Source organism: Burkholderia sp. GW821-FHT14F03 (assembly GCF_058803765.1).
The window spans coordinates 90,447-147,579 of record NZ_JBXAPG010000006.1; the positions used below are offsets into that span (position 1 = coordinate 90,447).

The window sequence follows — 57,133 nt, forward strand, 5'->3', positions numbered from 1 at the left end:
GGTCCATCACACGTTGACCGATCTCGACAGCCTGCGCGAATCGACGCAGCGCGCGAAGTCGATGGGCTTCGTCGGCCGCTTCGCGATCCATCCGTCGCAGCTGCCGATCATCAATGAAGTCTGGACGCCGTCCGGGGACGAGATCCGCGCGGCCGAGCGCGTGCTCGAAGCGGTCGATGCGGCGGCCGGCGCGGAGAGCGCGTCGTCGGTGTTCGTGCTGCCCGACGGCCGGGTGGTCGCGCCGCCGCTGATCGCGAATGCGCGCGTGACGCTGGCGCTCGCGAACAATCTGCGCGCGAGCGGGGCCCTCGCATGAGCGCGCCGGCAACGTTCGCGCCGGGTTCGGGCGCCGTGGTGGCGGGCCCGGCGCTGCCGCCCGACGGCATCGTCGGCGCGCTCGGGCGCTTCGCCGCGTCGGTCCGCGCGGAGGGGCTCGACCGCAAGTTGCGCGAGGAGGCCGCCGCGCGCGTGCTCGACGTGGTCGGCAACAGCCTGATCGCGCATCGCGAGCCGGTCGCGCGCTCGGTGCTGGAGGTCGCGCGCCGCTGGGCGGGCCAGGGGCGCGCGAGCGTGATCGGCGCGTTCGACCGGCTGCCGGCCGCGAGCGCCGCGCTCGTCAACGGCACGCTCGCGCATGCGATGGACTTCGACGATTCGCACATGCGCTCGGTGCTGCATCCGAGCGCATCGGTGATCCCGGCCGCGCTGGCCGCCGCGCAGGCGAGCGGCGCGTCGGGCGCGGCGTTTCTCGATGCGCTCACGGTCGGCACCGAGATCTGCATCCGGCTCGGCGTGGCCGCGTACAACGAGCGGCTGGGCAACTCGGTGTTCTTCGAGCGCGGCCAGCACGCGACCTCGATCTGCGGCACGATCGGCGCGGCCGCCGCGGCCGCGATGCTGTTCGACCTCGACGCCGGGCAGATCGCGGCGGCAATCGGCATCGCCGCGAGCATGGGGGCGGGGCTGCTCGAAGCGAACCGTACCGGCGGCTCGGTGAAGCGGATCCATTGCGGCTGGGCGGCGCACGCGGGCGTCAGCGCGGCCGAACTGGCGGCCGCGGGCGTCACCGCGCCGCCGACCGCGCTCGAAGGGCGCTTCGGTTTTTTCCATGCCTGGTGCGGTGACCTCGCGGACGTCAGCGCGGTGTTGCGCGATATCGGCACGACGTGGGAAACCCGCCGGATCATCTTCAAGCCTTACCCGTGCAACCATTTCACGCATCCGGCCATCGACGCGGCCTTGCAGCTGAAGGCCGAGGGCGTGCAGGCGGACGACGTGGTGGAAGCCGAGCTGCGGGTGGCCGCCTCGACGCTGCGCACGATCGGCGAGCCGGCCGAGTTGAAGGCGAACCCGCCGAACGGCTATGCCGCGGCGTTCTCGGGACCGTATACGGTCGCGGCGGCGCTGCTGGGCGGCGGCGGGCTCGGGGTGTGGTTCGACGATTTCGACGATGCGCTGGCGCGCGATCCGGCGCGCCGCGCGCTCGCCGCGAAGGTGCGCTGCGTCGCCGATCCGTGGTGCGACACGCGCTTTCCGGATTTCCTGCCGGCGGTGCTGCGCGTCACGCTGCGCGACGGGCAGGTGCGCGAGGCGCGCATCGAATCGAGCAAGGGCACGAATTCGCGCCCGCTCACCGAACAGGAGCTGACCGCGAAATTCGCGTTGGCCGCGAGTTCCGTACTCGGCATGACGCGCGCGCTTGCGTTGTGCGATGCGGTGCGGGCACTGGTGGACGATGCGCCGCTCGACGCGCTCGCCGAACTGGCGGCGAGCGGCGCGGACGACGGGCAGGACACGACACAGGGAGGAGACGCATCTTGACGGCACGACGTTGGGTAAATCGACCGCCGGGTTCGAACTGGGGGGAATTCGGTCCGGACGATCAGAAGGGGCGCTTGAACTGGCTGACGCCGGAGAAGGTGCGCGAGGGTGCGGCGGAAGTGCGGGAGGGTTTGACGTTTTCGTTGAGCCTGCCGCTGGACGTGCCGCGCGGGGGCGGGTTGAACGCGCGCAGGAAGCCGCCGGCGATCATGCCGGCGCTGCTGAACGAGCGGCCGTACTTCGGTTATAGGGCGGAAGAGCAGATCGCGAACGCGACGGACGTGGTGTGCGACGACGCGTTCTGCATGCACTCGCAATTCTCGACGCAGTGGGATGCGCTGTCGCACGTGGGCGGGCTGTTCGACGCGGATGGAGACGGAGAGGCGGAAGCGGTGTTCTACAACGGCTACCGGTTGGGCGAACACGTGCGGGTGCCGGAACAGGGCGCGGTGCGCGGCGGCGCGGAGGCGCTGGGGATCGAGGTGATGGCGGCGACGGGCGTGCAGGGTCGCGGGGTGTTGATCGACCTGCGGCATCACTTCGGGCTGGGCCGGACGAAGGTGGGCTACGAGCAGCTGATGCGGGTGATGGACGTGGATGGAGTGCGGGTGGAGCGCGGTGACATGGTGTGCATCCACACGGGCTTCGCGGAGTTGTTGTTGAAGGACGAGACGGGAGGAGGAGACACGCTGTCGCAGTGCTGCGTGCTGGACAGCGCGGACGAGAGGCTGTTGAGGTGGGTGGACGAGAGCGGGCTGTCGGTGCTGGCGGCGGACAATCACGCGGTGGAGGAGCGTCCGAAGGGGGCGGGAGCGAAGGCGGAGCGCGGGGCGGCGATGCCGTTGCACGAGCTGTGCCTGTTCAAGCTTGGGATCCACCTTGGGGAGCTGTGGCACCTGACGCCGCTGGCGACGTGGTTGCGGGGGAAGGGGCGCAACCGGTTCCTGCTGACCGCGCCGCCGCTGCATATCCGCGGGCTGGTGGGGTCGCCCGTCAACCCGGTCGCGACCGTCTGAGCGAGCAGGCGCGCGGGCGGCGTCGGCCGCCCGCAAGTTTTTAGTCGACCAATGGACAGGAATTTCGCCGGGCTTCACGTGCGGCGGACACAATATTCATATAAAAAGTCTTATTCGAAACAGCTATATCAATAATTTATTTTCGTCAAGATTGGACTATTCTTGTGCGTTGCACTAAATATCAGGTATTTCTTGTTCCGAAATTCGGAACATGGGATCGGTACCTAATCTGTTTGGTGGATGATCGCAATCATGAATCTACGTTCGATCGACTTGAATTTGCTGGTGATCCTCGACGCGCTGCTGACGGAGCGCCAGGTCACGCGGGCCGGCCAGAAGGTGGGGCTGACCCAGCCTGCCGTGAGCAATGCGCTGGCGCGGCTGCGCTATGTCTTCAAGGACGAAATCCTGGTGCGCACCGCGGTCGGCATGGAACTCACGCCGCGCGCCAAAGCCCTGGTCACGCCTATTCGGCAAGTCATGAAACAAATCGAGGAATTATTTGAATTGGATTATCAATTCAACCCTTTTACGTCGGAGCGGCATTTCACGGTCCGAATGTCGGATCTGATTGAATTGTTGATATTGCCGAATCTGCTGCGGCGCATTCGCGACACCGCGCCGCGCATCGGCATGGACATCATGCACCTGAGCGCCGCGAAGACCGCCGAGGCGCTCGAATCCGGCCGGCTCGACCTCGCGATCAGCGCGGGCCTCGAGCACTCGGGCGGGCTCGCCTCGCAGACGGTATTCCAGGACCGGCTCGTGTGCGTCGTGAGCCGCGCCCATCCCGAGGCGGACCGGCCGCTCACGCTGGAGCGCTTCGTCGCGCTCGACTTCCTCAACGTGTCGATCAATCCCGTCGATCACGGGCTGGTCGACACGATGCTCGCGAACCTGCGCTGCACGCGGCGGATCGCGCTCAACGTGCCGCACTGGCTCGTCGTGCCGAACATGCTCGACGCGCTGCCCTACGCGGTCATCATGTCCGAGCGGCACGCGCAGAGCCTCGGCGACGCGCGCCTCGTGATCCGCGAACTGCCGCTGCCGATGGAGCCCGTCACCTGGTCGCTGTACTGGCACCGCCGGCACGACGCGAGCAACGCCCACGCGTGGCTGCGCAACTGCATCGCCGAGGTCGCGGAAGCGCTCGAAGCGCGCGTCCCCGACGTCGCGTGTCTCGCCTGAGCGGCGTGGCTCAGGCGATCACCAGCCGCGGCGGCAGCGTCGAGACGTCGGGCTGCGCGTCGAGCCGCCACAGATAATCGAGCGCCGCGCGGATCTGCGCGGGGCGCCAGTGACGCCGGCAGTTCTTCGTGAACTTCGCCTCGTAGTCGGCGCGCTGCATCGGCCGGCTCGGCGAGCCGGGCAAATCCTCCACTTCCTTCGTGCAGCGCGCGCCGTCGTCGCAGATCGCGGTCACCCGGTTGCCCGCGTGCGCGGGATAGCGCGCGCTCAGCGCCGGATCGGCGTGCACCGTGATCGTGCGGATCAGCGCGAGCAGCGTCGGATCGCGGCGCGCGGCCGACGAATAGCTTTCGGTCGTGATGTCGCCGTCGAGCATCGCGCGCGCGACGATGTACGGCAGGCTGTGGTCGGCCGTCTCGTGCGTGGTGGGCGCCCATTTCTCGGGATCGCGTCCGGCCGTCACGTAGCCGACCTCGGTCGTGTGCACCTCGATCGCGCGGATCCGCCGCAGGTCGCCGACCTGCGCGGCGACGTCGAGCGCGGCCGGGATCGCGGTCTGGGTGAGGCCCTGCGCCGGGTAGTACTTGACGAAACAGCGCGCGATCCGGAAGTCGCCGCCGCGCCCGCCGAATGCGCGCGTATCGACGGCGAACGGCCCGGACACCTGCGGAAAGAAGCCCGCGAGCCCCTCGAAGATCGGGGCGGGGCCGGTGAGGCCCGCGCGCGCGAGCTGGGTCGAGAACACCGCGTTGCGCGCCGCGTCGGCATCGGCGAGCGCCTTCCAGTTCGACAACTGCTGCACGCGGGTCTGGTTCAGCGCGAGATGGCTGTTGATCGACAGGTTGACCGCCTGCACCAGCTGCGGCGTCGGCAGGCGCATCAGCTTGCCGGCCGCGAGCGCGACCGCGGGCAGGCTGTAGCAGGTGTGGTCCCAGCCGCGCGGGCTGATCGCGGCCGCGTCCATCAGCCGGCAGGCGATCTCGTAGGCGATCGCGATCGACAGGATCAGGTCGCGGCCGCTCGCGCGCTGCGCTTCCGCGACCGCGAGGCAGGCGGCCACGTTGTCGCTCGGGTGGCCGGTTTCCTTGCCGGCGTAGGCGTCGTTGAAGTCGAAGTAGCGCAGCGCCGTGCCGGTCGCGAAGGCGGCGAGGTCGGGGCTCGTGCGGCGGTTCGTGCCGAGCACGGTCGCGGTGCCGCCCGCCGAGGCGAGCGCGGCGTCGCGCGCGATCCGCACCGGGCCTTCGTCGTAGGCGGCGATCGCGCAGCCGAGCGCGTCGATCAGGTGCGCCTTGATGGTTTCGACGGTCGCGGCGTCGAGATCCGCGTACTGCAGGCCGGCCGCGTAGTCGGCGAGCTGCTGCGCGAGATCCGGGCCGGCCGCGGCGTCGGGCGGGGCGTCGGCGGCGAGGGCGTGCGCGAGCGGCAGCAGGGCGGCGCTGCCGGAGAGCGCGGCGAGGAAGTGTCGGCGGTTCATGGGGAGGGCTCCAGGTTGTCCGGGGATGGTCAGAACAGCTTGCGCAGGCCGAGCGCGACGCCCGCGCTGCCGGTGCGGTCGGCGGCGAGCGTGTAATGCAGGAAGTTGTAGTTGTAGTTGTCGAAGTCGAGCGCCGCACGATGCGCATAGCCGCCCGCGAGATACAGCGTGACGGTCTTCGACAGGAAGTAGTTGAGCTGCAGCGTGACCTGCTGCGGGTTGCTCGGCTGCGCGCTCGCGCCGGTGCTGCCTGGATTCTGCTTGTCGATGTGTTCGTAGTAGGCCGCGCCGATCACCTGCAGCACGTCGGACACGCTGTAGCGCACGCCGGCCCACCAGAGCGTGAAGTTCGTCACGACCGACGCGGTGTTGATGTTGCTCTGCCCGTGCGCCACGCCGCCGATCAGCTGCGCGCGATCGAGATAGACGATCGCCGACGCCGCGTAGCGCCGGAAGTGCGCGAAGCCGCCCGGCTGCGGGGTGTGGACGTCGTCGAACGCGGCGGCGGCCGAGAACGGGCCACCCGAGTAATCGAAGCCCGCGCCGTAGGCCGCGCCGGACTGGAACGCGCCCGCCGTGTTGCTGAACGCATAGTGCGCCTCGACCGTCAGCGCGCCGAGCTTGGCCAGGTACTTGGCGACATTGTTCTCGCGGTAGTTCAAGCCCACGATCGCGCCGTCCGGTTCGTAGATCGTCGAATACGCGCCCGTCGGCGAGTAGCGCTCCATGATGTCGAACAGCGTCGTGTACTGGCGGCCGAGCCGCAGCGCGCCCCACTGCGGGTGTTGCAGCGCGACCCACGCGCCGCGGTCGAAGCCGCCCGCGCCGACGCCCGTGCCGTTGTTCATGTTGATGCTGCTTTCGAGTCGGAACGCAGCCTGCCAGCCGCCGCCGAGATCCTCGACGCCCTTCAGCCCCCAGCGCGAGCCGCTCTTGCCGCCCGACGCCATGCGCACCAGCGTGGCGGCGCTGCCGCCCGGGCCGGCCTGGCCGGTCAGGAATTCGGTGTAGACGTCGGCGACGCCGTACAGCGTCAGGTTGGCCTGCGCGCACGCGCCGGCCGAGACGAAGCCCAGCCCGCAGAGCGCGGACATCCGCTTGCCCATTGTTTGTCTCCGGTTTGGTTTTGTTGTGTGTCGCGCGGGGCGGGCGGCGCTTGGGGAGGCGCGCCGCCCGCCGCGTCATCCGGGGCGCAGGGCAAACAGGCGGCGACGCGCGCGCGGCGCGGGGCGGCAAGGATTCATCGGGCGTCGCGCGTGTCGAGGCGCGCGCGCACCGCCGCGTCGCGCGCGAGGATGCGGCGCGCGCGGGCGACGCCGGGCGCATCGACCATCTTGCCGTCGATGCGCAAGGCGCCGCGGCCGTCGGCGCGCGCGTCCTCGTAGGCGGCGAGCAGCGCGCGCGCGTCGCGCACGGCGGCCTCGTCCGGCCGGAACGCGCGGTTGAGCGCGTCGACCTGGAGCGGGTGGATGCAGGTCGCGCCCGCGTAGCCGAGTTCGGCGGAGGCGCGCGCGATGCGCTCGAACGCATCGAGGTCGCGCAGCTCGTCGAGCCCGCCGAGCAGGCCGAGCGGCTGGACCCCGGCCGCGCGCGCGGCGATCACCAGCAGCTGCTTCGGCACGCGCAGCACGTCGGCGCTGGCGGCGCTCTCGCAGTTCAGCGCGAAGTCGCCGCCGCCCAGCATCATCGCGGCGACGCGCGGCGACGCGCGCGCGATGCGCTCCATCGCCTGAAAGGCGCGCGGGGTCTCGATGATCGCGATGACCCGGGTCGCGCCCGGCGACGCGCCGGCCGCGTCTTCGAGCGAATCGAGCAACGCGTCGATCGCTTCGAGATGCGACGCGCCGCGCACCTTGGGCAGCACCACCCCGTGCGCGCCGGCCGCGACCGCCGCGCGCAGGTCCGGCACCAGCAGGTCGAGCGGATCGTTCACGCGCACCAGCACGTCGTGGCCGGCGGCGGCGAACAGCGGCACGCTCGCCGCGAGGGTCGCGCGCGCCGCTTCCTTCTGCGCGGGCGGGACGCTGTCCTCGAGGTCGAGGATCAGCGCATCGGCCGCGCTGCCCGCGGCCTTGTCGACGAAACGGGGTACGTGGGCGGGCACGTAGAGCATCGAACGCCAAACGGGTTGGGTCGGTACAGTCATCATGTTTCCAAAAAATGAAAGTCACTTTTATTTTTGTGGGTGATGGGGCAATTCGTCAAGGCTATGGTTAACGCCTAGAATTAGCGGGGAGATGCGCGAAGTTGGCCGGGCTTGTCCGGGTGCGGTCAAGGTTGCCGATTCAAAGCTTCTGCGTATAATGAAAGTGACTTTTATTTTTAAGAGGCTCTGGGCGAGGTCTCGGCGGCGTCGTCCGGCCCCGGAAGAGGTGGACATGAGTAAAGAGCCAGAAGGCGGCGTGGCCGCCGTCAACCGTGCGCTGACCGCGCTGCTCGCGTTCGGCGACGCGCCCAACGGGCTGATGCTCGCGCAGGTCAGCGAGGCGACCGGCCTGAACATGAGCACGCTGCTGCGGATGTTCGAGTCGCTCGAACAGTTCCGTTTCATCAAGCGCCTGCCGGACGGGCGCTACGTGCTCGGGCCCGCCGTGTTCCAGCTGGGCATGATGTACCGCGAGTCGTTCCAGCTGCGCGAGCATGTCGCGCCGATCCTCTCGCGCCTGTCGGCGCAGACGGGCGAGACGGCCGCGTACTACGTGCGCGAGGGCGACCAGCGGGTCTGCCTGTTCCGCTTCCAGGCGCAGCGCGCGGTGCGCACGCATCTGCGCGAGGGCGACCGCTTTCCGCTGGAGGCCGGCGCGGCGGGGCGCGTGCTGCTCGCGTTCTCCGGCGCGCGCGGCGGCGATCACGACAAGACGGTCGAGCTGGGTTACGCCGTGTCGCAGGGCGAGCGCGACCCGGAGAGCGCGGCGGTCGCGTGCCCGGCGTTCGGCGTCGGCCGGCTGTTGAGCGGTGCGATCTCGCTGGGCGTGCCGCTGTTTCGCTTCAACAAGAAGGTGCTGGCGGAATACCTGCCGCTCGTGCAGGCGGCCGCGCAGGAACTGACGCACGTGCTCGGCGGCGACCTGCCCGCGGGCGCGGGCAGCGCCGCCGCCGACGCGCTCGGCGCGCTGCACGAGTAGCGGCGCCGGGCGGCGGACCTTACCCACACTCACAACCAGGAGACATCGATGTTCGTTCCAGAGACGCAAGCCGCGCAGGCGGCAGGCGGGCGCCGTCGCGCGCCTGCCGGTCCGATTCACCCGAAGCGCTTCGACCCGGACGCGCAGGGGCCGCTCGCCGGCGTGCGCGTGGTGGACTTGTCGCGGTTGATGGCGGGCAACATGCTGAGTGTGCAGCTCGCGGACTTCGGCGCGGACGTGGTGAAGGTCGAGAGCGAGCGCGGCGATACGCTGCGCGCGGTCGGCGCGGGCGGCATCAGCACCAACTGGAAGGTTTACGGGCGCAACAAGCGCAGCGTGTGCGTCGACCTGCGCACGCCCGAGGGGCGCGAGATCGTGCGTCGCCTGGCGCGCGACGCCGACGTGTTCATCGAGAGCTTCAAGCCCGGCGTCGCGGAGCAGATGGGCCTCGGTCCGGACGATCTGTTCGCGGTGCAGCCGTCGCTCGTGATCGCGCGGATCTCCGGCTGGGGGCAGACAGGGCCCTACCGTCACAAGCCGGGGTTCGGCACGCTGGCGGAAGGCTATGCGGGGTTTGCGGCGATCAACGGCTTCGCGGATCGCGAGCCGGTGCTGCCGCCGATGTTCCTCGGCGACATGACGGCGGGGCTGTCCGGCGCGATCGCGGTGCTGGTCGCGCTGCACGCGCGCGACGCGCAGCACGCGGCCGGGCAGGTGATCGACGTGTCGCTGTTCGAGCCGCTGCTGTCGATCCTCGGGCCGGCGGCGGCGAACTACGTGATGACGGGCAAGATCAAGGCGCGCACCGGCAGCCGTTCGTCGAACACCGCGCCGCGCAATGCCTACCGCACCCGCGACGACAAGTGGCTGTGCCTGTCGAGTTCGACGCAGGCGATGGCGGAACGCCTGTTCCGCGCGATCGGCCGCGCCGATCTGATCGACGATCCGCGCTACGCGACCAACGTGCAGCGCGTGCAGCATGCGGACGCGCTCGATGCGATCGTCGGCGAATTCATCGCCGCGCGCGACCTTGCCGAGAACCTCGCGTTTTTCGAGGAGTCGGGCGTGACGGTCGGCCCGATCCAGGATATTGCCCAGATCGTTCAGGATCACTATGTGATCGAGCGCGAGGCGCTGGTCGAGTTGCCCGACGACGAGGTGGGCAGCCTGCCGATGCACAACATCGCGCCGCGCCTGTCGGAGACGCCCGGCACCTTCCGGCGTCCCGCGCCGGGCCTGGGCGAGCACAACCGCGAGATCCTGCTGCCGCTGCTCGGCGAGGACGAATATGCGCGGCTCGTCGAGCAGAAGGTGATTCGCGCGGCGTAGCGGGCGGCGCGTCGACGTACCCGCGCGACGCGGCCGCGATGGACGGCCGCGCGCGCGGTCATGCGAACGAAACCAATTGGAGGGGACACGATGGGAGCACGCTGGACACACCGGCCGCCGGGTTCGAACTGGGGGGAATTCGGTCCGGACGATCAGAAGGGGCGCTTGAACTGGCTGACGCCGGAGAAGGTGCGCGAGGGGGCGGCGGAAGTGCGGGAGGGTTTGACGTTCTCGTTGAGCCTGCCGCTGGACGTGCCGCGCGGGGGCGGGTTGAACGCGCGCAGGAAGCCGCCGGCGATCATGCCGGCGCTGCTGAACGAGCGGCCGTACTTCGGTTATAGGGCGGAAGAGCAGATCGCGAACGCGACGGACGTGGTGTGCGACGACGTGTTCTGCATGCACTCGCAATTCTCGACGCAGTGGGATGCGCTGTCGCACGTGGGCGGGCTGTTCGACGCGGATGGAGACGGGGAGGCGGAAGCGGTGTTCTACAACGGCTACCGGTTGGGCGAACACGTGCGGGTGCCGGAACAGGGCGCGGTGCGCGGCGGCGCGGAGGCGCTGGGGATCGAGGTGATGGCGGCGACGGGCGTGCAGGGTCGCGGGGTGTTGATCGACCTGCGGCATCACTTCGGGCTGGGCCGGACGAAGGTGGGCTACGAGCAGCTGATGCGTGTGATGGACGTGGATGGAGTGCGGGTGGAGCGCGGTGACATGGTGTGCATCCACACGGGCTTCGCGGAGTTGTTGTTGAAGGACGAGATGGGAGAAGGAGACACGCTGTCGCAGTGCTGCGTGCTGGACAGCGCGGACGAGAGGCTGTTGAGGTGGGTGGACGAGAGCGGGCTGTCGGTGCTGGCGGCGGACAATCACGCGGTGGAGGAGCGTCCGAAGGGGGCGGGAGCGAAGGCGGAGCGCGGGGCGGCGATGCCGTTGCACGAGCTGTGCCTGTTCAAGCTTGGGATTCACCTTGGGGAGCTGTGGCACCTGACGCCGCTGGCGACGTGGTTGCGGGGGAAGGGGCGCAACCGGTTCCTGCTGACCGCGCCGCCGCTGCATATCCGCGGGCTGGTGGGGTCGCCCGTCAACCCGGTCGCGACCGTCTGAGCGGCGCATCCCGCCGGGCCGCGCGGCCCGGCAGCCATCCGAGGAAAGCACATGTCATCGTTCCATCCGTCATCCATCGCCGCGCGGATCGACCGCCTGCCGGCGACCGCCAGCATCTGGAAGCTCGTCCTGTTCCTGAGCGTCGGCGGCTTCTTCGAGGTCTACGACCTGTTCCAGATGACCTATCTGCCGCCCGGCCTGATCCGCGACGGCATCTTCCACGCGGGCGCGCACGGCGTGCTCGGCATGTCGGACCAGGGCGCGCTCGGCGCGGCCACCTTTGCCGGATTGTTCGTCGGCGAGATGTTCGTGTCCCGCCTCGCCGATCGCTTCGGGCGGCGCGCGCTGTTCACGGGCGCGCTGCTGCTGTACACGGCCGCGAGCCTCGCGATGTGCGTGCAGTCGAGCGCGCTCGGCATCCTGCTGTGCCGCTTCGTCGCCGGCTGCGGAATTGGCGCGGAACTGATCACGATCGGCGCGTTCCTGACCGAGCTGGTGCCGAAGGCCGTGCGCGGCCGCGCGTTCGCGCTGTGTTTCGCGATCGGCTATCTGGCGATGCCGGTGCTCGCGTTCGTGTCGTGGCTGTGGGTGCCGCGCGCGCCGCTCGGGGTGTCCGGCTGGCGCTGGGTCGTGCTGCTCGGCGGCAGCGGCGCGGTGGTGGTGTGGTGGCTGCAGTCGCGCCTGCCCGAATCGCCGCGCTGGCTCGCACGGGTCGGCCGCGGAGCCGAGGCCGAGGATGTGCTGGGCGCGCTCGAACGCGCGGTCGAGCGGGAAACCGGCCGGCCGCTGCCCGCGCCCGTCGCGATGGAATCGAGCGCGGCGGCGGGCGTGCGACGCGTGTCGATGTGGGATCGCCATCATCGCGGCCGCACACTGATGCTGATCGCGTTCAACGCGTTCCTCAGCATCGGCTTCTTCGGCTTCAGCCAGTGGCTGCCGACGCTGCTCGCCGCGCAGGGCGCGACGATCACGAAGAGCCTCTGGTATGCGTTCGTGATCGCGTTCGCGTATCCGGTGTCGCCGTTCATCGCGGGTCTGCTGGCCGACCGGATCGAGCGCAAGTGGCTGATCGTGGCGTCGGCGGCGGGCGTCGCGCTGTTCGGCACCGCGTTCGCGTTGTCCGCGCAGGCGGCCTTCGTGATCGCGTTCGGCGTGCTGGTCACGCTGTGCAATACCGTGCTCGCGAGCAACGGCACCGCGTATCAGGCCGAGGTGTTCCCGACCGAGATCCGCTCGCGCGCGCTCGGCTTCGTTCATTCGATCGGGCGGCTCACGGGCATCGCGAGCAGTTTCCTCGTCGCGCTCTTGCTGGAGCGCGCGGGCGTGCCGGCGGTGTTCGTGCTGATCGGCGGCAGCATGCTGGTCGTGGTGCTGTCGATCGGGGTGTTCGGCCCGCGCACCAATCATCGGGCGCTGGATGAACTGCCGGGGGAGGCGGGAGCCGATGCGATGCGCGATGCGCATGATGCGGTACGGGGCGCTCGCGTGAACGCGGGGCGTTCCTAGCCGGAGAAGGGAGCCCGGGATGCGCAAGGCCCGCCCCGGGCTTGCGCGTGACACGGGCTCGCTGATCGAGGTGAGGCGCGTCTGCATGTTGCGGACGCGCGATGGCCGTCTACGCTGCGCTCAGGCGCGCCGAGGTTCTGGCGAGAACGAAGGCGGCAGGCAATCAGCACATCTGAGGGCGCGAACGGGTGCATCGCGTCGCATCGAGTCGGGCACGCCATACCCGACACGTCACCCGCGACACCTGCCTGCATCGCTCCACCGTTCGACCGCTTGCCAGAAAAACGAACCCCCACGCTCTGGAAAACATGGGGTTCGTCAGTGGTCAGGCCCCGCAATACGGGGCCCGCGGCTCAGGCACGCGATTTCAGCACCTGCCTCAACGTTTCCACTTCCCATATCGTCATCGAAGCGTGCCAATCCGTCGTCCCTTCTATCCCGTCCGCCAGTTCCAGCACCGGTGGCGGAAATGAGAACGGGGCCGATCGGAACTGGATCGGACGAAATTCGAAATTGACGCCGGCCTGAGTGCGATCCAGATCGAAATTGGTCACATCGGGGTGAAATGTCGGCGATATCGAACTGACGCACATGTATTTGATGTCGCTCTTGGCGATGTTTTCCAATGACTGGAAAACAAGATCGTTCGAGAAATGGATGAAACAATCGCGGATGAAGATCAGGTCCGCCGCGGGCAGGGCGTCGCTCACGAGGTCCAGCGACATGAAGCGCCGCGAAGGCGATCCGTACGCAGCCGTATTGGATGCGACCAACGCGGGGACGATGTCGCCGCCGATGTAGTCGACGCCTGTCAGGTCGACCTCCTTCATCCAGTTGAAGTCGCCGCACGGCACGTCGAGCAGGCGCGACACGCCCAACTGGCGCAGGGCGGACGGCAGCGCTTCGATCAAGCGCTTCGTGTACCACAAGGCCGAGCCTTGACCGGAGCGGCTCTCGTCGCTTCCCCAGAGGTTGTTCCTATAGACTGATTCGAAGAATTCCTGACGATTGGTCATTGCTGTTCCCATGCTGAAAGGGCAATCCGTCGTGTGCGGCGAGTCTGGATGGTTCTGCGCGATTCAGCCATTCTTCGAGACCCCAATATGGCCTCGCGCGATGGCAGATGGGCGGCTGCCCGGGTCGCGTCCCGATGCATCGGGACGACCATTCGCCGAGACGCGGATCGACGCAGGGGACAATTCAGGTGCTCCGCCGCTCAACGGGTTGGACGCTCGTCCCACGTATCCGCGCACTGATAGTACATCCCCGAAGGGGGGGGACTTGTCAAAGAGTTTGAACTCATCGAGGAATTCCAGGGCGAGGCCGCGTGAGACGCGCTGCGCGGCCGCCCCCGTGGCGCGCTCAGTCCGCGACGGGCAGGGCGACGGGCGCGCGGCGCGCCTCGTCGTCGTGCGACGCGAGTTCCTCCAGCGCGAGCCCCCTGGTCTCGATGCCGAGCAGCCACACCGCGCCCGCCGCCGCCGCGAACGACAGCGCCCCGAGCGTGAACACGCCGCCCTGGCCGAACACCGGCAGCACGACCCCGACGACGGACGGCCCGATCAGCGACCCGACCCGGCCGATCGCCGACGCGAAGCCCGAGCCGGTGGCGCGCGCGCCGGTGCCGTAGAGCTCCGGCGTGTAGGTGTACAGCACCGCCCACATGCCGAACAGGAAGAACTGCATGGCGAGGCCGGTGCCGATCAGCAGCGCGACGCTCGCGCCATGCAGCGCGGTCTGGCCATAGGCGAAGGCCATCACCGCGCCGCCCGCGAGCGAGGCGATGCAGGTCGGCTTGCGCCCCCAGCGCTCGACGAGCCACGCCGCGCACAGAAAGCCCGGCACGCCGCCGAGCGAGATCAGCATCGTGTAGTACACCGATTGCGTGACCGCGAAGCCGGCCTGCTGGAGCAGCGCGCCGAGCCATGAAGTGAGACCGTAGAAGCCGAGCAGCGCGAAGAACCACAGCAGCCAGACCATCGTCGTGCGACGCCGGTAGCCGGCGCTCCAGATCTCGCGGAACGCGCCGCGCGCATGGGGCGCCGCCGGCGCGACGGCATGCCGTGCGGGTTCCGGCAACTGCGCGGCGCCGGTCGAGCGCATCACCTTCGCCTCGATCTGCGCGAGTACGCGCGCGGCGTCCGCGAGCCGGCCGCGGTGTTCGAGCCAGCGCGGCGACTCGGGTACGAGCCGGCGCACCACGAGCACGAACACGGCGGGCACCGCGAGCAGCGCGAACACGGTGCGCCAGCCGAAGCTCGGCAGCACGAAGTAGGCGATGAGGCCGGCCGTGATGAAACCGAGCGGCCAGAAGCCGTCCATCAGCGCGATCAGCCGGCCGCGCCGCGCGGCGGGCACGAACTCGGACAGCAGCGTCTGCGCGATCGGGAATTCCATGCCCATGCCGACGCCGAGCAGCACGCGATAGAGGATCAGCGCGTCGACGCTTTGCGCGGTCGAGCACAGCCAGGACGCGAGGCCCCACAGCACCATGCTCCACTGGAACACCGGGCGGCGGCCGAAGCGGTCGGCGAGCAGGCCGGCCACCGCCGCGCCGAGCACCATGCCGAAGAAGCTCGCACTCGCGACGAGGCCCGCCATCGCGGTCGACAGCCCGAATTCATGGCGGATCGAGCCGAGCAGGAAGGTCATCATGCCGAGATCGACCGAGTCGAAGAAGAACGCGACGGCGATGATGATGAAGATCAGCCGGTGATAGCCGGAGAACGGCAGGCGTTCGAGCCGGGCGGCGGCGCTGGCGGGGGCGGAAACGGGAGCGGCGGGCATGTCGACCTCTGGCGCGGAAGCGGCCCGGGCGGCGGGACGCCGCGGGGCCGGTCCGGTCAGTAGATGCGACCATTAATCGCCGCCATAGAAGGAAACCGGCGTCGGGGTGGAACGGGCGCGCCATCGGCGGCGGGCCTGCCCGGCGTCGGTGCTGGGGCGATCACTCGCAAGGCATTCATCTGAACGCCGGAGCGGGCGTGACGCGTTGCGCATGCTGTGCGCCCGGTTCGCGGCGGGCAGGGCAAGCGGTGCGGCGCGCCCGGGTGTTGCGACGTCCGCGCCTAGAACGCGAGCCCCTTGGTCTCGATGCCGAGCAGCCACACCGCGCCCGCCGCCACCGCGAACGACAGCGCCCCGAGCGTGAACACGCCGCCCTGGCCGAACACCGGCAGCACGATCCCGACGACGGCCGGCCCGATCAGCGACCCGATCCGGCCGACCGCCGACGCGAAGCCCGAGCCGGTGGCGCGCGCGCCGGTGCCGTACAGCTCCGGCGTGTAGGCGTACAACACCGCGCACATCCCGAACAGGAAGAATTGCATGGCGAGGCCGGTGCCGATCAGCAGCGCGACGCTTGCGCCATGCAGCGCGGTCTGGCCATAGGCGAAGGCCATCACCGCGCTGCCCGCGAGCGAGGCGATGCAGGTCGGCTTGCGCCCCCAGTGCTCGACGAGCCAGGCCGCGCACAGAAATCCCGGCACGCCGCCGAGCGAGATCAGCATCGTGTAGTACACCGATTGCGTGAGCGCGAAGCCCGCGTGCTGGAGCAGCGCGCCGAGCCATGAGGTGAGACCGTAGAAGCCGAGCAGCGAGAAGAACCACAGCAGCCAGACCATCGTCGTGTGACGCCGGTAGCCGCTGCTCCAGATCTCGCGGAACGCGCCGCGTGGATGCGGCGCGGCGGGTGCGCTGACGTACTGCGCCGGTTCCGGCAGATGGGTCGCGCCGGTCGAGCGCATCACCCTCGCCTCGATCTGCGCGAGCACGCGCGCGGCATCCGCGAGCCGGCCGTGGTGTTCGAGCCAGCGCGGCGACTCGGGCACGAGCCGGCGCACCACGAGCACGAACACGGCGGGCACCGCGAGCAGCGCGAACACGGCGCGCCAGCCGAAGCTCGGCAGCACGAAGTAGGCGATGAGGCCGGCCGTGATGAAGCCGAGCGGCCAGCAGCCGTTCAGCAGCGCGGTCGCCCGGCCGCGCCACGCGACGGACACGAACTCGGACAGCAGCGTCTGCGCGATCGGGAATTCCATGCCCATGCCGATGCCGAGCAGCACGCGGTAGACGAGGAGCGCATCGACGCTCTGCGCGGTCGAGCACAGCCAGGACGCGAGGCCCCACAGCACCATGCTCCACTGGAACACCGGACGGCGGCCGAAGCGGTCGGCGAGCAGGCCGGCCACCGCCGCGCCGAGCCCCATGCCGAAGAAGCTCGCGCTCGCGACGAGGCCCGCCATCGCGGTCGACAGTCCGAATTCATGGCGGATCGAGCCGAGCAGGAAGGTCATCATGCCGAGATCGACCGAATCGAAGAAGAACGCGACGGCGATGATGAAGAAAATCAGCCGGTGATAGCCGGAGAACGGCAGGCGTTCGAGCCGGGCGGCGGCGTTGGGGGGAGAAGCGGCGGTAGCGGTGGGCATGGCGACCTCTGGTGCGAGGGCGGCCTGGGGCGGTGTGATGCGGCTGGGCCGATCAAATCATGATACGCGGCAGACTGCGTGTGTCGATAGGGAGCGAACCCGATGTCGGGCTCGAACGGGCGCGCCGGCGGCGCGCCCGCCCGTCCGGCGTCAGTGCTTGAGGCGATACCCGGTGCGGAAGATCCACGCGGTCACCCCGAGCAGGATCGCGAGGAACAGCAGGGTCGCGGCGAGGCTCAGCCCGACATGCACGTCGGCGAGCCCGTAGAACGACCAGCGGAACCCGGAGATCAGATAGACGATCGGGTTGAACAGCGCGACCACGCGCCACGCGGGCGGCAGCATGTCGACCGAGTAGAAGCTGCCGCCGAGAAAGGTGAGCGGCGTGATGATCAGGAGCGGCACCACCTGGAGCTTCTCGAAGCTGTCGGCCCAGATCCCGATCACGAAGCCGAACAGGCTGAACGTGACCGAGGTGAGCACGAGGAACAGCACCATCCAGAACGGATGCAGGATCTGCAGCGGCACGAACAGCGTCGCGGTCGCGAGGATGATCAGGCCGAGCACGAGCGATTTGGTCGCGGACGCGCCGACATAGGCGATGACGATCTCCCAGTACGACACCGGCGCGGACAGCAGCTCGTAGATCGTGCCGATGAAGCGCGGGAAGTAGATCGCGAACGAGGCGTTCGCGATGCTCTGCGACAGCAGCGACAGCATGATCAGGCCGGGCACGATGAACGAGCCGTAGCCGATGCCGTTGACGTCGCTGATGCGCGAGCCGATCGCGGAGCCGAACACGACGAAGTACAGCGCCGTGGAGATCACGGGGGCGATCACGCTCTGCATCAGCGTGCGGCGGGTGCGGCCCATTTCGGCGCGATAGATCGCGCGGAGCGCATGGAAATTCATCGGGCTTGCTCCCCGGATGCGCGGTCGCGGCGCGCGCCGACCAGGTTGACGAAGATGTCCTCCAGCGAGCTCTGCGTGGTGCGCAGGTCGCGAAAGCCGATGCCGGCCGCGCCGAGCGCGTTCAGCAGCGCGACGATGCGGGTCGATTCCTGCTGCGTGTCGTAGGTGTACACCAGCTCCGCGCCGTCGTGCGTGAGTTCGAGGCGGTAGGCGTCGAGCGCGTCGGGCACGCGCGCGAGCGGCGCGTCGAGCTGCAGCGTCAGCTGCTTCTTGCCGAGCGTGCGCATCAGGTCGGCCTTTTCCTCGACCAGCATGATCTCGCCCGCGTTGATGATGCCGATCCGGTCGGCCATCTCCTCGGCTTCGTCGATGTAGTGCGTCGTCAGCACGATCGTCACGCCGCTCGCGCGCAGCTCGCTGACGAGCCGCCACATGTCGCGCCGCAGCTCGACGTCGACGCCGGCCGTCGGCTCGTCGAGGAACAGGATGCGCGGCTCGTGCGACAAGGCCTTGGCGATCATCACGCGGCGCTTCATGCCGCCCGACAGCGTGAGCATCTTCGCGTCGCGCTTGTCCCACAGCGACAGGTCCTTGAGGATCTTCTCGATGAGGGCGGGGTTGGCCGGCTTGCCGAACAGGCCGCGGCTGTAGCTGACGGTCGCGCGCACCGTCTCGAAGGTGTCGGTCGTGAGTTCCTGCGGCACGAGGCCGATCTGCGCGCGCGCCGCGCGGTAATTGTGCACGATGTCGTGGCCGGCGACCGTCACGCTGCCCTCGGTCGGCGTGACGATGCCACAGATCGCGCTGATCAGCGTGGTCTTGCCCGCGCCGTTCGGCCCGAGCAGCGCGAAGATCTCGCCCGCGCGGATCGCGAGGTTGACCTGGTTCAGCGAGCGCTGGCCGGTCGCGTAGGTCTTCGAGAGATTCGAAACGGAGAGGATCGTCTGCATGGACTTGGGCGTCGGCGACGGCGCGGTGGGGCTCGGGGCGTCCGCGCACGGACGGGCGTCTGCAACGTTAGGCGCAGCGGTCATAAGCTTTCCAGCGGGAGCGGGATCGCTATCTTAACAACGGGTTCGGGGATTTGCCGATCTGGTGAAAACACCGTCCGGTTGTTCGGGAAAGGCGAACGATGGAGGAGGTTGGGTGGGATTTGTTGAATGCCGGCGCGCAATGGCCGGCAAGGTGGGCGGGGGCGTCGTGCATCAGGCGACGTGCAGCAGGCGGTGTGCCACCCGCGCCGCGGCCGGCGCGCGGGCGCATGACGCGCCCGCGCGGGGTACCGGCTTACGCGGCCTGCGGCGCCCGCATGGGCGCCTTGCCGCGCGCGGGCGCGCCGTTCGCGACGTAGTAGGCCGCGTTCGAACGCGCGAGCGGGGCGCGCCCGCGGATCCGGTCGGCGATCTTCTCCGCGATCATGATGGTCGGCGCGTTCAGGTTGCCGGTCGTGATGATCGGCATGATCGACGCGTCGACGACGCGCAGCCCTTCGAGACCGTGCACGCGCCCTTCGTGATCGACGACTGAAAGGTCGTCGTAACCCATCTTGCACGAGCAGGACGGGTGGAACGCGGTCTCGGCGCGATCGCGCACGAACGCATCGAGTTCGGCGTCGCTCGTCAGCTGCGCGCCGGGATTTAGCTCCTCGCCGCGATAACGGTCGAGCGCGGGCTGGCGCATGATCTCGCGGGTCGCGCGGATCGCGTCGCGGAACTCGCGCCAGTCGAGCGGCTCGGCCATGTAGTTGAACAGGATGCTCGGGTGCGCGTGCGGATCGCGCGAGCGCAGCTTCACGCGGCCGCGGCTCGGCGAGCGCATCGAGCCGACGTGGGCCTGGAAGCCGTGCATGTCGATCGCGTTCGAGCCGTTGTAGTTGATCGCGACGGGAAGGAAGTGATACTGGATGTTCGGCCAGGGGTCGTCGTCGCGGGTGCGGATGAAGCCGCCCGCCTCGAAGTGGTTGCTCGCGCCGATGCCGGTGCCGTTGAGCATCCATTCGAGCCCGATCCGGGGCTGGTTGTGCAGCTTGAGCGCCGGGTACAGCGAGACCGGTTCCTTGCACGCGTACTGGATGTACATCTCCAGGTGGTCCTGCAGGTTCCGGCCGACGCCGGGCAGGTCGAGCACCACCGGGATGTCGAGTTCGGCGAGCCACGCGCCGGGGCCGACGCCCGAGCGTTGCAGCAACTGCGGCGAGGCGATCGCGCCGCTGCACACCAGCACTTCGCGGCGCGCGTGCGCGGTGAGGCGCGTGTCGCCGCGCAGGAATTCGACGCCCGTCGCGCGCTTGCCGGAGAACAGGATGCGATCGGCCAGCGCGTGCGTGACGATGCTCAGGTTCGGGCGCGGGCGCGCCTGGTCGAGGTAGCCGCGCGCGGTCGACGCGCGGCGGCCGCGCGGCGTGACGGTGCGGTCCATCGGGCCGAAGCCTTCCTGTCGGTAGCCGTTCAGGTCGTCGGTGCGCGGGTAGCCGGCCTGCACGCCGGCCTCGACCATCGCCTCGAACAGCGGATTGACGCCGGGCCGGCTCGTGGCGACCGAGACCGGGCCGTCGCCGCCGTGATAGTCGTTGGGGCCGGCGTCGCGGGTTTCCGCCTTGCGGAAGTAGGGCAGGCAGTCGAGGTAGGTCCAGTCCTCCAGGCCCTTGTGCTGCGCCCAGCCGTCGTAGTCGAGCGCGTTGCCGCGGATGTAGCACATGCCGTTGATCAGCGACGAGCCGCCGAGCCCCTTGCCGCGCCCGCACTCCATGCGGCGGTTGTTCATGTGCGGCTCGGGGTCGGTCTCGTAGGCCCAGTTGTAGCGGCGGCCCTGCAGCGGGAAGGCCAGCGCGGCCGGCATCTGGGTGCGGAAATCGAACCGGTGGTCGGGGCCGCCCGCCTCCAGCAGCAGCACCGTGACGTCCGGATCCTCGGTCAGGCGCGTGGCGAGCACATTGCCCGCCGAGCCCGCGCCGCAGATGATGTAGTCGTATTCGCGTATCGTCACGTCGCGCTCCTCCTCAGAATACCGGCTGGTAGCGGCCCAGCTCGACCTGCACCGACTTGATCCGGGTGTAGTGCTCGAGCGTCGTGATGCCGTTCTCGCGGCCGACGCCCGACTGCTTGTAGCCGCCGACCGGCATTTCCGCCGGCGATTCGCCCCAGGTGTTGATCCAGCAGATGCCCGCTTCGAGGCGATGGATCGCGCGGTGCGCGCGCGCGAGATTCTCGGTGACGACGCCCGCCGCGAGCCCGTACTCGGTGTCGTTCGCGCGCGCGATCGCCTCGTCCTCGGTCTCGAATTCGAGCACGCTCATCACCGGCCCGAAGATTTCCTCGCGGACGATCTTCATGTCGTCGCGGCAGTCGCCGAACACGGTCGGCGCGACGTACTGGCCCTGCGCGAAGTGGCCGTCGACGAGGCGTTCGCCGCCCGCGAGCAGCCTGGCGCCCTCGGTCTTGCCGCTCGCGATGTAGGCGAGCACCTTGTCGAGCTGCGCGGCGCTCGCGAGCGGGCCGAAGTTGGTGTCCGGATCGGACGGCCTGCCCACGCGGATGCGCTCGACCCGTTCGAGCACGCGCGCGACGAAGGCATCCTTCACCGCGCGCTGCACGAACACGCGCGTGCCGTTCGTGCACACCTGGCCCGCGCTGAAGAAGTTCGCGGTGACCGCGATGTCGGCCGCGCGATCGAGGTCGGCGTCGTCGAACACGATGAGCGGCGACTTGCCGCCGAGCTCCATCGTCACTTCCTTCAGCGAGGACGCGCCCGCGAGCGACATCACCTTCTTGCCGGTCTCGACGCCGCCCGTGAACGACACCTTGGCGATGCCCGGATGCGCGGTCAACAGCGCGCCGGCCGAGCCGTCGCCCTGCACGACGTTGAACACGCCGGGCGGCACGCCGGCCTCGGTGTAGATCTCCGCGAGCTTGAGCGCCGACAGCGGCGTGACCTCGCTCGGCTTGAAGATCATCGCGTTGCCGGCCGCGAGCGCGGGCGCGCTTTTCCAGCATGCGATCTGGATCGGGTAGTTCCATGCGCCGATGCCCGCGCACACGCCGAGCGGCTCGCGCCGCGTGTAGACGAACGATTCGGGGCGCAGCGGCACCTGCAGGCCTTCGAGCGCGGTCGCGAGGCCCGCGTAGTACTCGATCACGTCGGCGCCGGTGACGATGTCGACCGCGCGTGTCTCGGCGAGCGGCTTGCCGGTGTCGCGCATTTCAAGCTCGGCGAGCGCGTCGTTGTGCGCGCGCAGCAGCTCGACCGCGCGGCGCAGGATGCGCGAGCGCTGCATCGCGGTCAGCGCGGCCCAGGCGCGCTGGCCTTCCCGCGCGGACGCGACGGCGCGGTCGACGTCGGCGGCGCTCGCCTGCTGGACCGTGGCGAGCCGCTCGCCGGTGGCGGGGTCGAACGTGTCGAAGGTGGCGCCACCCGTGGCGTCGACGTATTCGCCGCCGATGTAGAGACGTTGCAGACCGTAGACAGACATGGAGAGCTCCTTCTTGAGTGGCGAGCTGAGCGTCACGCGTGCGGCGCGAGCAGCAGGTCGATGTAGTCGTTGGCGAGCCGCAGCGCGGCCCGGGTGTCGATCGGTTCGCCGGCGAGCGCGCCGCGCAGCCACAGCCCGTCGATCAGCGCGGCGAGCCCGCTCGCGGCCTGGCGCGCCCGGGGGCGCGACAGCGCGCGGCCGAACTCGGCGCTCAGGTTCGAATGGAGCCGCCGCGTGTTGACGCGCTGCAGCCGCTTGAGCGCCGGCTCGTGCATGCTCTGCGACCAGAACGCGAGCCAGGTTTTCATCACGGGCGCGCTGACCTGGGTCGCATCGAAATTCGCGGCGACGATCGCGCGCAGCCGGGCGCGCGGGTCGTTGCGCGCGGCGCGGCGGCGGCGCGCCGTGGCGGTCGACAGATCGCGCAGCACGTGCCGCATGGTGGCTTCGAGCAGGCCGTCCTTGTCGCCGAAGTAGTGGCTGACGATGCCGGTCGAGATGTTCGCGCGCTGCGCGACGGAGGCGAGCGTGGTGCCGGGCAGGCCGGCTTCGTCGATCGTGCGCAGGGTGGCTTCGATCAGCTGCGCGCGGCGCACTTCGCGCATTCCGAGTTTCGGCATGGCGAGCTCCTTTGCGCGGGGCAGGTTGACGAGAACCGGCAGGATAGCGGTTTTTTATTGATCGTTCAATCAATAAAAAACGAACGGGACCCCGGCCCGGCGGGCGCGGATGTCGGCGCCGGCCAAGCGCGCGTCGGTTTTTGCACGGTGGCGGAGCGGGGCGCGGACTACCCTCAGTGGGCGAGCCGCGGCGCGCCGCGGCGGGATGCGAAGCCAACGAGACATGGAGACAATGCGATGAGCAGCAACCGAGGTGTCGTGTATCAGGGGCCGGGCAAGGTCGAGGTGCAGGCGATCGACTATCCGAGGATGGTCGATCCGAGCGGCCGGGCGATCGGCCACGGCGTGGTCCTGAAGGTCGTCAGCACCAACATCTGCGGTTCGGACCAGCACATGGTGCGCGGCCGCACGACCGCGCCCGTCGGCCTCGTGCTCGGGCACGAGATCACCGGCGAGGTGATCGAGGTCGGCCGCGACGTCGAGACGCTGAAGATCGGCGACATCGTGTCGGTGCCGTTCAACGTCGCGTGCGGACGCTGCGCGATGTGCCGCGAGCAGCATACCGGGGTGTGCCTGAACGTGAATCCGGCGCGCGCGGGCGGCGCGTACGGCTACGTCGACATGGGCGGCTGGATCGGCGGGCAGGCGGAATACGTGCTCGTGCCCTACGCGGACTTCAACCTGCTGAAATTCCCGGACCGCGATCGCGCGCTGGAAAAGATCCGCGACCTCACCTGCCTGTCCGACATCCTGCCCACCGGCTATCACGGCGCGGTGTCGGCCGGCGTGAAGCCCGGGTCGACCGTGTACATCGCGGGCGCGGGCCCGGTCGGGATGGCGGCGGCCGCGTCGGCGCGCCTGCTCGGCGCGGCCGTGACGATCGTCGGCGACATGAACGCGGAGCGGCTCGCGCATGCGAAGGCGATGGGCTTCGAGGTGGTCGACCTGTCGAAGGATGCGACGCTCGGCGAGCAGATCGCGCAGATCCTCGGCACGCCCGAGATCGACTGCGCGGTCGACTGCGTCGGCTTCGAGGCGCACGGCCACGGCTCGGCTGGGCATGCGGAGGAAGCGCCGGCCACGGTGCTGAATTCGCTGATGGAGATCACCCGGCCCGCCGGCGCGATCGGCATTCCGGGCCTCTACGTGACGGACGATCCGGGCGCGAAGGACAAGGCCGCGCAGTACGGCAGCCTGAGCATCCGCCTGGGCCTCGGCTGGGCGAAGTCGCATTCGTTCTTCACGGGCCAGACACCGGTGCTCAAGTACAACCGCAACCTGATGCAGGCGATCCTGTACGACCGGCTGCCGATCGCGGAGATCGTCAACGTGACGGTGATCTCGCTCGATCAGGCGCCGGACGGCTACCGGAAGTTCGACGGCGGCGCGCCGCGCAAGTTCGTGATCGATCCGCACGGGATGCTGAACGCCGCGTGACGCGGCGGCCGCCGTCCGCGCCTGCGCGCGGCGGCCTTCAGCCGCGCAGCCGCAGGCCCGGCTCGCCGCCCGCGGCCAGCGCGGCCGCCATCGCGTCGAGCGGGCCCTGCCAGTCGCCGAGGGTGGTCTGCCGGAACAGCCGCATCGTCGGATACCACGGCGTATGGCGCTGGCAGTCGAGCCAGCGGCTGTCGCCCGCCTGCGACAGCATCAGCCACACGGGCCGGCCCATCGCGCCAGCGAGGTGGGCGGTGCCGGTGTCGATCGACACCAGCAGGTCGAGCGCGCCGAGCGCGGCGGCCGTCTCCGCGAACGAGCGCAGCGACGGCGCGAGATCGACGATGCCGTATTGCGCGTAGAGCGCGCGTTCGTCGTCGTCGAGCGCGCCGACCTGCAAGGCATGGAAGCGATAGCCGGGCGTGCGCAGCAGCGGCTCCAGCGCGCGCAGCGGCAGCGAGCGGAACGGCTCGTGGCGCACGCCGGTGCCGCTGCGCCACACGAGCCCGACGTTCACCACACCCGGAACCGGCGCGAGCGCCGCGCGCAGCGGCTCGGGCAGCGCCTCGGCGGGCGGCGTCGGGATATACGGCGCGGCCTGCGCGGGAAAGTAGGGGTTCGACTGGTAGCGCGCGAACAGGTTGAACACCCAGGTCACGCAGTCGCATTCGTCGGGCAGCGTGCCGAGGTCGCTCGCCATGCGGATGCAGTCGTCCTCCGGCAGCACGCCGCGCACCGCGTCGACGATCTGCACGTGCACCGCGCGCGCGCCTTCCGCCTTCAGCTGCTGGAAGTAGCGCGCGTACATGAACAGGTCGCCGACCCCGCCCTCCATCAGCACCAGCACGCGCTTGCCCACGACCGGCTCGTCGTGGCCGAGGAACTTGGCCTTCGCCCACGCGTATTCGCCGGGGTCGCGCACCGGGTAGAGCGTATCGACGATCTGGTCGCGCCACGCGAGGTCGCGGATCTCGCGGTACAACGTGTGCGCCTCGTGGTACTTGCCCTGCCCGTACCGCGCGATCGTCAGCTCGAACTTGACGACATACAGGTTCGGGTCGTGCGCGAGCCCGGGCAGCGCGCGGGACAGCAGCTGCTCCGCCTGCGCGAACTGGCCGAGGAAGTTCATCTCGACGCCCAACTGCGCGAGACTCAGCGGCGCGTCGTCCGCGTCGGCCCAGTGCAGCACGACGCGGATCGCCTCCTGCGCATGGCCGCGCGTGCGCAGCTCGCGCGCGAGCCCCACGGCGCTCAGGCAGCCGGGATGCTTAAGGTAGGCGGTGTAGGCGCGGCTGAGCGGGTCGGACGAAGTAGACACGGATATGGACTCGGTTGCGGGCTGCCGCCCGCGCGAGGCCGAGCCTCGGTGGGTCAGGCGTGCAGCGCCAGGGCTGTCAGGGGCGCGCCGAGCGGCGGCAGCGCCGGTTGCGCAAGCGGGGCGACCTGCTTGCGGCGTTCACGCGTCGGCGCCGTGCCGAACGCGTCGCGGTAGCTCTTGCTGAAATGGCAGGCCGACTGGAAACCGCACGCCATTGTAATGTGCATGATCGACATGTCGGTCTGCAACAGCAGCTCGCGCGCGCGGCGCAGCCGCAGCGTCAGGTAGTAGTGGGTCGGCGTCATGCCGAGATGTTCGCGGAACAGGCGCTGCAACTGCCGCTGCGACATGTCCGCGAGCCGCGCCAGTTCCTCGCGCGACAACGGCTCCTCGATGTTGTTCTCCATCAGCGAGATCACCTCGAACAGCGACTTGTTCGCGGAGCCGAGCCGCGCGACGAGCGGCATGCGCTGTTGCGCGCTCATGTCGCGCACGTGCTCGACGATGAACTGCTCGGCGATCTGCGTGACGCGCGCGGCGCCGATGCGCGCGGCGATCAGGTTCAGCATCATGTCGAGCGGGGCGACGCCGCCCGTGCAGGTGATGCGGTCGCGGTCGATGACGAACAGTTCCTTCAGGAAGCGCGTATCGGGAAACTCCTCCTTCAGCGCCGACATGTTTTCCCAATGGATCGCGCAGGCATAGCCGGACAGCAGGCCCGACTTCGCGAGCGCATAGGTGCCGGTGCACAGGCTGCCGAGCGCGACGCCGGCCCGGGCGAAGCGGCGCAGGGTGGACAGGTGGGCGGCGTCCGTCGCGCGCTGCACGTCGACGCCGCCGCACACGAACACGATGTCGGGCTGGCCCGCGCATTCGGACGGGCCGGTGTCGACGGTGAGGCCGTTGCTCGCCGCGACCGGGCCGCCCTGCGGGCTGATGATCGACCAGCGGTACAGCGGCTGCCCGCTCAGGTAGTTGGCCATCCTGAGCACCTCGATCGCATTCGTGAACGCGATCATCGTGAAGTTCGGCAGCGGCATGAACGCGAAGTGGGACAACGACGCGGTGCGGTCGGGCGACATGGGGGGGTGTTCCTTGAGTCTGTTCGGATGCGGCCTGGGAACTGGGCTCGGCTATTGTCGGAGCGAGCGCAACAAGCGTGCCATACGGCTAAACCCTAGATCCGGCGGGGGCCGGCGCGCGGCGCGCGATGCTGCGCCGCACCGTATACGGGAGCGGCTGCACCGGTCGCGGGCGGCCCCGGCACCGCCGCTGTGCCGGGCGCGGGAAAGCGCACGACCGGTCACTTGTTCAAAACGGACGCGAATGTCGTAAAAGGAAAAGAAAGCGTCTGAATTCATCAATCGACGAAAAATCCGAACGACAAGAATAGAGCCGTCGGAAGCGCTGGCGGATCACGCGGGAACCCCCGCCGCGACAGCCTTCCAGGCACGTGCAGGATTCATTCCATTCCGTGACGGATACCCCATGTCGAACGTCCATTCCTTCTTTTCGCAAACGCTCGCCGAGCGCGATGCGCCGGTGCGCGGCGCGCTGCTCAAGGAGCTGGAACGCCAGCAGTCGCAGGTCGAGCTGATCGCGTCGGAGAACATCGTGTCGCGCGCGGTGCTCGAGGCGCAGGGTTCGGTGCTGACCAACAAGTATGCGGAAGGGTATCCGGGCAAGCGCTACTACGGCGGCTGCGCGTTCGCCGACGAGATCGAGACGCTCGCGATCGAGCGCGTGAAGCAGATCTTCAACGCCGGCTACGCGAACGTGCAGCCGCACTCCGGCGCGCAGGCGAACGGCGCGGTGATGCTCGCGCTCGCGAAGCCGGGCGACACGGTGCTCGGCATGTCGCTCGACGCGGGCGGCCACCTGACGCACGGCGCGAAGCCGGCGCTGTCGGGCAAGTGGTTCAACGCGGTGCAGTACGGCGTGAACCGCGACACGCTGCGGATCGACTACGACCAGGTCGAGGCGCTCGCGCAGGAGCACCAGCCGAACCTGATCATCGCCGGCTTCTCGGCCTACCCGCGCGAGCTCGACTTCGCGCGCTTCCGCGCGATCGCCGACGGCGTCGGCGCGAAGCTGATGGTCGACATGGCGCACATCGCGGGCGTGATCGCCGCGGGCCGCCACGCGAACCCGGTCGAGCACGCGCACGTCGTCACCTCGACCACGCACAAGACGCTGCGCGGCCCGCGCGGCGGCTTCGTGCTGACCAACGACGAGGAGATCGCGAAGAAGATCAACTCGGCCGTGTTCCCGGGCCTGCAGGGCGGCCCGCTGATGCACGTGATCGCCGGCAAGGCGGTTGCGTTCGGTGAAGTGCTGAACGCGGACTTCAAGACCTACATCGACCAGGTGCTCGCGAACGCGCAGGCGCTCGGCGAGGTGCTGAAGGCGGGCGGCGTCGATCTCGTCACGGGCGGCACCGACAACCACCTGCTGCTGGTCGATCTGCGCCCGAAGGGCCTGAAGGGCGCGCCGGTCGAACAGGCGCTCGAACGCGCGGGCATCACCTGCAACAAGAACGGCATCCCGTTCGACACCGAGAAGCCCACGGTGACGTCGGGCATCCGGCTCGGCACGCCGGCGGGCACGACGCGCGGCTTCGGCGCGGCCGAGTTCCGCGAGGTCGGCCGCCTGATCCTCGAGGTGTTCGACGCGCTGCGCGCGAACCCGGAGGGCGACCGCGCCACCGAACAGCGCGTGCGCCGCGAGATCTTCGCGTTGTGCGAACGCTTCCCGATCTATTGAACCGACGGCCCCGACAGGACTGGAGCAACCATGAGCACGCTGCATCAGGACAGCATCATCATCGACGGGCTGAACATCTCGAAGTTCGAGAGGCCGGTGTTCGAGGACATGCGCCGTGGCGGCATCACCGCCGCGAACTGCACGGTGTCGGTCTGGGAGAACTTCACGAAGACCGTCGACAACATCGGCGTGATGAAGAAGAAGATCCGCGACAACGGCGAGCTGCTGACGCTGGTGCGCACGACGGAAGACATCTTCCGCGCGAAGCGGGAGAACAAGACCGGCGTGATCCTCGGGTTCCAGAACGCGCATGCGTTCGAGGACAACCTCGGCTATATCGAGGCGTTCGCCGACATGGGCGTGCGCGTCGTGCAGCTTTGCTACAACACGCAGAATCTCGTCGGCACGGGCTGCTACGAACGCGACGGCGGGCTGTCGGATTTCGGCCGGGAAGTGATCACCGAGATGAACCGCGTCGGGATCATGGTCGACCTGTCGCACGTCGGCGGCCATACTTCGTCGGAAGCGATCGCGTTCTCGAAGAAGCCGGTGTGCTATTCGCACTGCCTGCCGTCGGGCCTGAAGGAACACCCGCGCAACAAGAGCGACGCGCAGCTGAAGGAGATCGCCGACGCGGGCGGCTTTGTCGGCGTGACGATGTTCGCGCCGTTCCTCAAGCGCGGGATCGAGGCGACGATCGACGACTACATCGAGGCGATCGACTACGTCGTGAACCTGATCGGCGAGGATGCGGTCGGCATCGGCACGGATTTCACGCAGGATTTCGCGAAGGAATTCTTCGACATGCTGACGCACGACAAGGGCCGCTACCGCCAGCTGACGAACTTCGGCAAGGTGATCAACCCGGACGGCATCCGCACGATCGGCGAATTCCCGAACCTGACCGCGGCGATGGAACGCCACGGCTGGCAGGCGTCGCGCATCCGCAAGATCATGGGCGAGAACTGGGTGCGCGTGTTCAAGGACGTGTGGGGCGCGTAAGCGCCGCGCCGGACCGCCCGCCCGTCGATTCGACACAACACAATCGGAACGCGCCCGCGCCGGCCGCGCAGGCGCGCGAACGATGACGCGCCTGCGCCCGAGCCGCGCGGCCAACCTTCCTCACGGAGTCACACGATGCAACCGCAACTGCCGATCAACGTCGATCCCGATACCGGCGTCTGGACCACCGACGCGCTGCCGATGCTGTACGTGCCGCGCCACTTCTTCACGAACAACCACGTCGCCGTCGAGGAAGCGCTTGGCGTCGAGGCGTATGCGGACATTCTCTACCAGGCCGGCTACAAGTCCGCCCACCACTGGTGCGACAAGGAAGCAAAGCTGCACGGCCTGGCCGGCATGGCCGTGTTCGAGCACTACCTGAAGCGCCTGTCGCAGCGCGGCTGGGGCCTGTTCTCGATCATCGAGGCCGATCCGGCGCGCGCGCGCGCGAAGATCGAACTGCGCCATTCGTCGTTCGTGCTCCAGCAGCCGGGCAAGGAAGGCAAGCTCTGCTACATGTTCGCGGGCTGGTTCGCGGGCGCGATGGACTGGGTCAACGACACCGCGCCGGACGGGCGCGGCGCGCCCCGCGCACGCTCGGCGGAAACGCAGTGCGCGGCGGAAGGGCACGCGCACTGCGTGTTCGAGGTGTCGCCGCTCGCGCACTGAGGCCCGCTCCACCGCCACGAATCCGCCACGAGAACCCGAGAACGCCAGAGGTCGCCCGCGATGCGCTATCCCCACCTGTTCAAACCCTTGACGCTCAACCAGCTGACGCTGCGCAACCGGATCGTCAGCACCGCGCACGCGGAGGTCTACGCGGAGCCGGGCGGCCTGCCGGGCGACCGCTACATCCGCTATTACGAGGAGAAGGCCAAGGGCGGCGTCGGCCTCGCCGTGTGCGGCGGATCGAGCCCGGTGTCTGTCGACAGCCCGCAGGGCTGGTGGAAGTCGGTGAACCTGTCGACCGACCGGGTCGTCGAGCCGCTCGCGCGGCTGGCCGAGGCGATGCATCGGCACGGCGCGAAGATCATGATCCAGGCGACCCACATGGGGCGGCGCTCGGCGTTCCACGGCGAGCACTGGCCGCACCTGATGACGCCCTCGGGCGTGCGCGAGCCCGTGCATCGCGGCAACGCGAAGATCATCGAGCCGGAGGAGATCCGCCGCATCATCGGCGATTTCGCGGCGGCCGCGAAGCGGGTGCGCGACGCGGGCATGGACGGCATCGAGATCTCGGCCGCGCACCAGCACCTGATCGACCAGTTCTGGAGCCCGCGCACCAACTTCCGCACCGACGAATGGGGCGGCAGCCTGGAAAACCGCCTGCGCTTCGGCGTCGAGGTGCTGCGCGCGGTGCGCGAGGCGGTCGGCCGCGACTTCTGCGTCGGGCTGCGCATGTGCGGCGACGAATTCCACGAGGACGGCCTCGACCACGAGCAACTCAAGGAAATCGCGCAGGCGATGGCGGAAACCGGGCTGATCGATTATCTCGGCGTGATCGGCTCGGGCGCGGACACCCACAACACGCTCGCGAACTGCATGCCGCCGATGGCGCTGCCGCCCGAGCCGTTCGTGCATCTCGCGGCCGGCATCAAGTCGGTCGTCAAGCTGCCGGTGATGCACGCGCAGAGCATCCGCGACGCGGGTCAGGCCGAACGCCTGCTCGCGAACGGCATGGTCGACCTGGTCGGGATGACGCGCGCGCAGATCGCCGATCCGCACATGGTGATCAAGATCCGCGACGGCCGCGAGGACGAGATCAAGCAGTGCGTCGGCGCGAACTACTGCATCGACCGCCAGTACAACGGCCTCGACGTGCTGTGCGTGCAGAACGCGGCGACCTCGCGCGAGGCCACCATGCCGCACGTGATCGAGAAATCGCGCGGGCCGCGCCGCAAGGTGGTGGTGGTCGGCGCGGGACCGGCCGGGCTGGAGGCCGCGCGCGTCGCGCGGCTGCGCGGCCACGAGGTCGTGCTGTTCGAGAAGCAGCAGGAGGTGGGCGGCCAGATCCTGCTCGCCGCGAAGGCGCCGCAGCGCGAGCAGATGGCCGGCATCGTGCGCTGGTTCGACATGGAGACGAAGCGGCTCGGCGTCGATCGCCGGCTCGGCGTCGCGGCCGACGACCGCATGATCCTCGCCGAGAAGCCCGACATCATCGTGCTGGCCACCGGCGGCGCGAGCTTCACCGGGCAGGTGCCGGACTGGGGCGTGGCCGAGGGGCGCGCGGTCAGTTCGTGGGACATCCTGTCCGGCCGCGTCGAGCCGAAGCAGAACGTGCTCGTGTACGACGGCGTCAGCACGCAGGCGGGCGCGGGCGTCGCGGATTTCATCGCGAGCCGCGGCGCGCGCGTCGAAATCGTCACGCCCGACGTCAAGGTCGCCGACGATTGCGGCGGCACCACCTTCCCGATCTTCTATCGCCGCCTGTACGCGCAGGGCGTGATCCACACGCCGAACTACTGGCTCGATCGCGTCTACGAGGAGGACGGCAAGACGATCGCGGTGCTGCGCAACGAATACACCGAGGAGCAGGAGGAGCGCGCGGTCGACCAGGTCGTGATCGAGAACGGCGTGACGCCGAACGACGCGCTGTACTGGAAGCTGAAGCCGGAATCGGTGAATCGCGGCCAGGTGGACGTGCACAAGCTGTTCGCGGCGGAACCGCAGCCCTGCCTGGCCGAGACGCTCGGCGACGGCCGCTTCCTGCTGTTCCGCGTCGGCGACTGCATCTCCATGCACAACATCCACGGCGCGATCTACGACGCGCTGCGGCTCACCAAGGATTTCTGACGATGAAGCCGGCCTTCCTGATTACCGCGCTGCTGTGGCTGTCGGTGGCGGGGCTCGCGTTCGCGGTCGTGAAGCGCGCGTCGTACTGGCGGCTCGGCCGCGCGAGCGCGCCGGGCGCGTATGGCGTCGCGAACCTGTTCGCGATCCCGAAGCGCTACTTCGTCGATCTCCATCATGTCGTCGCGCGCGATCCGTACATCGCGAAGACGCACGTCGCGACCGCCGGCGGCGCGCTCGCGGCGCTCGCGCTGGTGTTCGTGAACTACGGTTTCGCGCTGTACTCGCCTTGGCTCGACCGGCTGATCCTGGTCGCGGCCGTCGCGATGCTGGTGGGCGCGGGCTTCGTGTGGCGTCGCCGGCGCGCGAAGGAGGCGCCCGTGCGCCTGTCGCGCGGGCCGTGGAATACGCTGCCCTGGCTGCTCGGCGCGTTCGCGCTCGGCCTCGTGCTGTACATGCTGGTGCCGGCCGCCGCGATGTCGGGCGCGTTCGCGCTGCTGTGCGCGGCGCTGATCGGCGCGGGCGCGTTCGCGATGACGCTGGGCGCGGCGCGCGGCGGACCGATGAAGCATGCGATCGCGGGGCTGCTGCATCTCGCGTTCCATCCGCGCCAGGAGCGTTTCGCGGCGAGCCGCGACGCCTACACGGGCCACGGCGCGGCGACGCCGCCGACCGCGCTGAAGCCGCCCGCGCTCGAACGCGGCGAGTACGGCGTCGGCCGCCCGGTCGAGTTTCGCTGGAACCAGCTGCTGAGCTTCGACGCCTGCGTGCAGTGCGGCAAGTGCGAGGCGGCGTGCCCGGCCTTCGCGTCCGGCCAGCCGCTGAATCCGAAGAAGCTGATCCAGGATCTCGTCACGGGCATGGCGGGCGGCACCGACGCGGGCTACGCGGGCAGCCCCACGCCGGGGATCCCGGTCGGCCGGCATGGCGGCGAGCCGGGCGGCCCGATCGTCTCGGGCCTGATCGAGGCCGACACGCTGTGGTCGTGCACCACCTGCCGCGCGTGCGTGCAGGAATGCCCGATGCTGATCGAACACGTCGACGCGATCGTCGACATGCGCCGCAACCAGACGCTCGCGTTCGGCGCGGTGCCGGGCAAGGGCGCGGAGGTGCTCGCGAACCTGCGGGAAACCGGCACGATGGGCGGCCACGACACGGCCGCGCGCTACGATTGGTCGGTGGACCTGGGCGCCCCCGTCGCGCAGCCGGGCCGGCCGGTCGACGTGCTGCTCGTGGTGGGCGAGGGCGGCTTCGACATGCGCTACCAGCGCACGCTGCGCGCGCTCGTGCGGATCCTGAATCAGGCGGGCGTCGACTACGCGGTGCTCGGCCGCGCGGAGACCGACACCGGCGACGTCGCGCGCCGGCTCGGCGACGAGGCCGCCTTCGAGCGTGCGGCGCGGCAGCTCATCGCGACGCTCGACGCGCTGTCGTTCCGGCAGATCGTCACGGCCGATCCGCACGTGATGCACAGCCTGCGCAATGAATACCGCGCGCTCGGCGCGCGCTACACGGTCAAGCACCATACCGGCTTCATCGCGGAGCTGGCGGACGCCGGCCGGATCGCGCCGAAGGCGGCCGAAGCGCTGCGCGACGCGCGCGTCACCTATCACGATCCCTGCTATCTCGGCCGCTACAACGGCGAGACCGACGCGCCGCGCCGCTTGCTGAAGTCGATCGGGATCGAGGTCGTGGAAATGGAGCGCCACGGCATGCGCGGCCGCTGCTGCGGGGGCGGCGGCGGCGCGCCGCTGACCGACATCCCCGGCAAGCAGCGGATTCCTGACATCCGCATCGCCGACGCGCGCGCGGTGCGCGCGGATGTGGTGGCGGTCGGCTGCCCGAACTGCACCGCGATGCTCGAGGGCGTGGTCGGGCCGCGCCCGGACGTGCTCGACGTCGCCGAACTCGTTGCCGCTGCGCTGGAGTGACACGATGAATCCGATCAAACGAATCGATCCCCGCCGGCCGTTCGTCGTCACGGCGGCCGGGCTGAAGCGCATCACGCTCGGCGAGACGGGCAGCGCCGATCCCGGCGCATGGCGCGCGTCGGCGCACGATGCGCCGGCCGTGAAGCCGCTGCGCGCGGCGGGCGAGCGCCGCTGCGTGCTGCTGGTCGCCGCGCACAGCGAGCGCGGCGCGCTCGACGAACATGCCAAGCAGACCGTGGCCGCCGCCGCGCTGCTCGCGGAGCCGGATACCGACGTGGCGCTGCTCGTGTTCGGCGAACTGAAGGAGGATCCGGCCGCGCTCGGCGTCGACCGGCTGATCGAGCTGCGCGACTTCGAGCGCCGCGCGTTCGCGCCGGAACAGGCGCTGGCCGCGCTGGCGGCGTGCGTCGCGGCGCTCGCGCCGCGCCACCTGCTGATGCCGGACAACGCGACGGGCGACGGCGACCTGGGCCGCCGCTACGCGGCCGCCGCGCGGGCCAGCGTCGCGACCCAGGTGGTCGAGATCGACGCGCGCCATGTCGGCGTGTACATCGATGCGAAGCGCGGCTTTGCGACCCGTGCGCTGCCCGAGGTCGTGCTGCTCGCGCCGAATGCGGTCGATCCGCGCCTGCCGTTCGTCGGCGCGGGCGAGCGCGTCGAGCTGGCGGCGCTGGTTCCGCCGGCGCAGGCGGCGTCGACCTATCGCGACCTCGGCATCGAGGAAGCCGACGCGGCGCAGGTGGCGCTCGAAGAAGCCGACTTCATCGTCTCGGCCGGCAACGGCGTGACCGACGTCGCCGCGTTCGGGCAGCTCGCGACGGTATTCGGCGCGGCGATCGGCGCGAGCCGCGTGGCTGTCGACAACGGCCATTTCAGCCGCGACAAGCAGGTGGGCGCGACCGGCAAGACCGTCGACGCAAGCCTCTACATCGCGTTCGGCATCTCGGGCGCGGTCCAGCATCTGCAGGGAATCAAGGATTGCCGGCACGTGATCGCGGTGAATCTCGACGCGAGCGCGCCGATCGCGAAGCGCGCGAACCTGACGATCGTCGGCGACGCGCGGGCGATCATCGCCGCGCTGATCGAGCAGGTGGGCGCGGCGCGCCGGCAGGGCCACGCCGCGCCGCGCGCGGCGCAACCGGAGGAGCTGGCCGCATGAACGACAACCGTACTCTCGAACGGATCGCCGTCCTGGTGTCGGTCGGCGTGCATCCCGTGAACGGCGCGCCGCGCTACGGCCGCAACGACGCATCCGCGCTCGCGCTCGGCCTGGCGCTCGCGGAACGCCATGCGGCGCGGCTCGACGTGTTCCACGCGGGCGACGCCGCGAATCCGGCGCTGGCCGACTATCTGGCGCTCGGCGCGCGCGAGGTCGAAGTGCTGCCGTGCGGCGCGGCCGATGACGCGGCCGCCGCGCTGGCGGCCCGGGTGCAGGGCTATGACCTGGTGCTGACCGGCACCCGCGCGGAAGGCGCGGGTGACAGCGGGATGCTGCCCTACCAGGTGGCGGCGGCGCTCGGTTGCCCCTGCATCGGCGCGGCGGTCGATCTCCAGGTCGACGCGGGCCGGGTCGCGGTGCGCCAGTTCCTGCCGAAAGGGTTGCGGCGGCGCGTCGACGCGCCGCTGCCGGCGCTCGTCGCCGTGCATCCGCTCGCGAACGCGCAGCCGCGCTATGCCTATGCGCGCCTGCGCGCGGGCAGCGTGAGCCCGTTGCGCGTGACGCCGCGCGCCGCGCCCGATGCCGGGGCCTGGTCGAACGGCCCCGTCGAACGCAAGCCGGTGCGCCTCGCGGCGGCCGAGAAGCGCTCGGGACATGCGCGGATGCTGTCCGCGACCACCACCGAAAGCCGCGGCGGAAACGTCGTAATTGAAGGGAGTTCGGTCGAAAAAGCACAAGTGATGCTGGCCTATTTGCGCGAGCATCAGCTCATCGACTATTGAGGCGCCGCCCCTCCATGCCTGTCGTCAACCCCCAGGAAAAGCAAGGAATCCGGAGCACACGATGAAAGTATCGGCAGACATTCGCGCACTGATCGAACGGCGCAAAGCGGGCTACAGTCTGGAGGCGCCGTTCTATCGCAGCGACGAGATCTTCGCGCTCGATATGGACGCGATTTTCCGCCAGCACTGGATCCAGGTCGGGGTCGAGCCCGATGTGCCCGAACCCGGTGACTATGTGACGGTGCAGCTCGGCGACGATTCGATCCTGATCGTGCGCGACGACGACATGGAGGTGCGCGCCTTCCACAATGTCTGCCGCCATCGCGGCGCGCGTCTGTGCAACGAGGGCAAGGGGTCGGTCGGCAACATCGTGTGCCCGTATCACAGCTGGACCTACAACCTGACGGGCCAGCTGATGTTCGCGGAGCACATGGGCGAGCAGTTCGACCGCTGCAAGCACAGCCTGAAGCCCGTGCATCTGGAGAACCTCGCGGGCCTGCTGTTCGTCTGCCTCGCGGAGACGCCGCCCGTCGATTTCGCGGTGATGCGCGCGGCGATGGAGCCGTACCTGCTGCCGCACGACCTGCCGAACACGAAGATCGCGGCGCAGGTCGACATCATCGAGCAGGGCAACTGGAAGCTGACGATGGAGAACAATCGCGAGTGCTACCACTGCGTCGCGAACCATCCGGAGCTGACGATCTCGCTGTACGAATACGGCTTCGGCTACCAGCCGTCGCCCGCGAACGCGGACGGCATGGCCGCGTTCGAGCGCACCTGCGCGGAGCGCGCCGAGCAATGGGCCGCGCTCGGTCTGCCGTCGGTGGAGGTCGACCGGCTCGGCGACACCACCGGCTTCCGCACGCAGCGGCTGCCGCTCGACCGCAGCGGCGAATCGCAGACGCTCGACGCGCGGGTCGCGTCGCGCGTGCTGCTCGGCGAGTTCCGGCAGTCCGACCTGGGCGGCCTGTCGTTCTGGACCCAGCCGAATTCGTGGCACCACTTCATGAGCGATCACATCGTCACGTTCTCGGTGATCCCGCTGTCGGCGGGCGAGACGCTCGTGCGCACCAAGTGGCTCGTGCACAAGGAGGCGAAGGAAGGCATCGACTACGACGTGAAGAACCTGACGGCCGTGTGGAACGCGACCAACGACCAGGACCGCGCGCTCGTCGAATACTCGCAGCGCGGCGCGGCGAGCAGCGCCTACGAACCGGGGCCGTACTCGCCGTACACCGAGGGGCTGGTCGAGAAGTTCTCGGCCTGGTACATCGGCCGTCTGGCCGCGCGGATCGCCGCATAGCGGGAGGGGGCGACAGATGATGCGAGATGTCGAGAATTTCGAGCCGGCCGACAGCCGCGTAAGCCGTCCCGCGTTCTGGCGCGCGCTGCCCGGCTGCTGGAACAGCGACGAAGAGGATGCGCTCGTGTGCTGCCAGGTGCGCCAGGAGACGCACGACGTGAAGAGCTTCTTCTTCCGTTCGCCGGCCGGGCGCGCCTTCGCGTTCGAGCCGGGGCAGTTCATCACGCTCGAAATCGAGATCGACGGCGAGCGCGTGAATCGCTGCTACACGATCTCGTCGTCGCCCGCGCGCCCGCACACGCTGTCGATCACGGTGAAGCGCGTGCCGGGCGGCACGGTGTCGAACTGGCTGCACGACAACCTGCAACCGGGCGCGTCGATCCGCGTGCTCGGCCCGGCGGGCGAATTCACCTGCGCGCGGCATCCGGCGCGCAAGTACCTGTTCCTGTCGGCCGGGTCCGGCATCACGCCGCTGATGTCGATGAGCCGCGCGCACCACGATCTCGCGGAGGACCGCGACATCGTGTTCGTGCACAGCGCGCGCACGCCGGACGACATCATCTTCGCGCGCGAGCTGGAATTGATCGCGGCGAGCCAGGCGAACTTCCGCACCGCGTTCGTGTGCGAGCGCGTCGGCGCGCGCACGCACTGGCACGGCGTGACGGGCTTCCTGTCGCTGTCCCTGCTGAAGCTGATGGCGCCGGATTTCATGGAGCGCGAGATCTTCACGTGCGGCCCCGCGCCGTACATGAAGGCGGTGCGCGACCTGCTCGACGAAGCGGGCTTCGCGCGCAGCCGCTATCACGAGGAAAGCTTCTCGTTCGAGACGCTGGCCGCGGAGGCGGCGGTCGACGCGTCGCCCGCCGCCGCGGAAGCCACCGACGCGGCGCAGTACACGGTGAGCTTCGCGAAGAGCCGGCGCGAAATCCATTGCGGCGCGGGCCAGCACGTGCTCGACGCCGCGCGGCAGGCCGGCGTGCGTCTGCCGGCCTCCTGCACGCAGGGCATGTGCGGCACCTGCAAGGTCAAGCTCGTCGAGGGGCAGGTCGAGATGAAGCACAACGGCGGGATCCGCCAGCGCGAGATCGATCAGGGCATGGTGCTGCTCTGCTGCAGCAAGCCGCTGTCGGATCTCGTGATCGACAAGTGACGCCGGGCGTGGCGGCGCGCGTCGCCGCCGGGCAAGGACGTGTCGCAAAAGAACGGTCGCGCGAATTTGTGGTTGAGGATGCTGGAACCTGAGAGGCGTTGCATTGTTCCCCCACCCCAAGGAGATCGACCATGAAACTTCTCGCCAGACTGCTGTGTGGCGGCGCGCTGTCCGCCCTGCTGGTCGCGGCCGCGCCGGTGCTCGCGGATGCGAAGCCGACGCTCAGGATCGGCTACGTCGAGGGCTGGGACGACAGCGTCGCGACCACCAACGTCGCCGCGCGGATCATCGAGAAGCGGCTCGGCTATCCGGTGCAGCTCGTGCCGGTGGCGGCGGGCGTGATGTGGCAGGGCGTGGCGCGCGGCGACCTCGATGCGACTCTGTCCGCCTGGCTGCCGGTCACGCAGGGCGCGTACTGGGATCAGTTCAAGACCAAGGTGGTGAACCTCGGCACGAACTTTCCCGATGCGCGGATCGGGCTGATCGTGCCCGACTACGTGAAGGCGAAGCGCATCGACGAGCTGGGCGCGGAGAAGGCCGACTTCGGCGGCCGCATCGTCGGCATCGACGCCGGCGCGGGCGTGATGCGCAAGACCGACGACGCGATCAGGAACTACGGCCTCGGCTACACGCTGATGGCCAGCTCGGGCGGTGCGATGACGGCGGAGCTGGCGCGCTCGATCCACGCGAACCGCCCGGTGGTGGTCACGGGCTGGGCGCCGCACTGGATGTTCGCGAAATGGAAGCTGCGCTTCCTCGACGATCCGAAGAAAGTCTACGGCGAGGCCGAACACGTCGACAGCGTCGCGAATCCGGGCCTCGAAACCAAGGCGAAACCGGTCGCGGCGTTCCTGCGGAAATTCCAGTGGAAACCGGGCGAGATCGACGGCGTGATGCTCGCGATCCGGAGCGGCGCGAAGCCCGATGCGGCCGCCGATGCGTGGATCGCCGCGCACGCGGATCGCGTGAACGAATGGGTCGCTTCCGCGCCATGAAGCCGTCTCGATCGTCATCGCGCGAAAGAGTGGAATTCATGGTGAGGATGGCGAATTAAATTTCACGAATCGCGTAATTTATCGATAAAAACAGACGTTTTCTGGACTTCCGAACACATCCGTTGTTAAACTATGTGATTGTGCGACGTCTTCACAGGGGGATTTGGATGAGTCACGCAGGGCTGCGAACATGCCGCGCAGACACGGTCGGAGACACGATCTCACATGATGTGAAGGGCCACACGCTGCATCGTGGCCTGACCTGGAAGGATGCATTCTGGGTCACGAGCGGCGTGCCTGCGGGCGTGCTGTTCACGATCGGCGGCGTGTGCGCCACGGTAGGCCAACCCGCGTGGGCGATCTGGATCGCCGCGATCACGATGGGCCTGGTTCAAAGCGCGACTTATGCGGAAATCTCCGGGCTGTTTCCCCATAAATCGGGCGGCGCGTCGGTGTACGGCGCGATTGGATGGGTGCGATACAGCAAGCTGATCGCTCCGGTTTCGGTGTGGTGCAACTGGCTCGCGTGGTCGCCAATGCTGGCGCTGGGCTGCGGGCTGGCCGCGAGCTACGCGCTCACGAGCCTGTTCCCGGCCGACGCCGCGATCCAGCACTGGCAATGGACCCTTGCCGACCTCGGTTTCATCAAGCCCGGCCTCACCCTGCGGATCAACGCGACCTTCGTGATCGCGGCGCTCCTGCTTCTCGTCACGTTCAAGCTGCAGCACAGCGGGGCCGCCAAGGCCGCGCGCACGCAGCGCATCCTCGGCATCGCCTCGCTCACGCCGCTGCTCATCGTCGGCATCGTGCCGTTCGTCACGGGCGACGTGCCCATGTCGAATCTCCTGCCGCTGTTGCCGCTCGGTCACGACGCGAACGGCCAGCTCACCGCCGCGTCGTTCGGCAGCTGGAACGGCCAGGGCGTCGTGATGGCGCTCGGCGCGATGTTCATGGCCGGTTGGGCCTCCTACGGATTCGAGACGGCGGTCTGCTACACGCGCGAATTCCGCGATCCGCGCCGCGACACCGCGAAGGCGATCTTCTGGTCGGGCGCGCTGTGCCTGGTCGTGATGACGCTGGTGCCGCTGGCGTTCCAGGGCGCGCTCGGCACGGCGGCGATGCTCGATCCGAAGATCGGCGACGGCACGGGCGTCGCGGCCGCGATGGCGAAGATCGTCGGCGGCGGCGCGTGGATCGCGAACGCGGTCGTCGTGATGCTGATGCTGTCGATCCTGCTGATCGTGATGACCTCGATGATGGGCTCGTCGCGCACGCTGTATCAGGCGTCGGTCGACGGCTGGCTGCCCAAGTACCTGTCGCAGGTGAACGAGCACGGCTCGCCGACGCGCGCGATGTGGACCGACCTCGGGTTCAACCTCGTCCTGCTGATGATGTCGGACTACATGACCGTGCTGTCGATCTCGAACGTCTGCTACATGCTGTTCGTGTTCCTGAATCTTCAGTCGGGCTGGATTCATCGCATGGACCGCGGCGGCTGGGAGCGGCCGTTCCGCTGCCCGACCTGGCTGCTGGCGCTGGGCGCGCTGTGCGGGTTCGCCAATCTCGTTTACGTGGGCGCGGGCGCCAACCTGCAAGGCGAGGGCACGCTGCGCAACGGGCTGATCGCGATGTTGCTGATCGTGCCGGTGTTCCTGTATCGCCATTACTGGCAGGATCGCGGGCGTTTCCCGGAGCAGATGCGGCGCGACGTGGTGTTGGCGGTGCCGGCGCGCAGCCGCTGGTTCGATGCTGCGCCATACGCGACGCTCGCGGGCGCGGCGCTGACTATCGGCGTCGCCTATTACTTTGCCTGGGTCAGGTAGGTCTGCGAAGAAATGCGGTGAACGAAGGCCCGGGTGCGGTTCAACCCGGGCCTTCTGGTTTTGAGGCGCGGTGGTGCGCGACGATCAGCGGGCTTCGCGCGCGGCCGCTCAGGGCGCACCTGCTTCGTGATACACCGCGTCATCCTCGTCGAGCGTGTGCGTGAAGCTCGCCGGCACCATCACCCGGCGCGATGGATCCGCGTCACCGGCGTCGAGCAGCGCGTATGCCTCCGCCATCATCTTCTGAACATCCTGGCGCAGCATCGTCACGTCGAACGGTAGATGCGCGGCGAAAGGATCCCAGTCGAAGCAGCCGACTACCGCATCGCGCCACGCGGCGGCGGGCAGATCCGACGTGAACTGCACGAGCCCCTCGAACGCCGTGATCGAGTTCATCAGCACGCCGGCCGGAAAGTGACCCAGCGCGCCGCGACGCTGAGCGAGCGCGTGACGCGCGGCCGCGGGACTATAGCCGCAGCAGTCGATCGCGTCCGGCGCGGGCGCGGCGAGTCCACGTTGGTCGAAGGCGTCGCGGAAGCCGGCGATCCGTTCAGCGGTCGCGTATTCGCCGGCGATGCCGCCCAGCATGACCAGCGCCGCCGGGGGCGCGCCACGCGCCAGCAGCTTGTCGAGCAGGACCCCGGCAAGCCGCGCGGCGCCGGCGCGGTTGTCCGTCACCACCGACGGCGCGCCCGCGCCGGGCAGGTCGAGATTCACGCACGGCACGCCCGCGTCCGCACAGAGCAGGTTGAGCGGCTCCGGGTCGCGCACGCCCGCGATGAATAGCAGTTCGACGCGTTGCGCGAGCAAGGTCCGCACGACGTCATGCTCGACCGTCGCGTCGCGCTGCGTGCCGACCACGATCGGGCATAAGCCGCGCTGACGCGCGTGGTCCTCGAAGTGCTGCGCGAGCCCCGCGAAGAAGCGGTTGCGATAGTGTGGAATGATCATGCCCGCGAGCCCCGAGCGCGACAGGCGCAGGCCGCGCGCGCTGAGGTTCACGTGATAGCCGAGTGCGCGCGCGCTCGCGAGAATGCGCTGCGCGGTCTCCTCCTTGATGCGATAGCGTGCCCAGGTGCCGTTCAGCACCATGCTGACCGTCGACGTGGACGCGCCCGTCGCCTTCGCGATGTCGTAGATCGTGGACTTGCGTCCGCCATTGCCGCTCTTCATCCGCCACCCTCGGTCTGTTTGTTCTCGTTGCGTGCCCCAACTCACGGGATGTCAGGGTTTTCCCATGCTTACAACGGAAGCTGAATGGATTCAGCATACACGAAACCAAAGAGCTGAATCCATTCAGCAAACCCGAAGGTGGAATTTTAAAATTGGGCGGTCGCGCCCGCTGGAGGAGACATGTCGACGAGCATCGTGCGCGCGCTGTGCGCGGGAATCATCGCCTTGGCGCTGACGGCCGGTCCGGCCGTCGGCTCGCCGGACCAACCGGTGATCGGCGTGGTGGTGAAGGTGGGCGGCATTCCGTGGTTCAACGCGATGGAGGCCGGCATCCGCAAGCGTGCGGCGCAACTCGGCGTGAAGGCTTTCATGATCGGGCCGACGAGCGCGGATCCGGCGCTCCAGGTGCGGGCGATCGAGGACTTGATCGCGCAGCGCGTCGACGTGATCGGCGTCGTGCCGAACGATGCCCAGGTGCTGGAGCCGGTGCTGCAGCGCGCCCGCGCCGCCGGCATCAAGGTGATCACGCACGAATCGCCGCGCCAACAGAACGCGGACTGGGATTTCGAACTGGCCTCCGCGAAGGGATTCGGCGAGGCCTACGCGAAGAAGCTTGCGCAGGCGCTGGGCGGCACGGGCGAATACGCGGTCTTCGTCGGGTCGCTCACGGTGCCGCTGCACAACGCGTGGGCGGATGCCGCCATCGCGTATCTGAAGGCGAATCAGCCGGGCATGAAGCTCGTGGGCGACCGCTATGGCGTGGCCGAGGACGTCGATGCTTCACGCCGGACCGCGCTCGACCTGATGCGCGCGCATCCGAACCTGAGGGCGATTCTGGCATTCGGCAGCCAGGGGCCGATCGGCGCCGCGCGCGCGGTGGCCGAACGCAATGCGAAGGGCAAGGTGTTCGTGCTGGGCCCGTTCTCGCCGGGGCAGGGCCGGCGTCTCGTCCACGACGGCGTGTTGAGCGGCGGTTACATGTGGAATCCCGAGCAGGCGGGCGAGGTGTTCGTCACGCTCGGCACGATGGTCGCGAAGGGGCAGCCGATCAAGGACGGCATGACGATTCCGGGGCTTGGCGTCGTCCACCCCGTCGGGCATACGCTGATCGTCGATCAACTGGTCGAGTTGAACGCCGCGACGGTCGACGCACTCGCGAAGCAAGGGCTGTGAGCGTCGCCGTGCAGCGACCCGACAGGAGGACGACGATGCGCTCCGTGATGCCGAACGAATCGAGCCCGCCCGCCGTGGCCGGGTGCGCGCCGCTGCTCGCGCTCGATAACGTGTCGAAGTGCTTCGGCGGCGTGCATGCGCTGCGGCAGGTGCGGTTCGACGTGATGCCCGGCGAGGTGCTGTGTCTCGCGGGAGAAAACGGTTGCGGCAAGAGCACGCTGATCAAGATCGTGAGCGGCGTCCACGCGCCGGAACCGGGCGCGCGCATCTGCTTCGACGGCCGTCGGCTCGACCGGCTCGATCCGGCCGTCGCGCGCGCGCTCGGGATCCAGGTGATCTGGCAGGATCTCGCGCTGTTCGCGGAGCTCACGGTGGCCGAGAACATCGCGTTCGAATACAACCTCGGGGCGCGGCCGCGCCTGGTCGATGACCGCCGGACGGCGGCTGCCGCGGCGCGCATTCTCGAACGGCTCGGCGTGCCGCTCGCGCTCGATGCGCCCGTGCGCGCGCTGTCGATCGCGCAGCGGCAGACCGTCGCGATTGCCCGTGCGCTCGTCGCCGATGCGCGGCTCGTGTTCATGGACGAACCGACCGCGTCGCTCAGCCATGCCGAGACGCGCGCATTGCTCGCGATCGTGCGGCGGCTGTCGGACGACGGCATCGCCGTGGTGTTCGTGAGCCATCGGCTCGCCGAAGTGCTCGACGTGTGTACCCGGGTCACGGTGATGCGCGACGGCGCGCTGGTCGGCAGCTTCCCGACCGCGGGCATGACCCAGGCGCGCCTCGCGGAGCTGATGACGGGCCGCCGCCTCGACGATGCGGTGCGTGCAGCCGATCGCGCCGATGCGCCCGTCGTGCTCGAGGTCGATGGTCTGTCCCGACATGGCGAGTACGACGACGTGTCGTTCGCGCTGCGCCGGGGGGAGATCCTCGGCGTGACGGGCCGGCTCGGCGCGGGCCGCACCGAGCTTGCGCTGTCGTTGTTCGGCATGACCCGGCCGACGGCCGGCGCGATCCGGCTCGAAGGCCGGCCGCTCGCGCTCGCGTCCAATCGCGACGCGATCCGCGCCGGCATCGCGTACGTGTCGGAAGACCGCTTGCAGCTCGGGCTCGTGCAGGCGCAGTCGATCGGCGACAACACGGTGCTGGCCGTACTCAAGCGCCTGCTCGGCGCGGCGGGGCTGATCTCGCCGCGCCGTCGCGCCGTGCTCGTCGACGACTGGATCGGCCGGCTCGCGGTCAGGGTCGGTCGCGTGGACGATCCGGTGTCGACGCTGTCGGGCGGCAACCAGCAGCGCATCGTGCTGGCGAAATGGCTGGCCGCCGGGCCGAAGGTGCTGATCCTCGATGCGCCGACGGTCGGCGTCGACGTCGGCGCGCGCGCGGGCATTTTCGCGATCGTGCGCGAGCTGGCCGCCGGCGGCATGGCGATCCTGCTGATCTCCGACGAAATTCCCGAGGTGTACTTCAACGCCGACCGGATCCTGCACATGCGCGACGGCCGCATCGTCGCGCAATACGTGCCGGGCGCGGTCGACATCGATCAGATCGAGCGGGACGTCCATGCGTGAATCCATCCGACCCTCGGCATTCGGCGCGGTCGAGCGGCTGCTGTGCGCGGCCATCGTGCTGATGGCGCTCGGCCTCGCGCTCGCCTCGCCGGCGTTCCTCACGGTGTCGAACCTGTTCGACCTCCTGAACCAGAGCGCGGTCAACCTGATCTTCGCGGCCGGCCTGCTGGTCGTGCTGATCGCGGGCGGCATCGACATCTCGTTCGCGGTCGGCGCATCGGTCGTCCAGTATCTGACCGCGCTGACCATGATGCGGCTCGGCGGCGGCAACTGGGCGCTCGGTTTTGCCGCCGCGGCCGGCTACGGGGCGCTGCTCGGGGCGTTCAACGCCACGCTCGTGCAGCGCTTTCGCATCGTGTCGATCGTTGCGACGATCGCCACCTTCAACCTGTTCTTCGGCGGCCTGATGTTCGCGACGGGCGGTGTGTCGATCTACGATCTGCCGGACTGGTGGACCCGCCGCGTGTCGCTCGTGCGGGTCGAGACGGCGGGCGGCGTCGCCGACCTCGCGCTGCCGGCCGGCGTGATGGCCGTGGTGGTGGCCACGACCTGGTTCCTGCTCGCGCGCACGACGACCGGCCGGCAGTTGTACGCGGCGGGCGATAACCCGGAGGCTGCGCGCCGCATCGGCATTCCGATCGGCGCGATGCACTACATCGCGTACGGCTGGCTCGGGATGACGGCGGGCATCGCCGGATTGATGCAGGCGCACGACGTGCAGGAAGTGGTGCCCAACGCGCTCTACGGGCGCGAACTCGACGTGCTCGCGGCCGTGGTGCTCGGCGGCGCGCGGTTGGGCGGCGGGCGCGGCAGCGTGCCCGGCGCGGTGCTCGGGATCCTGCTGGTGTCGTTGACCGCGAACGGGCTCAACCTGCTCGGCATTTCGCCGTACGCCTTCAAGATGATTGTCGGCGCGATCATTCTCGCCGCGATCACGTTGTCCGGCGAGCGCGTCACCCGTCTGTTCGGCGCGCGTCGCGTCGTGTCGCCCCGTGCCGGAGGTCGGCCATGAATTCCCGTTCTCCCCGGCGCGTCGTGCCGGCCGACGTGGCCGGCCTGCTCGGCTTCCTGGCGCTCGTCACCCTCGCGCTGGGCATGGCCTCGCCCCGCTTCCTGACGGGCGGCACCTTCGTGTCGATCGCCTTCCAGCTGCCGGAGCTGGGTTTGTTCGCGCTGGCGATGCTGCTGCCGTTGATGTCGGGCGGCATCAATCTCGCGGTGACGTTCACCGCGAACCTCGCCGGGCTCGCGATGGCGGCGGTGATCCAGGCGCACGGCGGCGCGGACGCGAGCCTCGGCGTGATCGTCGCGGGCGCCGCCGCCGCGCTGGCGACGGGCGCGGCGATCGGCTGGCTGATCGGCGCGATCATTGCCTGCACGGGCGCGAGCGCCATCCTGGTGTCGCTGTCCGCCATGATCTTCGTGCGCGGCCTCGGCGAATATCTGACCCGGGGCGGCGACATTTCCGGCTTTCCACCCGCCGTACGCGCGCTCGGCAACGGGATCTGGCTCGGCATTCCCGCGCCGTTGTGGGTCTTCGCGGGCTGCGCGCTGCTGATGCATGTCGTGCTTGCATACACGCGGCTGGGTTTCGTCACACGCATGATCGGTTCGAATCTCGAAGCGACCCGCTATTCCGGCATCGCGACGGCGCGCTCGCTCGCGCGCGTCTACATGCTGTCGGGGCTCATGTGCGGCGTGGCCGGCATCGTCATGCTGGCCCGTTTCAATTCGGTGCGGGTCGGGCATGGCGAGGCGCTGCTGCTGATCGCCGTGCTTGCCTGCTTTCTCGGTCGCGTCGATCCGTTCGGCGGTTTCGGCCGGGTTGCGCCGGTGGTGGTGGCGCTCGTGATCCTGCAGGTGATGGCCTCGGGGCTCAACCTGCTCGGCGCGAGCCAGCATCTCGCGACCGCGCTGTGGGGCGCGTTCCTGCTCGCGGTGATGGCGGCCCGCTGGGGCTGGACCCGGATCGCGCCGCGGCTGTTCGCGCGGATTCATATCGCGGGGCGCGCGACGGGCGGCCCCGGATCTCGTCAACGAAGGGGGAGCGAATGAACAAGCTGGGCGTACATGCGTTGGTGTGGGAGGCCGACTGGTCGCGTGAGGCCTGCGCGCGGGCGATCGCGCGGACGGCCGAGACCGGCTTCGATTTCATCGAGGTGCCGGCGCTCGACCCGGCATCGATCGATGTCGCGTTCACCCGGCGCGAACTCGAACGCAACGGCCTGGGCGTGACGTTTTCGCTCGGGCTCGACGCGGAGTCCGACATCGCGAGCGGCGACCCGGCGAAGGCCGCGCGCGGCCTGCGCAAGCTGGAAGATGCGTTGCGCGTCGCGCGCGACTGCGGCGCGACGCATCTCTGTGGCATCCTCTACTCGGCATTTCAAAAATATGCGGTCCCGGCGACGCCGGAAGGTATCGCGATGTCGGTCGATGTGCTCGCCCGGGTCGCGGAGCAGGCCGAGGCGAGCGGCATCACGCTCGGCCTGGAGGTGGTCAACCGTTATGAATCGAACGTGCTGAATACGGCGTCGCAGGGCGTCGAGCTGTGCCGGCGGATTGACCGGCGCATGGTGAAAGTGCATCTGGATACCTATCACATGAATATCGAGGAATCCGACGCGGCGGCCGCGGTCCGCGAGACCGGCGCGTATCTCGGCTATGTCCACGTCGGCGATTCGCATCGCGGCTACCTGGGCTCGGGCAGCATCGATTTCACGGCAATTTTTCGCGCGCTCGCGGCAACCGGGTACGCGGGGCCGATCGCGTTCGAGAGTTTCTCGTCGCGCGTGGTCGGGCAGCCGCTCGAAGGGATCCTCGCGATCTGGCGCAACCTGTGGGAAGACAGCGGCGATCTGGCCGCCCACGCGCTCGCGTATATGCGCGTGCAGCTGAAGGCGGCGCGGGAAGTCCTGAAGCAGGCCGAGCGGAGTCAATTGTCATGAGCGGGATGGCAACGAAGGCAAGCGCCGTGGACGCCGACACCCTGCTCGCCGCGCTGCGCGACACGCAACACGCGCCGCGCCGCGTGATCGCGATTGCCGGGCCGCCCGGCTCGGGCAAGAGCACCTTCGCCGCCCACCTGTGCGATGCCCTCAACGCGACCACCCCGGGCGTCGCGGCGGTACTCGCGATGGACGGCTTTCATTTCGACGACCGCGTGCTGAACGCGCGCGGCCAGCGCGCGCGCAAGGGTGCGCCGTTCACCTTCGACGTCGACGGGCTCGCCGCGCTGCTCGCGCGGCTGCGTGCGGACGACGGCAAGGCGATCGCGGTGCCGGTATTCGACCGCACGCTGGAAATCGCGCGCGCGGGCGCGGAGATCGTGCCTGCATCGGCGCGGCTCGTGTTCGTCGAGGGCAATTATCTGCTGCTCGACGATCCCGACTGGGCGGTGCTGCGGCCGCTGTTCGACGCGACGGTGATGCTGGCCGTGCCGCGCCCGGTGCTGGTCGAGCGGCTCGCCGCGCGCTGGCGCGGGTATGGGATGGATGACGCGGCGATCCGCGCGAAGCTCGACGACAACGATCTTCCGAATGTCGATCTCGTGCAGGCGCACAGCGTGGCGGCGGACTTCGTGGTGGAAAACGGCGCGGCGCAGACGGAGTGACCGGCGTCACGTTGCCTGCCTCCGGAGTCGGATTCCCCTGACGATAAGCATCGTAGGCGCAGACCGGGCACCCGCACCGGCCCGCCCGCCCCCTACGAAAACACCACCGTCCGATCCCCGTTGAGAAACACGCGCCGCTCGATGAACGCCTTGACCGCGCGCGCGAGCGTGATGCACTCCACGTCGCGCCCGGCCGCGAGCAGCTGTTCCGGCCGATAGGCATGGTCGACCCGCTCGACCACCTGCTCGATGATCGGCCCTTCGTCGAGATCGTCGGTGACGAAATGCGCGGTCGCGCCGATCAGCTTCACGCCGCGCGTATGCGCCTGATGGTAGGGCTTCGCCCCCTTGAAGCCGGGCAGGAACGAATGATGGATGTTGATCGCTCGGTTTCCGAGCCGCGCGCTGGTTTCCGGCGACAGCACCTGCATGTAGCGCGCGAGGATCACCAGCTCCGCGCCGCTCGTCTCGAACAGGTCGAGCCACTGTGCTTCCTGCTGCGCCTTGGTGTCCGCCGTGATGGGGAAATGCCGGAACGGCAGGCCGTGCTGCGCGGCCAGCGGCGCGAGGTCGGGATGATTCGACGCGATCCCGATGATGTCCATCTTCAGTTCGCCCATCTTCCAGCGGAACAGCAGGTCCGCGAGGCAATGCTCGAGCTTCGACACCAGGATCAGCACCTTCGGGCGCGCGCTCGCGTCGTGGATCGCCCATTGCATGTCGAAGCCGGCCGCGATCGGCGCGAACTCGCGGCGCAGCGCGTCGAGATCCGGCGGCGCGGTTGCGTCATCCGTCGGATGAAACCCGCAGCGCACGAAGAAGCGCTGGCTCAGATCGTCGTCGAATACGCTCAGCTCGTCGATATAGCAGCGGCGCCGGTCGAGGAAGCCGACCACCGCCGCCACCTGGCCGGCGGCGCTCGGGCAGGACAGGGTCAGCACGAACGAAGGGGGGCGGGATGGGGCGGTCATGCGTTCCTCGGTTCTCGTTGAGCGGGACGCGCCCGGCGCGGGCCGGATGCGTGGCTCAAGTAGAGCAGGGCCGCGCCCCGCGCGGATAGAACCGGAACGCCGTGCCGCTGGTATCGGCGCGTCAGGCCGGCAGCGCCGCCGCGCACGCGTCGAGCAGCCAGCGGCGGAACAGCGACACCGCCGGCGCTTCCGGGCGCGCGGGCGGCCGCACGAGGAAGTAGCCGCGCGGCGTGACGACCGGCGTGTCGATCAGCCGCACCAACTGGCCGCTCTCGATCAGCGCGTCGACGAGCGGCGCCCAGCCGAGCGCGACGCCCTGGTGCATCAGCGCCGCGTGGATCACGAGCGCGTAGCTGTTGAAGGTGAGCCCGTGCGTGCCGTGCGGCGCATCGAGGTCATGCGCGCCGAACCAGTCGCGCCATGCGAGCCAGCGCTCCGGGTCGGTCGGCTGCACGTGCAGCAGGGGCAGGGGCAGCAGGTCGGCCGGGCGCGCGACGGCCGCGGCGTGCGCGGCGCGGAACGCGGGCGAGCAGACGGGCGTGACCGCTTCCGGGAACAGCCGCGTCGACGTGCAGGACGGCCATGCGCCGTCGCCGAACAGGATCGCGACGTCGGCCTGCTCGCGCCGCGGATCGAGCGCCTGCGAGGTGACCACGCGCACGTCCACGTCGGGCATCGCGCGCTTCAATTCGGCCAGGCGCGGCATCAGCCAGTAGGTGGCGAAGCCGAAATCGGTGACGAGGGTCAGCGCGCCGCGCGCGCGGCGCGCGCGAATGTCGGCGCTCGCGACGCGCAGCGCGTCGAGGCTGTGGCGCACCGCCTCGAACAGCCGCGCGCCGTCCTCGGTCAGCGTCACGCCGCGATGGCCGCGCGCGAACAGCGGCGCGCCCAGATCGGTTTCCAGCTGCACGACGCGCTGGCTGACGGCCGGTTGCGTCGCGCCCAGCTCGCGTGCGGCGGCCGTGAAGCTCGCGAGGCGCGCGGCCGATTCGAATGCCGACAGCGCCTGCAGCGGCGGCAGCGGGTCTGGTCTCGTCATAAGCACCTCTAATGGGCTCATAAGAATCGGGCGTCTTCACGGCGCGCCGCCGGGCGCTCATAGTGGATTCACCCCGACAGGCCGCGCGGCCGACGCCGCAAGGCTCCGACGATTCTAATCCACGGTGCGCGCGATGCTTCATACAAAGCGGAATATCCTTATCCTCATGGCGGATCAGCTGACGCCGTTCGCGCTGCGCGCGTACGGTCACCCGCTGGTGCGCACGCCGCATCTCGACCGGCTGGCCGCCGAGGGCGTGGTGTTCGATTCGGCCTACTGCGCGAGCCCGCTGTGCGCGCCGTCGCGCTTCTCGCTGATGACGGGCAAGCTGCCCGCCGCGATCGGCGCCTACGACAACGCGGCCGAACTGCCCGCGCAGACGCTGACCTTCGCGCACTACCTGCGCGCGGCCGGCTACCGCACGGTGCTCGCGGGCAAGATGCATTTCTGCGGGCCGGACCAGCTGCACGGCTTCGAGGAGCGGCTCACCACCGACATCTACCCGGCCGATTTCGGCTGGGTGCCCGACTGGAGCCGGCCGGACGAGCGGCCGAGCTGGTATCACAACATGTCGTCGGTGCGCGAGGCCGGGCCGTGCGTGCGCACGAACCAGCTCGATTTCGACGACGAGGTCACCTTCGCCGCGCGCCAGAAGCTCTACGACATCGCGCGCGAGCGGGCGGCCGGCCGCGACGCGCGGCCGTTCTGCCTCGTCGTGTCGCTGACCCATCCGCACGATCCGTATGCGATCGGTCGCGACTATTGGGATCTCTATCAGCACGAGGACATCGATCTGCCCGCGGTGGGCCGCGGCGAGGTCGCCGACGATCCGCACTCGCGCCGCCTGCGCGCGGTGTGCGCGAACGACGCCGCGCCGCCGTCCGAGGCCGAGGTCCGGCGCGCGCGGCACGCCTATTACGGCGCGGCCTCCTATGTCGACGCGCAGTTCGGCGCCGTGCTCGCGGCGCTGGAGGAAAGCGGCTTCGCGAGCGATACGACGATCGTCGTCACGTCCGACCACGGCGACATGCTGGGTGAGCGCGGCCTCTGGTACAAGATGACGTTCTTCGAGGGCGGCTGCCGCGTGCCGCTGATCGTGCACGCGCCCGGCTGCTTCGCGCCCGCGCGGGTCGCGGCGTCGGTGTCGCACGTCGACCTGCTGCCGACGCTCGTCGAACTGGCGACGGGCGCGCCGCCGGCCGCGTGGCCGGATCCGGTCGACGGCCGCAGCCTGCTGCCGCACCTGACGGGCGGCGCGGGCCATGACGAGGCGTTCGGCGAGTATCTGGCCGAGGGGGCCGTCGCGCCGCTCGTGATGATCCGGCGCGGCCGCTACAAGTACGTGCATTCGCCCGTCGATCCCGATCAACTGTACGACCTGCGCGACGATCCGCGCGAGCGCGTCAATCTGGCCGGTGATCCGGGCGCGGCGGCGACGCTCGCTGCGTTTCGCACCGAGGCGGCGCTGCGCTGGGATCTGGCCGCGCTGGGCGAAGCGGTGCGCGCGAGCCAGCGGCGGCGGCGTTTCCATTTCCAGGCGAGCAGCCAGGGCCAGGTGCGCGCGTGGGACTGGCAGCCGTTCCAGGACGCGAGCCGCCGCTACATGCGCAACCATCTCGCGCTCGACGACGTCGAGGCGATGGCGCGCTTTCCACGCGTGACGACGCGGGCCGATGGGGGAGGCGAATCATGAAACGCATCGAGCGGATGAAGCGGGGCCCGCGCCTCGCGCGGTTCCTGGCGGGCGCGGCGCTCGCGGCCGGCGCGCTCGGCGGCGCGTGGGCCGGCGAGCCGGCCGTGTGCGGCGCGGTGCGGATGGCCGCGCCGGGCTGGACCGACATCGAGGCGACCAACGCGCTCGCGGGCGTCGTGCTGAAGGCGCTCGGCTATCGCCAGAGCGTCTCGAACCTGTCGGTGCCGATCACCTATCAAGGTCTGAAGAAAGGGCAGATCGACGTGTTCCTCGGCAACTGGATGCCGGCGCAGGCGCCGCTCGTGAAACCGTTCGTCGACGCGCGCGCGATCGACGTGCTCGGCGCGAACCTGAGCGGCGCGAAATTCACGCTGGCCGTGCCGGACTATGTGGCGGCGGCCGGCGTGCGGCAATTCGCGGATCTCGCGCGGCAGGCGGACCGGTTCGGCGCGCGGATCTACGGCATCGAGCCCGGCGCGCCCGCGAACCAGAGCATCCGGCGCATGCTCGACGATCACGCGCTCGGCCCCGCGCGCTGGTCGCTCGTCGAATCGAGCGAAACCGGCATGCTGACGCAGGTCGAGCGCGCGGTGCGCGCGCATGAGTGGATCGTGTTCCTCGCCTGGGAGCCTCATCTGATGAATACACGTTTCCACCTCGTGTATCTCGCGGGCGGCGATGCGTACTTCGGTCCCGACTACGGCAGCGCGACCGTCAACACGGTGACCCGCGCGGGCTTTGCCGCCGACTGTCCGAATCTCGCCCGCCTGTTCCGCCAGATGCGCTTCGGCGTCGATCTGGAAAACCGCCTGATCGCGCGCCTCCTGGACCCGCATCAGCCCGCCGAGGCCGCCGCGCGGCAGGCGCTGCGCGACGAGCCGGCGCGCGTCGCCGCATGGCTCGACGGCGTGACCACGGCGAACGGCGCGCCGGGCCTGCCCGCGGTGCGCGCGGCGCTGGCCGGGCCGTGACGCAGCCTGCCCGGGTCGTCTGCTGACCATTCGATGTCGCCTGGAGACGGGTAGCGCGAAATATGGGTTTGTACTTTTTGGCGAGCGGCGGTTGATTGTGCACAAGGCGCGCAACGATCGCCGCGCGTGGAACAGACAGACAGGCAGGCAGGCGGCGCGGATCCGCGTGGCGCGTGGAGTCCGCTTTCCAATCAGCGGGCAGGGAGGGTGTGGACATGAACAAGACGAAGCGCGTCGCGTGGCGCGCAGTGGCGCTCGTACTCGCGGGCGTGCCGGTCGCCGGTTACGCGCAGAGCAGCGTCACGCTGTACGGCATTCTCGACGCCGGGGTGACCTATGTGAGCAACTCGGGAGGCGGGCGCGTCGTGAAGTTCGACGACGGCGTGTCCTACGGCAACCGGATCGGCTTCAAGGGCGTCGAGGAACTGGGCGGCGGGCTGAAGGCGGTCTTCGTGCTCGAAAGCGGGTTCCGGCTCGGCAATGGCAACCTGGGCTTCGGCGGCGCGGAATTCGGCCGGCAGGCCTATGTCGGCTTGCAGAACGACTGGGGCACGCTGTCGCTCGGCAACCAGCTCGACATGACCAACGAAATGGTCTACACGACCAATATCTCGGCGTGGGGAAGCGGCTACGCGATCCACCAGGGCGACTTCGACCGCTTCAACGGCGACCGCCTGCCCAATTCGGTGAAATTCCTGTCGAACACGTTCGGCGGCTTCAAGTTCGGCGGCATGTATTCGTTCGGCAACGTGGCGGGCGATTTCCATCGCAACAGCGCCTACAGCCTCGGCGCGAACTTCACGCAGGGCGATTTCATGATCGGCGCGGCCTATACGCGCCTCAACAACCCGAACGGGATCTACGCGTTCGACCCGTACGCGATGATCGGCACCCACACCTTCCTCGGCCAGCCGACCGTGAGCGTCAATCCGGCCACGGGCCAGGTCACCGACCTGTACGCGAACACGCCGATGAACGTCGACAGCCAGGGCACCTTCGGCGTCGGGTCGAGCTATGCGCTCGGCAAGCTCACGCTGATGGGCAACTTCACCTATACGACGATCAAGGGCTTCGGCCAGTCGTCGCACATGCAGGTGTACGAAGGCGGCGGCAGTTACCAGTTCACCCCGGCGCTGAGCTTCATCGCCGGCTACCAGCACACGCGCTTCGAGGGCAATCACTGGAACCAGGGCTCGGCGGGCGTGCATTACCTGCTGTCGAAGCGCACCGACGTCTATTTGTCCGGCGATTACCTGCGCGCGTCGAACGGCGTGGACGCCGTGATCGGCTACAGCTTCACGCCGTCGACCACGCAGACCCAGGCGGACGTGCGGATCGGCATGCGCCATTCGTTCTGAGCGGGCGCGGCGGCGCGCGCGTCGTGAGTCATGCGCGTCGCGGAAGGATGGCGTCGCATGCTGTCCGGGAAGCGGCGAAACCCTGGCGCCGATCGTCGGTATTGGTGCCGGGCATGCTCCGGCGGGCGTCGCGCCCGCGCGTGATCCGATCGGCCGGCGTACGGCGGGCGCGCCACCGCGCGCCCGCCTGTCGTCAAGCAAGCGCCGCGCCGCTCAAGGCTTCGCCGCGCCGTCCCCCAGGTCCACCGCATAGGCCAGCGCGAGCTTGCCGAACTTCAGCGCGTGGTTGCCCTGGCTGTCCGAGTTCTGCAGCGTGTCGTTGACCGTGTGGATGTACGGGCTGTCGTTCTTGTCGGCCTCGAACGGGAACGACGCCGCGTAACCCTGCGCATTCCACGACGCATGATCCGAGCACGCATAGCCGCAGCTCGACGTGCCGACGCTCAGCTCCGGCAGGTAGGTCTTCGCCAGGTTGGCCACGTAGGTGTTCTGCGCGGAACTCGTGTTGTCGGTGATCAGGTAGATGTCTTTCGGATCGCCCTTGTAGTTGGTCATGTCGAGTTGCAGCACGCCGACCACGTTCACGTTTTGCGCGCGGAACTGCCTGGCGATCGCGTTCGAGCCGAGCAGGCCCGCCTCCTCGGCCGCGTAGCCGATGAACTTGATCGTGCGCTTCGGCTTGTACTGGTTCGCGAGCAGCACGCGCAGCGCTTCGGTGAGGCTCGCGATCCCGGACGCATCGTCGTCCGCGCCCGGCGCGCGCGAGTTTTCCGTGGTGCGGCCGACCGTCGAGTCGAGGTGACCGCCGAGCACGACCGTGCCCGCGCTCGGATCGCTGCCCTTGATGGTCAGGATCACCGATTTCTGCGGCCAGCCCGAGTGCGCGAACTGCTCGACCGTCACGTCGGCGCGCGCGCCCGCGAGCTGCTTCCATTGCTGGGCGAGCCAGTCGGACGCGGCCACGCCGTGCGAGGTCGTGTAGTAGCGGTTCGTGAAGCTCGACAGCGACGTGATCGTGCCGACGATGTTGCTGGCCTGCAGCTGCGCGATCCAGGTCTTGATCTGCGGCGACGCGGCGATCCGGTAGTCGGGCGCGGCGGCCGGCTTCGCGGCGACGGGCGCCTGCAGCGCGCGCAGCGCCTCGGCGCGCGAGTCGTGCACGATGAAGCCGGGGCCGTGGCCGCGCGCGTCGTAGACCGCGCGCGCCAGCTCGGGCAGCAGCGCCTCGTCGACCTGCACCACGTGCAGCGCGGCCGCGGCGGCGACGCCCGCGGCGGCCGACGACGCGACGTTCGCGCCCGGGTCGAGGCGTTGCAGCTCGCGCAGCGCGGAGGCGTCGAGCGTGATCCAGACCGGCGCCGCGTGCGCGGCGAGGGTGAACAGCGCGCCGCCCACGGCGGCGCAAAGACGGGTAAGCATAGGCATGTTCGATCTCATCGGGATGGGATGTCGAGAAACAGGGCGGCCGCAGGTCGTGCGGTTCGCCCCGCCTGTCGCGGTTGCCGGGTCATGACTGCTTCGGCACCGTGACGCCGTACGTGCAGCTCTTGTTGTACGCATTGCCGATCGCGGTCAGCTGCGCGCTGCTGTAGCCGAGCGCGGACGCGGCGGTCAGCACCGCCTGCGCGGCGGCCTTCTGGTTGGTCGAGCTATTGGTCATCGACAGCCCCTTCAGGAACGCCTTGTCCATCGCCACGCCGCCGATCGCATCGCGCGCGACGAGATTGCACGACGCCCAGTACTGGCCGGCCGTGTGGATCTCCGCGCCGCGCGCCTGCGCATAGGTGCGCCCGACGTTCCAGTTGGTCACGCGGCCGGCCCAGAATTCGTTGTGGCCGTCCCAGTTGTAGACCCAGTTGTACTGCGCGTCCGTCGGGCTCCACTGGTTGAAGTCGCGGCTGTACGCGGCCGCGAGGTAGTCGCCCGTGCCTTCGGACAAGCCTTCCTGCTGCGACAGGCCGCCGTTGGTCACCCAGTCGTGGATGCCGTGGCCCAGTTCGTGGATCACGACGTCCGCGTCTTCCGCATCGTCGACGCCGCCCTGGCCGAACGACAGCCTGCCGCTGCTCGACGAGTACGACGAGTTGTCCGCGCCCGATTCGCCGTGCGGGTCGTACTGCACCCCGCC

At 69.3% G+C, this 57,133-nt stretch carries 46 protein-coding genes and 1 pseudogene (2 of these 47 only partly in view); 29 read left to right on the forward strand and 18 right to left on the reverse strand.

Annotated elements, in window-relative coordinates; all coding sequences use genetic code 11:
- The 4 genes from AC1RQF_RS06420 to AC1RQF_RS06435 form a co-directional block, all read left to right on the forward strand.
- Positions 1–316: the 3' end of an HpcH/HpaI aldolase/citrate lyase family protein gene (locus AC1RQF_RS06420; RefSeq protein WP_273997708.1), read on the forward strand. 557 nt of this gene lie to the left of the window's left edge; only the last 316 of its 873 coding nucleotides appear in the window; its start codon lies off the left edge, out of view; it ends in the stop codon at positions 314–316.
- Positions 313–1,821, forward strand: coding sequence for an MmgE/PrpD family protein (locus tag AC1RQF_RS06425; RefSeq protein WP_492871567.1), 1,509 nt, complete (start codon positions 313–315; stop codon positions 1,819–1,821). The genes AC1RQF_RS06420 and AC1RQF_RS06425 overlap by 4 nt, the downstream gene beginning before the upstream one ends.
- Complete coding sequence (locus tag AC1RQF_RS06430; protein ID WP_492871568.1) at positions 1,818–2,837, forward strand: cyclase family protein; 1,020 nt, start codon at positions 1,818–1,820, stop codon at positions 2,835–2,837. The genes AC1RQF_RS06425 and AC1RQF_RS06430 overlap by 4 nt, the downstream gene beginning before the upstream one ends.
- Before the next feature lie 252 nt (positions 2,838–3,089).
- Positions 3,090–4,025, forward strand: a complete 936-nt coding sequence (locus AC1RQF_RS06435) for a LysR family transcriptional regulator (protein ID WP_273997712.1) — start codon at positions 3,090–3,092, stop codon at positions 4,023–4,025.
- A gap of 10 nt (positions 4,026–4,035) precedes the next feature.
- On the opposite strand, the gene AC1RQF_RS06440 is transcribed toward AC1RQF_RS06435, so the two are convergent.
- The 3 genes from AC1RQF_RS06440 to AC1RQF_RS06450 all read right to left on the reverse strand — a co-directional run bounded on the left by AC1RQF_RS06440 (position 4,036) and on the right by AC1RQF_RS06450 (position 7,645).
- Positions 4,036–5,499, reverse strand: coding sequence for an MmgE/PrpD family protein (locus AC1RQF_RS06440; RefSeq protein ID WP_492871570.1), 1,464 nt, complete (start codon positions 5,497–5,499; stop codon positions 4,036–4,038).
- Positions 5,500–5,528: 29 nt separating this feature from the next.
- On the reverse strand, positions 5,529–6,605 hold the full coding sequence (locus AC1RQF_RS06445; protein WP_273997714.1) for a porin: 1,077 nt from the start codon (positions 6,603–6,605) through the stop codon (positions 5,529–5,531).
- A gap of 134 nt (positions 6,606–6,739) precedes the next feature.
- Positions 6,740–7,645 carry an HpcH/HpaI aldolase/citrate lyase family protein gene (locus tag AC1RQF_RS06450; RefSeq protein WP_273997715.1) on the reverse strand — a complete coding sequence of 302 codons (906 nt, stop codon included), beginning with the start codon at positions 7,643–7,645 and terminating at the stop codon, positions 6,740–6,742.
- 232 nt (positions 7,646–7,877) lie between these two features.
- On the opposite strand from AC1RQF_RS06450, the gene AC1RQF_RS06455 reads away from it, so the two are divergent.
- The 4 genes from AC1RQF_RS06455 to AC1RQF_RS06470 all read left to right on the forward strand — a co-directional run bounded on the left by AC1RQF_RS06455 (position 7,878) and on the right by AC1RQF_RS06470 (position 12,566).
- A complete protein-coding gene (locus tag AC1RQF_RS06455; protein WP_273997717.1) occupies positions 7,878–8,624 on the forward strand; it encodes an IclR family transcriptional regulator in 747 nt (248 codons plus the stop codon).
- A 48-nt stretch (positions 8,625–8,672) separates the two neighbouring features.
- The gene (locus AC1RQF_RS06460; protein WP_273997718.1) at positions 8,673–9,953 is read left to right on the forward strand and encodes a CaiB/BaiF CoA transferase family protein; all 1,281 of its coding nucleotides are present in this window, start codon (positions 8,673–8,675) and stop codon (positions 9,951–9,953) included.
- Between the two features lie 90 nt (positions 9,954–10,043).
- Positions 10,044–11,060 (forward strand): cyclase family protein, encoded by a 1,017-nt coding sequence (locus AC1RQF_RS06465; protein ID WP_492871571.1) that lies wholly within the window; start codon positions 10,044–10,046, stop codon positions 11,058–11,060.
- Positions 11,061–11,111: 51 nt separating this feature from the next.
- Positions 11,112–12,566 carry an MFS transporter gene (locus AC1RQF_RS06470; RefSeq protein ID WP_492871572.1) on the forward strand — a complete coding sequence of 485 codons (1,455 nt, stop codon included), beginning with the start codon at positions 11,112–11,114 and terminating at the stop codon, positions 12,564–12,566.
- A gap of 353 nt (positions 12,567–12,919) precedes the next feature.
- On the opposite strand, the gene AC1RQF_RS06475 is transcribed toward AC1RQF_RS06470, so the two are convergent.
- The 8 genes and pseudogenes from AC1RQF_RS06475 to betI all read right to left on the reverse strand — a co-directional run bounded on the left by AC1RQF_RS06475 (position 12,920) and on the right by betI (position 22,996).
- Entirely contained in the window at positions 12,920–13,582 is a 663-nt protein-coding gene (locus tag AC1RQF_RS06475) for a class I SAM-dependent methyltransferase (protein ID WP_273997721.1), read from the reverse strand.
- Between the two features lie 346 nt (positions 13,583–13,928).
- A complete protein-coding gene (locus tag AC1RQF_RS06480; RefSeq protein WP_492871573.1) occupies positions 13,929–15,353 on the reverse strand; it encodes an MFS transporter in 1,425 nt (474 codons plus the stop codon).
- 287 nt (positions 15,354–15,640) lie between these two features.
- Positions 15,641–16,996: pseudogene (locus tag AC1RQF_RS06485) on the reverse strand (MFS transporter); the annotation flags it as partial.
- Positions 16,997–17,146: 150 nt separating this feature from the next.
- Positions 17,147–17,908 (reverse strand): ABC transporter permease, encoded by a 762-nt coding sequence (locus tag AC1RQF_RS06490; protein ID WP_492871574.1) that lies wholly within the window; start codon positions 17,906–17,908, stop codon positions 17,147–17,149.
- Complete coding sequence (locus AC1RQF_RS06495) at positions 17,905–18,858, reverse strand: ABC transporter ATP-binding protein (RefSeq protein WP_273997726.1); 954 nt, start codon at positions 18,856–18,858, stop codon at positions 17,905–17,907. The genes AC1RQF_RS06490 and AC1RQF_RS06495 overlap by 4 nt, the downstream gene beginning before the upstream one ends.
- A 337-nt stretch (positions 18,859–19,195) precedes the next feature.
- Positions 19,196–20,893 (reverse strand): choline dehydrogenase, encoded by a 1,698-nt coding sequence (betA, locus tag AC1RQF_RS06500; protein ID WP_492871575.1) that lies wholly within the window; start codon positions 20,891–20,893, stop codon positions 19,196–19,198.
- Positions 20,894–20,906: 13 nt separating this feature from the next.
- Positions 20,907–22,376 carry a betaine-aldehyde dehydrogenase gene (gene betB, locus AC1RQF_RS06505; RefSeq protein WP_273997728.1) on the reverse strand — a complete coding sequence of 490 codons (1,470 nt, stop codon included), beginning with the start codon at positions 22,374–22,376 and terminating at the stop codon, positions 20,907–20,909.
- Between the two features lie 32 nt (positions 22,377–22,408).
- Positions 22,409–22,996, reverse strand: coding sequence for a transcriptional regulator BetI (gene betI, locus AC1RQF_RS06510; protein ID WP_273997730.1), 588 nt, complete (start codon positions 22,994–22,996; stop codon positions 22,409–22,411).
- 237 nt (positions 22,997–23,233) lie between these two features.
- On the opposite strand from betI, the gene fdhA reads away from it, so the two are divergent.
- Complete coding sequence (gene fdhA / locus AC1RQF_RS06515) at positions 23,234–24,433, forward strand: formaldehyde dehydrogenase, glutathione-independent (protein ID WP_492871576.1); 1,200 nt, start codon at positions 23,234–23,236, stop codon at positions 24,431–24,433.
- A gap of 37 nt (positions 24,434–24,470) precedes the next feature.
- Here fdhA and AC1RQF_RS06520 read toward each other — a convergent pair whose 3' ends face one another.
- Positions 24,471–25,748 (reverse strand): glycosyltransferase family 9 protein, encoded by a 1,278-nt coding sequence (locus tag AC1RQF_RS06520; RefSeq protein ID WP_273997733.1) that lies wholly within the window; start codon positions 25,746–25,748, stop codon positions 24,471–24,473.
- A gap of 53 nt (positions 25,749–25,801) precedes the next feature.
- Positions 25,802–26,830, reverse strand: coding sequence for a GlxA family transcriptional regulator (locus tag AC1RQF_RS06525; protein ID WP_492871577.1), 1,029 nt, complete (start codon positions 26,828–26,830; stop codon positions 25,802–25,804).
- Between the two features lie 406 nt (positions 26,831–27,236).
- Here AC1RQF_RS06525 and AC1RQF_RS06530 point away from each other — a divergent pair, with 406 nt between their 5' ends.
- The 11 genes from AC1RQF_RS06530 to AC1RQF_RS06580 all read left to right on the forward strand — a co-directional run bounded on the left by AC1RQF_RS06530 (position 27,237) and on the right by AC1RQF_RS06580 (position 41,446).
- Entirely contained in the window at positions 27,237–28,511 is a 1,275-nt protein-coding gene (locus AC1RQF_RS06530; protein ID WP_492871578.1) for a serine hydroxymethyltransferase, read from the forward strand.
- 30 nt (positions 28,512–28,541) lie between these two features.
- Positions 28,542–29,513, forward strand: coding sequence for a dipeptidase (locus tag AC1RQF_RS06535; RefSeq protein ID WP_273997737.1), 972 nt, complete (start codon positions 28,542–28,544; stop codon positions 29,511–29,513).
- A 135-nt stretch (positions 29,514–29,648) separates the two neighbouring features.
- On the forward strand, positions 29,649–30,182 hold the full coding sequence (locus AC1RQF_RS06540) for a DUF5943 domain-containing protein (protein WP_273997739.1): 534 nt from the start codon (positions 29,649–29,651) through the stop codon (positions 30,180–30,182).
- A 60-nt stretch (positions 30,183–30,242) separates the two neighbouring features.
- On the forward strand, positions 30,243–32,306 hold the full coding sequence (locus tag AC1RQF_RS06545) for an oxidoreductase (RefSeq protein ID WP_492871579.1): 2,064 nt from the start codon (positions 30,243–30,245) through the stop codon (positions 32,304–32,306).
- 2 nt (positions 32,307–32,308) lie between these two features.
- Positions 32,309–34,234, forward strand: a complete 1,926-nt coding sequence (locus tag AC1RQF_RS06550; protein WP_492871580.1) for a (Fe-S)-binding protein — start codon at positions 32,309–32,311, stop codon at positions 34,232–34,234.
- Positions 34,235–34,238: 4 nt separating this feature from the next.
- A complete protein-coding gene (locus AC1RQF_RS06555) occupies positions 34,239–35,393 on the forward strand; it encodes an electron transfer flavoprotein subunit alpha/FixB family protein (RefSeq protein ID WP_273997744.1) in 1,155 nt (384 codons plus the stop codon).
- A complete protein-coding gene (locus tag AC1RQF_RS06560; RefSeq protein ID WP_492871582.1) occupies positions 35,390–36,175 on the forward strand; it encodes an electron transfer flavoprotein subunit beta/FixA family protein in 786 nt (261 codons plus the stop codon). Before AC1RQF_RS06555 ends, AC1RQF_RS06560 begins: the two co-directional genes overlap by 4 nt.
- A 61-nt stretch (positions 36,176–36,236) precedes the next feature.
- Complete coding sequence (locus AC1RQF_RS06565) at positions 36,237–37,478, forward strand: aromatic ring-hydroxylating oxygenase subunit alpha (protein ID WP_273997748.1); 1,242 nt, start codon at positions 36,237–36,239, stop codon at positions 37,476–37,478.
- Between the two features lie 16 nt (positions 37,479–37,494).
- Positions 37,495–38,628 (forward strand): FAD-binding oxidoreductase, encoded by a 1,134-nt coding sequence (locus AC1RQF_RS06570; RefSeq protein ID WP_273997749.1) that lies wholly within the window; start codon positions 37,495–37,497, stop codon positions 38,626–38,628.
- 131 nt (positions 38,629–38,759) lie between these two features.
- Positions 38,760–39,623, forward strand: coding sequence for a glycine betaine ABC transporter substrate-binding protein (locus tag AC1RQF_RS06575; protein WP_492871583.1), 864 nt, complete (start codon positions 38,760–38,762; stop codon positions 39,621–39,623).
- 167 nt (positions 39,624–39,790) lie between these two features.
- The gene (locus tag AC1RQF_RS06580) at positions 39,791–41,446 is read left to right on the forward strand and encodes a trimethylamine N-oxide permease (protein WP_273997751.1); all 1,656 of its coding nucleotides are present in this window, start codon (positions 39,791–39,793) and stop codon (positions 41,444–41,446) included.
- Positions 41,447–41,554: 108 nt separating this feature from the next.
- Here the strand turns inward: AC1RQF_RS06580 and AC1RQF_RS06585 are convergent, their stop codons facing one another.
- Positions 41,555–42,619: a LacI family DNA-binding transcriptional regulator gene (locus tag AC1RQF_RS06585; protein WP_273997752.1), complete on the reverse strand. Its 1,065-nt coding sequence runs from the start codon at positions 42,617–42,619 to the stop codon at positions 41,555–41,557.
- 180 nt (positions 42,620–42,799) lie between these two features.
- Between AC1RQF_RS06585 and AC1RQF_RS06590 the strand changes: the two genes are divergently transcribed.
- From AC1RQF_RS06590 to AC1RQF_RS06615, 6 genes are read left to right on the forward strand one after another with little or no spacing between them, the layout of a single operon-like run.
- A complete protein-coding gene (locus AC1RQF_RS06590; RefSeq protein ID WP_273997753.1) occupies positions 42,800–43,792 on the forward strand; it encodes a substrate-binding domain-containing protein in 993 nt (330 codons plus the stop codon).
- A 35-nt stretch (positions 43,793–43,827) separates the two neighbouring features.
- Complete coding sequence (locus tag AC1RQF_RS06595; RefSeq protein WP_492871584.1) at positions 43,828–45,363, forward strand: sugar ABC transporter ATP-binding protein; 1,536 nt, start codon at positions 43,828–43,830, stop codon at positions 45,361–45,363.
- The gene (locus tag AC1RQF_RS06600; RefSeq protein WP_492871585.1) at positions 45,356–46,375 is read left to right on the forward strand and encodes an ABC transporter permease; all 1,020 of its coding nucleotides are present in this window, start codon (positions 45,356–45,358) and stop codon (positions 46,373–46,375) included. Before AC1RQF_RS06595 ends, AC1RQF_RS06600 begins: the two co-directional genes overlap by 8 nt.
- Positions 46,372–47,418, forward strand: coding sequence for an ABC transporter permease (locus tag AC1RQF_RS06605; protein WP_273997758.1), 1,047 nt, complete (start codon positions 46,372–46,374; stop codon positions 47,416–47,418). Before AC1RQF_RS06600 ends, AC1RQF_RS06605 begins: the two co-directional genes overlap by 4 nt.
- A complete protein-coding gene (locus AC1RQF_RS06610) occupies positions 47,415–48,308 on the forward strand; it encodes a sugar phosphate isomerase/epimerase family protein (protein ID WP_492871586.1) in 894 nt (297 codons plus the stop codon). Before AC1RQF_RS06605 ends, AC1RQF_RS06610 begins: the two co-directional genes overlap by 4 nt.
- A complete protein-coding gene (locus AC1RQF_RS06615; protein WP_492871588.1) occupies positions 48,305–48,973 on the forward strand; it encodes a nucleoside/nucleotide kinase family protein in 669 nt (222 codons plus the stop codon). The genes AC1RQF_RS06610 and AC1RQF_RS06615 overlap by 4 nt, the downstream gene beginning before the upstream one ends.
- 92 nt (positions 48,974–49,065) lie before the next feature.
- Here AC1RQF_RS06615 and purU read toward each other — a convergent pair whose 3' ends face one another.
- Together purU and AC1RQF_RS06625 are read right to left on the reverse strand one after the other, a co-directional pair.
- The gene (purU, locus tag AC1RQF_RS06620; RefSeq protein ID WP_273997763.1) at positions 49,066–49,944 is read right to left on the reverse strand and encodes a formyltetrahydrofolate deformylase; all 879 of its coding nucleotides are present in this window, start codon (positions 49,942–49,944) and stop codon (positions 49,066–49,068) included.
- Positions 49,945–50,065: 121 nt separating this feature from the next.
- Positions 50,066–50,983, reverse strand: a complete 918-nt coding sequence (locus AC1RQF_RS06625) for a choline sulfate utilization transcriptional regulator (RefSeq protein WP_492871589.1) — start codon at positions 50,981–50,983, stop codon at positions 50,066–50,068.
- Positions 50,984–51,116: 133 nt separating this feature from the next.
- Between AC1RQF_RS06625 and betC the strand changes: the two genes are divergently transcribed.
- The 3 genes from betC to AC1RQF_RS06640 all read left to right on the forward strand — a co-directional run bounded on the left by betC (position 51,117) and on the right by AC1RQF_RS06640 (position 55,005).
- Positions 51,117–52,676 carry a choline-sulfatase gene (gene betC, locus AC1RQF_RS06630; protein ID WP_492871590.1) on the forward strand — a complete coding sequence of 520 codons (1,560 nt, stop codon included), beginning with the start codon at positions 51,117–51,119 and terminating at the stop codon, positions 52,674–52,676.
- Positions 52,673–53,647: a choline ABC transporter substrate-binding protein gene (gene choX / locus AC1RQF_RS06635; protein WP_273997769.1), complete on the forward strand. Its 975-nt coding sequence runs from the start codon at positions 52,673–52,675 to the stop codon at positions 53,645–53,647. Before betC ends, choX begins: the two co-directional genes overlap by 4 nt.
- A 215-nt stretch (positions 53,648–53,862) precedes the next feature.
- Positions 53,863–55,005 (forward strand): porin, encoded by a 1,143-nt coding sequence (locus AC1RQF_RS06640; protein WP_273997771.1) that lies wholly within the window; start codon positions 53,863–53,865, stop codon positions 55,003–55,005.
- Positions 55,006–55,218: 213 nt separating this feature from the next.
- Here the strand turns inward: AC1RQF_RS06640 and AC1RQF_RS06645 are convergent, their stop codons facing one another.
- Positions 55,219–56,430, reverse strand: coding sequence for a M28 family metallopeptidase (locus tag AC1RQF_RS06645; RefSeq protein ID WP_273997773.1), 1,212 nt, complete (start codon positions 56,428–56,430; stop codon positions 55,219–55,221).
- An 82-nt stretch (positions 56,431–56,512) separates the two neighbouring features.
- Positions 56,513–57,133: the final stretch of a M36 family metallopeptidase gene (locus AC1RQF_RS06650; protein ID WP_492871591.1), read on the reverse strand. Its footprint extends 1,092 nt past the window's final position; 621 of the gene's 1,713 nt are visible here — the last part of the coding sequence; its start codon lies off the right edge, out of view; its stop codon occupies positions 56,513–56,515.

What these genes read in the sequence shown, in the direction of transcription:
- AC1RQF_RS06425 (WP_492871567.1), top strand. Translation starts at nt 313, where the DNA reads ATGAGCGCGCCGGCAACGTTCGCGCCGGGTTCGGGCGCCGTGGTGGCG.
- AC1RQF_RS06435 (WP_273997712.1), top strand. Translation starts at nt 3,090, where the DNA reads ATGAATCTACGTTCGATCGACTTGAATTTGCTGGTGATCCTCGACGCG.
- AC1RQF_RS06440 (WP_492871570.1), bottom strand. Translation starts at nt 5,499, where the DNA reads ATGAACCGCCGACACTTCCTCGCCGCGCTCTCCGGCAGCGCCGCCCTG.
- AC1RQF_RS06445 (WP_273997714.1), bottom strand. Translation starts at nt 6,605, where the DNA reads ATGGGCAAGCGGATGTCCGCGCTCTGCGGGCTGGGCTTCGTCTCGGCC.
- AC1RQF_RS06450 (WP_273997715.1), bottom strand. Translation starts at nt 7,645, where the DNA reads ATGACTGTACCGACCCAACCCGTTTGGCGTTCGATGCTCTACGTGCCC.
- AC1RQF_RS06455 (WP_273997717.1), top strand. Translation starts at nt 7,878, where the DNA reads ATGAGTAAAGAGCCAGAAGGCGGCGTGGCCGCCGTCAACCGTGCGCTG.
- AC1RQF_RS06460 (WP_273997718.1), top strand. Translation starts at nt 8,673, where the DNA reads ATGTTCGTTCCAGAGACGCAAGCCGCGCAGGCGGCAGGCGGGCGCCGT.
- AC1RQF_RS06465 (WP_492871571.1), top strand. Translation starts at nt 10,044, where the DNA reads ATGGGAGCACGCTGGACACACCGGCCGCCGGGTTCGAACTGGGGGGAA.
- AC1RQF_RS06470 (WP_492871572.1), top strand. Translation starts at nt 11,112, where the DNA reads ATGTCATCGTTCCATCCGTCATCCATCGCCGCGCGGATCGACCGCCTG.
- AC1RQF_RS06475 (WP_273997721.1), bottom strand. Translation starts at nt 13,582, where the DNA reads ATGACCAATCGTCAGGAATTCTTCGAATCAGTCTATAGGAACAACCTC.
- AC1RQF_RS06480 (WP_492871573.1), bottom strand. Translation starts at nt 15,353, where the DNA reads ATGCCCGCCGCTCCCGTTTCCGCCCCCGCCAGCGCCGCCGCCCGGCTC.
- AC1RQF_RS06490 (WP_492871574.1), bottom strand. Translation starts at nt 17,908, where the DNA reads ATGAATTTCCATGCGCTCCGCGCGATCTATCGCGCCGAAATGGGCCGC.
- AC1RQF_RS06495 (WP_273997726.1), bottom strand. Translation starts at nt 18,858, where the DNA reads ATGCAGACGATCCTCTCCGTTTCGAATCTCTCGAAGACCTACGCGACC.
- betB (WP_273997728.1), bottom strand. Translation starts at nt 22,376, where the DNA reads ATGTCTGTCTACGGTCTGCAACGTCTCTACATCGGCGGCGAATACGTC.
- betI (WP_273997730.1), bottom strand. Translation starts at nt 22,996, where the DNA reads ATGCCGAAACTCGGAATGCGCGAAGTGCGCCGCGCGCAGCTGATCGAA.
- fdhA (WP_492871576.1), top strand. Translation starts at nt 23,234, where the DNA reads ATGAGCAGCAACCGAGGTGTCGTGTATCAGGGGCCGGGCAAGGTCGAG.
- AC1RQF_RS06525 (WP_492871577.1), bottom strand. Translation starts at nt 26,830, where the DNA reads ATGTCGCCCGACCGCACCGCGTCGTTGTCCCACTTCGCGTTCATGCCG.
- AC1RQF_RS06530 (WP_492871578.1), top strand. Translation starts at nt 27,237, where the DNA reads ATGTCGAACGTCCATTCCTTCTTTTCGCAAACGCTCGCCGAGCGCGAT.
- AC1RQF_RS06535 (WP_273997737.1), top strand. Translation starts at nt 28,542, where the DNA reads ATGAGCACGCTGCATCAGGACAGCATCATCATCGACGGGCTGAACATC.
- AC1RQF_RS06540 (WP_273997739.1), top strand. Translation starts at nt 29,649, where the DNA reads ATGCAACCGCAACTGCCGATCAACGTCGATCCCGATACCGGCGTCTGG.
- AC1RQF_RS06545 (WP_492871579.1), top strand. Translation starts at nt 30,243, where the DNA reads ATGCGCTATCCCCACCTGTTCAAACCCTTGACGCTCAACCAGCTGACG.
- AC1RQF_RS06550 (WP_492871580.1), top strand. Translation starts at nt 32,309, where the DNA reads ATGAAGCCGGCCTTCCTGATTACCGCGCTGCTGTGGCTGTCGGTGGCG.
- AC1RQF_RS06555 (WP_273997744.1), top strand. Translation starts at nt 34,239, where the DNA reads ATGAATCCGATCAAACGAATCGATCCCCGCCGGCCGTTCGTCGTCACG.
- AC1RQF_RS06560 (WP_492871582.1), top strand. Translation starts at nt 35,390, where the DNA reads ATGAACGACAACCGTACTCTCGAACGGATCGCCGTCCTGGTGTCGGTC.
- AC1RQF_RS06565 (WP_273997748.1), top strand. Translation starts at nt 36,237, where the DNA reads ATGAAAGTATCGGCAGACATTCGCGCACTGATCGAACGGCGCAAAGCG.
- AC1RQF_RS06570 (WP_273997749.1), top strand. Translation starts at nt 37,495, where the DNA reads ATGATGCGAGATGTCGAGAATTTCGAGCCGGCCGACAGCCGCGTAAGC.
- AC1RQF_RS06575 (WP_492871583.1), top strand. Translation starts at nt 38,760, where the DNA reads ATGAAACTTCTCGCCAGACTGCTGTGTGGCGGCGCGCTGTCCGCCCTG.
- AC1RQF_RS06580 (WP_273997751.1), top strand. Translation starts at nt 39,791, where the DNA reads ATGAGTCACGCAGGGCTGCGAACATGCCGCGCAGACACGGTCGGAGAC.
- AC1RQF_RS06585 (WP_273997752.1), bottom strand. Translation starts at nt 42,619, where the DNA reads ATGAAGAGCGGCAATGGCGGACGCAAGTCCACGATCTACGACATCGCG.
- AC1RQF_RS06590 (WP_273997753.1), top strand. Translation starts at nt 42,800, where the DNA reads ATGTCGACGAGCATCGTGCGCGCGCTGTGCGCGGGAATCATCGCCTTG.
- AC1RQF_RS06595 (WP_492871584.1), top strand. Translation starts at nt 43,828, where the DNA reads ATGCGCTCCGTGATGCCGAACGAATCGAGCCCGCCCGCCGTGGCCGGG.
- AC1RQF_RS06600 (WP_492871585.1), top strand. Translation starts at nt 45,356, where the DNA reads ATGCGTGAATCCATCCGACCCTCGGCATTCGGCGCGGTCGAGCGGCTG.
- AC1RQF_RS06605 (WP_273997758.1), top strand. Translation starts at nt 46,372, where the DNA reads ATGAATTCCCGTTCTCCCCGGCGCGTCGTGCCGGCCGACGTGGCCGGC.
- AC1RQF_RS06610 (WP_492871586.1), top strand. Translation starts at nt 47,415, where the DNA reads ATGAACAAGCTGGGCGTACATGCGTTGGTGTGGGAGGCCGACTGGTCG.
- AC1RQF_RS06615 (WP_492871588.1), top strand. Translation starts at nt 48,305, where the DNA reads ATGAGCGGGATGGCAACGAAGGCAAGCGCCGTGGACGCCGACACCCTG.
- purU (WP_273997763.1), bottom strand. Translation starts at nt 49,944, where the DNA reads ATGACCGCCCCATCCCGCCCCCCTTCGTTCGTGCTGACCCTGTCCTGC.
- AC1RQF_RS06625 (WP_492871589.1), bottom strand. Translation starts at nt 50,983, where the DNA reads ATGACGAGACCAGACCCGCTGCCGCCGCTGCAGGCGCTGTCGGCATTC.
- betC (WP_492871590.1), top strand. Translation starts at nt 51,117, where the DNA reads ATGCTTCATACAAAGCGGAATATCCTTATCCTCATGGCGGATCAGCTG.
- choX (WP_273997769.1), top strand. Translation starts at nt 52,673, where the DNA reads ATGAAACGCATCGAGCGGATGAAGCGGGGCCCGCGCCTCGCGCGGTTC.
- AC1RQF_RS06640 (WP_273997771.1), top strand. Translation starts at nt 53,863, where the DNA reads ATGAACAAGACGAAGCGCGTCGCGTGGCGCGCAGTGGCGCTCGTACTC.
- AC1RQF_RS06645 (WP_273997773.1), bottom strand. Translation starts at nt 56,430, where the DNA reads ATGCCTATGCTTACCCGTCTTTGCGCCGCCGTGGGCGGCGCGCTGTTC.